Origin of the sequence: Apibacter sp. B3546 (assembly GCF_009827885.1) — a bacterium.
GTDB lineage: Bacteria > Bacteroidota > Bacteroidia > Flavobacteriales > Weeksellaceae > Apibacter.
On sequence record NZ_WINW01000036.1, the window covers coordinates 1 to 57,671 of the forward strand.

Below are 57,671 nucleotides of genomic sequence, written 5' to 3' on the forward strand. Positions count from 1 at the left end.
TTTTTTTTTTTACTTATATAAACCATACAATTTCTGTATATACTTACCAATAATATCAAATTCTAAATTTACTTTATCTCCAATTTTCAGATATTTAAAATTTGTATGATCCCATGTATACGGAATAATTGCAACTGAAAACTCATTATCCTTACTATCTACCACCGTTAAACTCACTCCATTCACAGTGATTGAACCTTTTTCCACGGTGATTTGTTTACCTGCATAGGTAAAAGTTAATAAAAAACTTCCTTCTTGATTTTCTATCGATTTCAATTCCCCTACTTGATCTACATGTCCCTGTACAATATGTCCGTCTAATCTATCTGATACTTTAACACATCTTTCCAGATTAATATGATCACCAATGGTAAGAGTTGAAAAATGAGTTTTTTTTAATGTTTCAGCAATAGCTGTTACCGTATAAAATTCCGGATTTATATCTACAACTGTTAGACATGTTCCATTATGAGCTATACTTTGATCTATTTTTAATTCATCAATAAATGAAGCAGATATTGATATGGAGAGATTTTCATCTATTTTTTCCATATTAACTATCTTTCCCATTTCTTCTACAATACCTGTAAACATATTCAATTTTTATTCAAAAGTACCATTTTATAATTTTTTTTAAATAGTCTATTGGCAATATTTAAACTCTCTAATATTTTGTTTTTAATTTATAATTATTGTTGATTTATAAATTAAAAAGCTTTATTTAATATAGCAATATTTCTATTTTATTAAATTATTATAAATTAAGTATATATTTTTTTCTACTTTTGTTATAATAAATTTCACAGTTCATATATGAGCGTTAAAAATAATAAGCTAAAAATAGGAATTAGTATAGGAGACCCTAACGGTATAGGAATTGAAGTAATATTGAAAACCCTTCAAAATAAAGAAATCTTGGATTTCTTTACACCGGTTATTTTTGCATCTACTAAATTATTATCCTATCAAAAAAATATTTTCGGATTAAATTCTATCTATTTTCAAGGTATATTTAAAGCTGAAGAAGCTATTCAAGGAAAAATAAACGTTGTGAATTTATGGAAAGAAAATGTTTCTATTAGTTTTGGCAATTCAACCGAAGAAGGTGCCAAAATAGCTAAAACTTCTTTATTAGCTGCTGTTGACGCTTTAAAACAAGGTTCCGTGGATGTTTTGGTTACTGCTCCTCTAAATTGGGAAAGCATGCAAACCCAAGGATTAAATTTTTTAAATCATACGGAATATCTTGAAAATACTCTTAAGGAGAAAGCCCATTTACTTTTAGAAAACAACGATTTAAGGATTGCATTTGCTACGTTTAATACTCCAATATCCAAAGTCTCTGAACTATTAAGTAAAGAGTTAATTAAAAAGCAAATTAAAGCTTTACATACCACTTTAATTCAAGACTTCTGTATTGAAAAACCTAAAATTGCGGTTTTAGGATTAAATCCACATGCTGGAGAAAATGGTCTATTGGGAAGAGAAGAAATTAATTGTATTGAGCCGGCGGTTAAAGAATCTTTTGATCGAGGCATTCTCTCCTTTGGTCCATACTCTGCTGATAGTTTTTTCTCGCCTAGTATTTATACTTCTTTTGATGGAATATTAGCAATGTATCACGATCAAGGGCTTATTCCTTTTAAAACTCTAGCTTATGAATACGGCGTAAATTTTACCGGTGGATTATCTGTTGTTCATACTGAACCCAATCATGGAACAGCTTATTCGATAGCCGGACAAGGAATTGCGGATGCAAAATCATTTGAACAGGCAATTTTTGATGCCATAAAAATTTATAAAACTAGAAGAGAATATGTGAAATTAAAATCAAATGCCCTTCAAAAAACAAAAATTGAGGGTATTGATATTACTGTTGATGAAGATCTTCCCGAAGAAGGAGATGTATAATCGGATTGAAGTATAAATTTGAATATTGTTATAATCTAAAATAAAAAAAACTTTAAAATTAATTTTAAAGTTTTTTATTTTTATCTATTAAGTAAACAGTCTACCTGGCTATATTAACAGCTCTCGTTTCTCGAATAACAGTTACTTTAACCTGTCCCGGATATGTTAATTCATTTTGAATTTTTTCACTTATTTCAAAAGACAATTGTGATGCTTTCTGATCGTCTATTTTTTCACTTTGAACCATTACGCGTAATTCTCTACCGGCTTGAATTGCATAAGCTGTATTAACGCCATCAAAACTTAATGCTACATTTTCTAGGTCTCTAAGTCTTTGAATATATGATTCTACTACTTGTCTCCTTGCTCCCGGTCTTGCACCGCTAATTGCATCCGCTACTTGAATAATAGGCGCAATCAAACTCTTCATTTCAATTTCATCATGGTGGGCACCGATGGCATTAACAACGGTTTGATTTTCTCCATATTTTTCCGCCCATTGCATCCCTAATATTGCATGAGGATACTCGGATTCTTCTTCAGGAACTTTTCCAATATCGTGCAATAATCCGGCACGTTTTGCGATTTTTGGATTAAGCCCTAGTTCGGAAGCTAAAATTCCTGCTATATTAGCAACCTCTCTTGAGTGCTGTAAAAGGTTTTGTCCGTAGGAAGAACGATATTTCATCCTACCGACCATTTTTACTAATTCAGGATGTAATCCATGAATTCCTAAATCGATAATGGTCTTTTTACCGATCTCTATAATTTCTTCTTCTATCTGTTGCTGGGTTTTAGCTACAATTTCTTCAATTCTTGCCGGATGGATTCTTCCGTCGGTTACAAGTCTATGTAAAGATAATCTGGCTACTTCTCTCCTAACCGGATCAAAACAAGAAAGTAATATTGCTTCAGGAGTATCATCAACAATAATTTCAACCCCTGTAACTGCTTCTAAAGCCCGAATATTACGCCCTTCTCTTCCTATAATCCTACCTTTTATTTCATCTGATTCTATATTAAAAACAGATACCGAGTTTTCAATTGCTTGTTCAGTACCTACCCTCTGAATGGTTTGTACAATAATTTTTTTGGCTTCCGCCTTTGCATTTAGCTGCGCTTCTTCAACAATGGCTTGAATTTGAGCTTGAGCTCTGGATCTTGCTTCCTGCTTTAGCGCTTCCACCAATTCAGCTTTTGCATCTTCAGCAGAATATCCTGAAATTTTTTCTAATATTTCTACCTGCTGTTCATGCATTTGATTTAATTCAGCTTGTTTTTTGGTTAGCGTTTCCGCTTTAATCTGATTATCATTTATGGCTTGATCTAATTGCTTTTTTTGAATATTATTCTGATGCAATTCGTCATTCAACTTCGTTTCTTTATCTTTAATTCTTTTTTCCACTTCAAGCATTTTCTTTTCTCTTTGATTAATTTGCTCTTCGTGTTGTAATTTTAATTCTAAGAATTTTTCTTTTGCTTGAAGCATTTTTTCCTGCTTAATGTTTTCGGCCTTAAGCTCTCCTTCCTTTAAGATCGCAGCAGCTTTGTCTTCTGCTTCTTTTAATTTATTTTCTCTATATTTATTTAGAGAACTTTTCGATAAGAAGTATCCTATAAATCCCCCAATAAAAAGGGTGGCGATTAACTCAAATATTATCGTTACATTCATACAATTAATTTATATAAAAAAACCTACATCAATCCTATTAAACTTTGATTTAAGTAAACTCCAATAAACAGGATTCAAGCTATGTTTTTTTCTCTGTAATCTGCTGTTGATATTTCTATCAAATCATCTGAGAAGATGAGAGGCAGCCCGCCATTAAAAAAAACAATCACTCAGTCAGTCAATTCGTGTTGAGTTTACTAAATTGAGTTAGAATCAATGTAGGTTATATCTTTGTTCTACATTTAATTTTAAATTCTATGATCTATTTGGAAATGCGTTACTTTATCTATAACAATTTTTTTATTTTTTTTATTCTAAGCAAAATTTCATTTTGTTCTTGAGATTTTTCCCTTAAAATATTTTCTAATTCTGAAGCTAGTTGTAAAGCCGCCATAGCTAAAGCATCTTGTTTTTCAGAAATGTTATAGTTTTTTTCAAAAGTATTAATGTATTTTTCTATTTTTTTTGCAGCAATTCGTAATATCTCTTCTTCCTCATTTTGTACTACTAGGGGGTAATTTCTTCCCGCCACTCGTATATTTACTTTTTGAGACATTTTTATTTATGAATTCTGCAATTCTGAAATACATGCATCTATTTCTTTAATCATTCTATTCATCTGCAATTTCATCAACTTCTTATATTCTCCACTTCCCGAAATTGCATTAATAACTTTCAATCTTTTATTAAGCTCTTCAAGTTCTTTATATTGTTTTTCTTTCTGAATAAATTTATCTTCATTTTTTAAAAGAGAATTTTCTAGATATTCATTTTTTCTTTTCAATTCTTCATTTTCCTTCTTTAATTCGAGAATCCTATTTTCCAAATCATTAATTCCCTGAATAATCTCTTCCATATTAGAACGAAAAATTTACTATTCTAACTCTCTTGCAAATATATGAAATTCTTTTTTAAAAAAGTTAATATCCTAATATAATAGTTTATCCAACAAAATTTCATCAACATTGTTTTAATTAACAAATCCCTGCAGTAAAATTTAAAATTTTATATGATGTTTTTAAGCTAATTATACTGAATTATTTCAACAAGTTGTTAATAAATTGAAATAACTCCATTTTAACTTTTAGTTTATCATATGCCGATAAATTTATAGAAAAGAAGTATCAGCAGACCAAAAATAACTAAAAATTTAAATTATTTACTATAACAAAAGTAGTAATAAAAAGATTTAAAAATGATTATTCGAATTTAATTGAAAAGACGACAGCTCTGGTATGTATCGACTTTAATGCACCTGCCCAGTATGGAGGAGTTCCCGGATTATCTGCAACTAATTCATTATTGAAAAAGAATATTCCCCTTACTGAAGGAGTCATTTTAAATCGCTTAAAGTAAAGCTCTATACCGGCTTCTAATTGATAAGAAAAGTTATTAGTTTTCATTCGGAAGATTTGATCGGTATTATCCTTTTCTTTTTTCTCATTACTTTGTAAGTTTATTAACCAACTTAAACCGGCCTGTACATAAGGTCTGGAATTATACCATCGGTCCCCGTGAAAATTTAAAAATAACGGAAAATCTAAATATGTAGATTTTACATTTCGTTTGACATCTTGTTCTGTGTAAGTAGTTTCCAGACCATTGGCAATTTCTTCATCGATGATCTTTTGAACGTTGTTAAAAATTAAATCGCGTTGTGTGAAGTGCATAGCCGGTTCTAACCTCAAATCAACGTAGTCATGAACTTTCATTTTACCAATTAAGCCTACAGTAAATCCTCCTTTAGAATCCACATCAACTAAATATCTGCCGGTATGTTCTAAACCTTCTTTGTTGGGATGAATTTTTAAATCAAAATAATTCATTGCTAAATAATACCCCCAGGAAAATTCCTGATCATCAAAATCAGTATACCTTTCCATAACGTCTCTTGAACGGAACTGCGCATTAACTCCACAATGTATTACTATTAATAATAAAACTATGACTAATTTCTTCATAGTAGAGAAAACGATTTTTTTATTTATTTATTTTATTCCCTCATAGACAGTGGCTACTCCAAATGTCAATCTTCTAAAGCTTGCCTCCTTAAATCCATTTTTAAGGATCAAGTTTTTCATATTTTCCCCATAGGGCATAGCATCAACGGAATTGGGTAAATATGTATACGCTCGTGAATCTCCTGAAATTATTTTTCCTATGCCGGGTAATATATTTTTAAAATAGAACATAAAAAAAGGAGCAAAAAAACCACTAGGTTTTGAAAATTCTAAGATTAACAATTTTCCTCCCTTTTTAAGTACTCTTCCCATTTCAGAAATACCTTTTTCTAAATTTTCGAAATTACGAACTCCGAAGGATACTGTTACAATATCAAATTCTCCTTCTTGAAAAGGTAAATTTTCAGCGTCTCCTTTAACTAATTTTATTCTGTCTTTCAGCCCTTTTTTATTTATTTTAGCTTGACCGTAATCCAACATTTTTTGGGACAAGTCTAAACCGGTAATTGAAGCTTTTGTTTTTTTAGCATGTTCAATTGCCAAATCAGCCGTTCCTGTAGCAACATCTAATATTTTTTCGGGGTTATATGCCACCACTTTTTTTTCTAATTGATTCCGCCAATAAACATCAATGTTAAAAGATAACAATCTGTTTAAGAAGTCATAATTTTCAGATATATTATCAAACATCTGTTCAACCTGTTTCTTTTTACTTTCTGTTTCGTTATATGGCTTTACAATATTTGGCATATTATTAATTTGCTGTTCTCAACTTACAAAAGTAACTGTTTTATTCAAATGTAGACCGATAAAACTCTAAAAATTGGTTTTTTCTAAATAATTTAATCCTTGATTCTATGGAATCTACTTTATTTATTATTTTAGGAAAATTTTGATTAATATTATAATAGAAATCTTGTATTACTAATTGGTTGTATTCGCCAATTTCACCTAAAAACTCTTTTCCATTGATATTTTTTCGATGGGCTCGATATATGGAGTCTCTGTTTTTTATATGACCGTAATATCTTTTAAAAGTGAAATAGGTTGCTAAAGAAGGATTAATAAGACCTCTTTTATTTTTAGTTATTACAAAAAAAGTATCTTTTAAAATAACATTCCCCTGTTTATTTTGACATGAAATTGTATTCTTACCCGAATTAACAGGAATTGACAGAGATTGTCCTCCCGCGAGTAAATAACTTTTTCCATTTACAAGTACTTTAATTTCTTCCTTGTTGGGATTATCCAACAAAAATTCATCATTCTTTTCAATATAAAACTTGTATATAAAAAATGAAATTAATCCTATAAATAACGCTATCAATAATCCTTGTAAGGAATTTTTATTCAGCATATAACCTTACTTTGATGCACAAAGGTAACAATATAATAGATTTTTTAGTAATTATTACATAAATTTGTCAAATTATTATCAAGAATAATATCACAAATTTAATATGTTGCAAAGTATTATAACTGGCTCTGGATCGTACTTACCTAAGAAAGTCGTTCCAAATAGCAATTTTGAAGGAATTACTTTTTACGATGAAAACAGGGAACCCATAACGAAACCGACTCCAGAAATTATTAAAAAATTTGCAGATATCACTGAAATAACTGAAAGACGTTACGTTGACGACGACAATGTGATGAATTCTGATTTGGCAGCAGAAGTAGGTAGATTAGCAATTGAAAACGCAGGAATAAATAAGGAAGAACTCGATTATGTTATCGTAGCTCACAATTTTGGAGATATTGATGCTAATGAAAGACAAGTAAGAATTATGCCTTCCATAGCCGCTTTAACCAAGAAAAAGATTGGTATCAAAAATATTTTGTGTAAGCCCTATGATATGAACTTTGGATGTCCGGGATGGAATGAAGGGATGATTTTAGCCGACCAATTATTAAAAGCTAAAGTGGCAAAGAAAATATTAGTTATAGGTTCTGAAACTCTATCCAGAACTGTTGATCCTTATGACAGAAATTGTATGATTTTTTCTGACGGAGCAGCAGGTGTAATACTTGAATCCAGAGAAACCGATAAACCGGTAGGTATTCTTCATCATTATACCAGAAGCGATAATGGAGAAGAAGTATCTTATATTGCTACAGACTCCTCTTTAAATCCTAATTATGTCGGATCGAAAGCTAACATCCGAATGAAAGGAAGAAAAGTATATGAATATGCCCTAACTTACGTTCCTCAAGTCGTAAAAAAAGTGATCGATGATGCCGGATACACCATATCCGATATAAATAAGGTTCTTATCCATCAAGCGAATGCAAAAATGGATCATGCTATATTAGAAAGAGTTTTTAAATTATATAAATTAAAGGTAACCGATATTCCGGAAGGAATTGCTCCCATGACTATACAAAAATTCGGTAATTCTTCTGTAGCAACCATACCCACGATGTATGACATGATGGTTAAAGGTAACTTTTTAAACCAAACTTTAAAATCCAATGATTTGGTCATATTTGCCTCAGTAGGTGCAGGGATGAATATCAATGCAATTTTGTATAGAATGCCATAAAATTTAATTACTGAAAATTCAAAAATACATTGGGCACTTTAATAGGAATATTATTTATTGTATCATTAATTGTTGAATATTATTGTTATCAAGCTATTAAAGTATTGACAACTAATAAACTTTTTAGAAAATACTGGTTAGGTTTTTCAATTAGTGCTTTATTGATTATTCTTATTTGGTCCATTTTTATTGATAGAAATAACAAAGGGCAAGTTCATTTTTTATTAGGTTTTTTTATGATTGTTTTCGTTCCGAAATTTGTTTTGGCAATAACGATCATTTTTGAGGACCTCATAAGAATGCTGACTTTTTTAGTTAGAAAAGTTACATCAAAACCATCTGCAAATGACGCATATTTACCTGAAAGAAGAAAGGCTATAAGTGCTATTGGTTTAGGACTTGCAAGTATTCCTTTTTTATCTATTATTGAAGGTATTGTTTGGGGTAAATTTGATTTTAGAGTAAGAAAAGTTACCATAAAATTTCCTGATCTACCCGAAAATTTTGACGGGTATAGAATTGCTCAACTTTCAGACATTCATTTGGGAAGTTTTAACACTAAGGATTATGATAAGGTTGCCAGAGGAATAAAACTTCTAAATGACCAAAATGCAGATTTGTTTGTCTTTACCGGGGATTCTGTTAATAATCTGGCGGATGAAATGGAACCGTGGCTTCCTTTGTTAAAAACCATAAAAGCAAAAGACGGCAAATATTCTATTTTGGGTAATCATGATTATGGGGTTTATGTTTTTGGAAAGAATGAAATTGCTCAACAAAAAAATATTGATCAATTAAACGAATATCATAAATCCATTGATTGGAAATTATTAAGAAATGAATCTATAAGACTTTATAAAGATAACCAATTCATCAACATTGTAGGAGTTAAAAATTGGGGAGCAGGACATTTTCCTAAAGATGGAGATATAGAAATTGCCTCTCAAAACATTAAAGATGGTGAATTCAATATTTTATTATCACATGATCCCTCCCATTTTGATGCTATTGTAAAAAATTTCTCAAAGAAAATGCATCTTACCTTATCAGGCCATACTCACGGAATGCAGTTTGGAATAGAAATTCCCGGCGTTATAAAATGGTCTCCTATTAAATATAGATACCCAAAATGGGCGGATTTATATCAAGAAAAGGATAAATACCTTTATGTAAACCGTGGATTTGGTTTTATAGGATTTCCGGGAAGAGTAGGAATTTGGCCGGAAATAACTATAATTGAATTAAAAAAAGGTTAATTTTGCAGTTCTTTTAATTGCAAACTACATTTAAATTAACTACGCTTAGTTATAACCATATTTTTATTAACTATGTTACAATCAATGACTGGCTATGGTAAGTCAGAAGTCAATACAGAAAATTTAAAAATTTCAATTGAAATTAAAACCCTTAATAGTAAATCTCTTGATTTATTTGTAAGGATATCGCCTAGATATAGAAATAAAGAGCTGGAATTAAGAAAAATTATCGGAAATAAATTAGTAAGAGGAAAAATAGATTTTTCTATAGTTATTGAAAATTTAGGTGCAGAAAATAATTCTCGAATCAATGTAAATGCTGTTAAAAATTATATTTCCAATTTGGAAGAATTACAAATAGAAGGCACACCCTTGGATTTCCTTAAGATGGCTATAAGAATGCCTGAAGTATTTACTAATCAAGAAATCGAAATTAGTGATGATGAATGGATTTTGGTTTTAGAATGTCTAAACGCTTCTATTGAAAAAGTAAACGATTTTAGAGCTGAAGAAGGAAAGTCTTTAGAAAACGTTTTAAAAAAATACACTCAAAATATTCTCATTTCATTATCTGAAATTGAAAAATACGAACAAGAAAGAGTGGATTCCGTAAGGCAGAAATTAGAAAAACAATTATCTGAATTGAAAGTCCAATTTGATGAACAGCGTTTTCACCAAGAACTTGTATATTATATTGAGAAATTAGATATTAATGAAGAAAAAGTACGCTTAAAACAACATTGTGAATATTTTTTTAAAGTAATTGAAGAAGAAGATCAAGCCGGAAAAAAATTAGGTTTTATTGCCCAAGAAATGGGAAGAGAGATCAATACTATTGGTTCTAAAGCCAATCATTCTGAAATTCAAAAATTAGTCGTACTAATGAAAGACGAACTTGAAAAAATAAAAGAACAAACTAATAACGTTTTATAATTAATTCATGGGGTTAATCTATCAAAAACCGGGAAATGATACGTTTCAACTAAAAGAATTGCTTCCGGGAAAGCCTATGGAAGGCAAATTAATTATTTTTTCTGCTCCTTCCGGTGCCGGAAAAACAACCATTGTTCAATATCTTTTATCCATATTTCCTGAAATTTCATTCTCTATTTCCTGTACAACACGTCCTAAAAGAGAAAATGAAGTTGATGGAAAAGATTATTATTTTCTTACTGAAGAACAATTTCAGGAAAAAATAAAAAATAATGAATTTATTGAATATGAAGAGGTTTATAAAGGACGATATTACGGAACTCTTCATTCAGAGATAGAAAGATTATGGAACCAAGGGAAGCATGTTATTTTCGATATTGATGTAAGGGGTGGACTTAATCTTAAAAAACAATTTAAAGATAGAGCATTGGCAATTTTTATAGCACCTCCTTCTTTAAAAGATCTTGAAGAACGATTGAAAAATAGAAATACTGAAAATTTAGAATCGTTATTAACCAGAATTCAAAAAGCGGATGAAGAGCTTTCTTTTGCCAAAGATTTTGACGCTGTTATTATTAATGATAATTTGGAAAAAGCTCAAAATAAAGCTAAAACGTTAGTAAAGAATTTTCTCGATTTAAAAGAATAAACTAATTACTTTCTTCTACCTCGAAAAATAATGCCTTTATCATTCCGCTAATAGTATACATATTGTTTAAAAAATAGTATCATAAATCTATAGGGTTTAAAAATATGAATTTTTAAGAGTTTATTTACTTAAAAAATTATCCGGGAAAGCACAATTTATTTAAACATTTTTTAAATTCATGTAGCATTACATTATTCTTTGGCTTAAATAACAACTAAGTCTTCATTGATATTTATAGTTTTTTTAAATTTGAATAATCTTATTTCAAATGAACTAAATTATTCATAATTAACCAACTACTATTTTTTTATATTTTCATGAAAGGAAGGATAAACAAGAAAAACAGTAAAAAGGAAATTCCTTATAAGCTCTATTATTGGCTAACGGGTTTTATTATTTTTTTATCTGTGCTTTTCTTTTTTAGAACTTCACTCATTATGTATTATTACATTATAAAAGAAAAATTAGCTATTGGTGAATTCGGAAATGCAAATTTCCAAAAGAGCATTAAAATATCTGAAGCCGAAAAGATTCAGGCTGTTTTTAAAAAATATAAAAATTATGCTTTCGGGTTGGATATAAGTCAACATCAAGGTAAAATTCTTTGGGATAGCGTTCAAGACATTCATAAAGATATTCCTGTCTCCTTTGTTTTTGTTAGAGCAACCCGAGGTGCTTTTACTCAGGATGCTTTTTTCAAAAAAAATTGGAAAAATCTTACGAAAAAAAAAATACTCAAAGGCGCATATCATTATTATGATGTGAACAGAAATTCTACCCTACAAGCAGAAAACTTTATTAAAACCGTAACTTTGGATAAAGGTGATTTGCCTCCCGTACTTGACGTAGAAGATCTGCCTAAAAATCAATCGTTGGAATTATTGAAATCAGGACTTATCAATTGGTTGAACTTAGTTGAAAAAAACTATAATGTGAAGCCCATTATTTATTCTAATGATTCATATTTTATCTATCATATTTCGGATCTTGATTTAAGTGAATACATTATATGGACGGCAAACTATAACCCTATAGAAAGTCCTTTGCACCAAAAATGGATTTTTTGGCAATTTACGGAAAAGGGGATTGTCAAAGGATTTACACAAAATTTTGTTGACATCAATGTATTTAATGGAAGCATAGAAGACTTACAAAGACTTACTCTTTAAAAAAATAAGGGTAGAAATATTTCCACCCTTATTGCTCTAACTAAGTATAAATTTATTTGAAAGAAATTTACTTTAAAAAAAATTAATTTACTTTTAAATTATATGCTACCAATAAAATCTAGAAATATTATTCTATCATGACTAAATAATTAACATTTACTATTTTATCAATAAAACTTATAATTTAAGTTAATATTTTCAAAAAACTTGCCAAAAAGTCCTTTAGATAAAGAGCATACATAAATAAATACTTGACTTTAGGGGTATGCTTATTGTATATTTGTAATCTAAACATAATTTTAATAATGAAAACTTCAGATTTTGATTTTAAATTACCTCCTGAACTTCTTGCGGATAGACCTTCTAAAAACAGAGATGAGGCAAGGCTAATGGTGGTACATAAAAATACAGGAGAAATAGAACATAAATTATTTAAAGATGTCATTGATTATTTTGATGAAGGAGATGTATTTATTTTAAATAATACAAAAGTATTTCCGGCTCGTTTATATGGTAACAAAGAAAAAACAGGAGCTCAAATAGAAGTTTTTTTATTAAGAGAGCTGGATGCTGAATCTAGAATTTGGGATGTATTGGTAGATCCTGCAAGAAAAATAAGAATTGGAAATAAATTATTTTTTACGGAAGATGACAGTCTCGTAGCTGAAGTTGTAGATAATACTACTTCCCGAGGCAGAACCTTACGTTTTTTATTTGACGGATCTTATGAAGAATTCAGAAGAAAATTAAAAGAATTAGGAGAAACTCCTCTTCCAAAATATATTAAAAGAAAACCTGATTCTGAAGATGCTGAAAGATACCAAACCATCTATGCAAAAGAAGAAGGTGCAGTTGCTGCGCCAACGGCAGGACTACATTTTTCAAAACATCTGTTAAAAAGATTGGAAATTAAAGGTATTGAATTTGCTGAAATTACTTTACATGTAGGATTAGGTACTTTTGCTTCAGTAGAAGTTGAAGATCTTTCCAAACATAAAATGGAAAGTGAACAAATTTCCATTTCAGAAAAAACTTGTAAAATAGTAAATCATGCCATTGAGACCAAACACCGTGTATGTGCTGTGGGTACAACTTCCATGAGGGCTATTGAAACTTCAGTTTCTGCTAATAAACGATTAAATCCATACGAAGGATGGACCAATAAATTTATTTTCCCTTCTTACGATTTTGGTATTGCCGATTCCATGATTACCAACTTTCACACTCCTAAATCAACTTTAATGATGATGGTTTCTGCTTTTGCCGGATATGATTTAATTATGAAAGCTTACAAAGAAGCTATTAAAGAAAATTATAAATTTTACTCCTATGGAGATGCCATGTTAATTATTTAATAATAGCATTATAGTAACTTTGAATCAAAATAAGAAAGATATAAGAGCCTTGAGTTTACAAGAACTTGAGGCTTATTTTTCCTCGATAGGAGAAAAACCTTTTCGAGCCAAACAGGTTTATGAATGGCTCTGGAATAAAAATGCTCATTCTCTTTCAGAGATGACCAATCTTTCCAAATCTTTACGTGAAAATTTAGAAAATCATTTCTCTATTAAGCCGGCAGAAATCCACGTCATGCAAAGATCTATCGACGGTACAATTAAAAATGCCGTAAAATTACACGACGGAAATGTTGTGGAATCGGTTCTGATTCCTACCGCTAAACGGACTACAGCTTGTGTTTCTTCGCAAGTTGGATGCAGTTTGGATTGCACTTTTTGCGCTACGGCACAATTAACAAGAATGAGAAATTTAACTGCTGCAGAAATCGTAGATCAAGTAACTTTAATTGATAAACAAAGCAGAGAATATCATCAAAAGCCTCTTTCCAATATAGTGTTTATGGGAATGGGAGAACCTTTACTCAATTATTCTTCCGTAACGGATGCAATCCGAAAGATTACGGAGGACAAAGGATTAGGGATGTCTCCCAGAAGAATCACCGTTTCTACTTCCGGAATTCCTAAACTGATTGAAAAATTAGCAGACGAAAATTTAAAAGTTAAATTAGCCTTATCCTTACATTCAGCCATTGAGGAAAAACGCAATCAATTAATGCCATTTAGCGTTAAATTTCCTCTAACAAGTATAATGGAATCTCTATCCTATTGGTATCAGAAAACTAAAAGTAGAATTACACTGGAATACATTATTTGGAAAGGAATTAATGACGGCAATGAAGATATAAGAGCATTAATAAAATTCTGTAAATCAATACCGTCAAAAGTTAATTTAATACAATACAATTCCATAGAAGGAGGAAAATACTCTCAAGCCAATTCAAACATAATTCAAAATTATGTTACCGCTTTGGAACAAGAAAATATCATTGTTAAAATAAGAAAAAGCAGAGGGGATGATATTGATGCAGCCTGTGGACAACTCGCTAACAAGCATTAATAATATATAATTAATGTTTGAAGAAAGTTTAACTTAAATTCTAAGTTTATTTTTTAATCTGTTGGCTTAGTTATCAGAATCGGTATACCATTTATATATTCCTACGAGCGCATTTATTTCATATAATATGGATTGAACAGCAAAAATATAATTATGTGAAATCAGATTCAATGATAACCAAACTAAATTACTAACACTCCACAAAACCCAGGAAAATGGTTGTCTCATGATCATAGTAAATTGAGCGGACACTCCTATCATAAAAGCAATACAATTAAGTATAAGTATGTAAGGAGGTGAATCTTTTTTAAAAAAATAATCTCCCAAGAAAAACATAAGAATTATTCCTATTATACAGAATAAGATCGTACATACTAAGGCTTTTTGATTCATTTTTGATACTTTGATTTTTCCTTCTTGATCTTGATTTTTTTTCTTAGTCCATAGAATCAGCCCGAAAACATGAGTCATAAAATAATATAGATTACTACACGCCATACCTACATTTCCAAATAACAGATGGGTATATATCTCGCCAATATTTGCTGACATTCCCAATAAATTGGATACTATCGGCGATCTATATACCAATACGTTAACACAAACATAACCAAGCAAAGCGGTTACGGTAAAAATTAGTATATGGGGTAGTGGTTCAGCATTGTCTTTCCACATAGCATATCCCAAGTATATGGTTAAAAAAAACGCAATAATAAACCAGGTGATTCTAAGTATTTTTTCAAATTTCTTTGTAAACATTTTACTTAATTATTAAATTTTAATTTTGTTTTCTTTTAATTGTTACTCCGTTTTCTGATACATACACCCCCGATAAAATACATACGGTACCTAGAAAAGTAATCATCGTTATACTTTCCTTTAAAATAATTGATGCCGAAATGATTGCTATCAACGGTACTAAGTAGATATAATTAGTTGTTTTTATAATTCCTATTTTCTTTATTGATAAATTCCAGGTAAAAAAACATACCATAGATGCTATAATTCCTAAAAATAAAAGATTAAAAATTACCGTAGGTGTTAGCAATACATCTTTTTGAAATTTGAAAGGTGCTATTAAAATAAAAGGTATTATAGTTACTATTCCATAAAAAAATAATTTACGGGTTATAAAAAGTATGGAATAGGTATTACTGAGCTTATTTAAAATCAAAGTATAGATTGTCCAAGAAAGTACTGCCGTTAAAGCCAATAAATCCCCCCAAAAGTTTATCTCGAGTATGAAACTACCATTAAATATTACTAAAAAAACTCCAAATAAAGCTAATAAAGAACCATATACTAAATTTTTGGTTACTTTTTCTTTTTTATTTATTAGTATAGTAAAAAAAGCGGTTACTATGGGATTAGTAGACAATATTAATGATACATTAGAAGTTAAAGATAACTTCAAAGCTATATTTTCTGTTATAAAGTATATTGTTCCTCCAAATAACCCGATTAACAAGAACAGAAATTCATCTTTATTATTTTTTGAAAAAATTACCTTAGGAGAAAAAAACCATATACATATATAAGCTAATAAAAAACGGTATAAAAAGATCTCTACCGGACTTAATCCGTCATTCATTAATACTTTGGTTGAAATAAAGGTAGTACCCCATATACAAATCGTTATTATAGCTAAAATATGATATTTTAAATTTTTGTTTTTCATGTATTTAGTTAGTATTATAATAAAAAAGAACTGATAGTTTTATAAAACTATCAGTTAATTCCAAGATTAAAAAATATACTAGTTTCTTAAAAATTCATCTATATGCCTAGCCGTTTTTCTTCCGGAAGCGATGCTTGTCACCACCAAAGATTGACCGCTCACACAATCTCCTGCTGCAAAAATTTTATCCACATTGGTCTTTCTGGTTTCATCGGTATGAATATTTTTTCTTTCATTCATGATGATCTCCATTTCTTCTAAAAAACCTTCTTGAATGGGATTGACAAATCCAAGGGCCAAAAAAGCCAAGTCAATTTTTAATATTTCGGGTTCTCCCACTTCTTTCATAGTAAATTTACCTGATGAATCTTTTTCCCATTCAACTTCTACTACTTCCACTCCGGTTAATTGTCCCTCTTCTCCGATAAATCTTTTGGTATGTAACGACCATCTTCGTTCACATCCTTCTAAATGTGAAGAAGAAGTTTTTAAATAAACCGGAAAAGGTACGGGCCATCGGTTTTCAACTTCTTTTAACTCTTTTGGCTTAGATAGTATTTCAATTTGTATAATATTAGCAGCTCCTTGTCGATTAGCCGTTCCTATACAATCGGAACCGGTATCTCCTCCTCCGATTACCAAAACATTTTTTCCTTTTGCATTAATAAATTCTTCTTCGGAAATGGTTTCTTTAGCAACGATCTTGTTTTGCATTTTTAAATATTCCATTGCATAATGAACTCCTTTGAGTTCCCTTCCCTCAATTTTCAAATCTCTGGGCGACTGAGATCCGATGGCGATACAAACGGCATCGTAATTTTTTAAAATCTCTCTTCCTTTTATATCTTTGCCCACTTCTGTGTTGACTATAAATTCAATGCCCTCCTCCTTCATCAAATCAACACGTCTTTGAACTACATTTTTGTTTAATTTAAAATCGGGAATACCATAACGAAGCAATCCGCCTATGCTGGTATCTTTTTCATAAACTGTTACAGTATGTCCTTTTTTATTGAGTTGATTGGCTACTGCCATTCCTGCCGGACCTGATCCAATAACAGCTACTTTTTTTCCTGTTCGTGCAGTTGGAATTTGTGGCTTCATGAATCCCTCGGAATAGGCGTGTTCCATCACGGCTGCCTCATTTTCTCTAATGGTAACAGGCGAATCTTCAATCGCCAATACACAAGTTTTTTCGCAAGGTGCCGGACATACTCTTCCGGTAAATTCAGGAAAATCGTTAGTAGATTGTAAACTTCGAGCGGCTCTTTTCCAATTTCTTTTATAAATTAGATCTTGCCATTCGGGCATTTTATTTCCTAATGGACAACCGTATTGACAAAATGGAACTCCGCAGTCCATACATCTAGATGCTTGTAAAAATCTATCTTCTGTATTTAATGTCTGCTCTACTTCTCCATAATCCGAAATTCTTTCATGTCTAGGGCGATACCCTGCTTCTTTTCTGTTTATTGTTAAAAATGCTTTAGGATTTCCCATTTTATACTTTATAATATCTTAATAATCGTATTCTAGTTTTGAAATTTTCTCATTTATTGCGCGAATTTTTTCTTCTTGCAAAACTCTTTTATATTCTATTGGAGTAACTTTAATAAAAGAATTTACTTCGTTTATCCAATTATCCAATAACCTTTTAGCTAGTGGGCTTGAAGTGTGTTTGTAATGATTGCTAATAAGATCATTTAATTCACGTATATCGCTAATGTCTTCAATTAAGGAAAGTTCAACCATTTCCATATTGCAATAGTAATCGAAATCGCCATCCGGATTATATACATAAGCGATACCGCCACTCATACCGGCTGCAAAATTTCTTCCTGTTTTACCCAGCACTACCGTTCTTCCTCCGGTCATATATTCACAACAATGATCTCCTGCGCCTTCAACTACTGCAAGAGCTCCACTGTTTCTTACACAAAAACGCTCTCCTACCTGACCGTTAATATATACTTCGCCTGAGGTCGCACCATATAAAAGTGTATTTCCCGCTATAATGTTGTTTTCAGGCATAAAGTTAGATGAATCGGGAGGCAACAAAATAATCTTACCGCCTGACAATCCTTTTCCCAAATAGTCATTTGCATCCCCTTTTAATGTAAAAGTGATTCCTTTGGATAAAAAAGCTCCGAAGCTTTGACCTGCGGATCCCTTAAATGTGCAATGAATGGTATTATCCGGTAATCCTTCGTTACCGTATTTTTTTGCCACTTCTCCTGACAGCATTGCTCCCACAGCTCTATCCGTATTTTGAATGGTACGTTTCAATGATACGGGCATCGATTGATCTATGGCATTGCGACAAGTGTTTATTAATTCTCTATCTAAAACTTTATCTATTTTATGATCTTGAAGTTTATTGTGTTTTAAAGAATTTTTATTTTTTTCGGGATAATATAATATTCTGCTTAAATCTAATTTTTCAAATTTTGGATTTTGAAGAGAGGATTTGGACTTTAACAGATCTGTTCTTCCCACAATATCGTCTAATTTGGTAAATCCCAGTGAGGCTAAATGTTCTCGAACCTCCTCTGCTAAGAAGGTAAAGAAATTTATAAGATAATCACTTTTACCGCTAAATTTTCCTCTTAATTGCTCATTTTGGGTTGCTACTCCTACCGGACAAGTATTTAAATGACATTTTCTCATCATAACGCAGCCCAAAATAATCAAAGCACTGGTTGCAAAACCAAATTCTTCGGCTCCCAGCATTGCGGCTATGACAATATCCCTGCCTGTTTTTAATTGTCCGTCTGTTTGAAGGCGAATGTTACCTCTAAGATTATTTAACACCAATGTTTGTTGGGTTTCAGCTAATCCAATTTCCAGTGGTAATCCGGCATGTTTAATTGAACTTAACGGACTGGCCCCCGTTCCTCCGTCGCACCCGCTGATTAAAATTAAATCTGCCTTTGCTTTTGCCACTCCGGCAGCTATAGTTCCTACACCACTTTCTGATACCAATTTTACGCTAATTATAGCTTCCGGATTTACATTTTTTAAATCATAGATTAATTGTGCCAAATCTTCAATAGAATATATATCGTGATGAGGAGGCGGTGAAATCAGTGAGATACCGGGTATGGAATGTCTTGTTTTGGCTATAATCGTGTCAACTTTAAATCCGGGCAATTGTCCTCCTTCTCCCGGCTTAGCTCCTTGAGCTACTTTAATTTGAATTTCATCTGCATTTACTAAATATTCCGTTGTAACTCCAAATCTTCCTGAAGCAACTTGTTTGATCGCTGATCTAGCATTAGTTGAAAAACGTTCTTTTAGTTCTCCTCCTTCGCCAGTATTACTTTTTCCCCCGATCGTATTCATAGCAACCGCTATGGCTTCATGTGCTTCTTTACTGATTGATCCGAACGACATAGCACCTGTAACAAAACGTTTCATAATTTCTGATGCAGGCTCTACTAAGTCAATATTAATGGGTTGAGATGTATAATCGATAAAATCTCTTATAAATATTTTATCCTCTTTGTTATCTACTTCTTGTGTAAATTCTTTAAATTTATTGTAATCTCCGGTTCGTGTGGCAATCTGAAGTTTTGCGATGGTTTCCGGATTCCAAGCATGGGCTTCTCTTCCTTTTCTCCATGCATACATTCCTAAATTGTCGTATATGGTTGAATCATGTGCCCCTTCAAATGCTTCTTTAAACGATTGGATGGTATCGTATGCTATGTCTTCTAAGTCTATACCTTCTATTTTTGAAATGGTGTGACCAAAATAATCGGACAATACTTTTGAACTTATTCCGATCGCCTCAAATACTTGAGCTCCTATATAACTTTTAAGGGTAGATATTCCCATTTTTGAAAGAACTTTCAATAATCCTTTATGTATGGATTTCATGTAATTTCTTTCTGCTGTTGAAAATACCATTTGTATTTCTCCTTTTTCAACCAAATCATTCAACATAGCAAATGACAGGTATGGATTTACCGCATTGGCTCCGTATCCAAATAATAAGGCAAAATGCATAACCTCTCTCGGTTCTGCTGATTCTACCACCAAATCAATTTGCATACGTTTTCTCTTTTTGATCAAATAATGATGGACAGAAGAAACTGCTAATAATGAGGGAATGGCTATATGGTCCAGGTCAGCTTTTCTATCACTTAAAATAATATAATTGCTTCCTTTGTCCACTGCTTCTTCCGCCGTTTTACAAAGTTCTTCAATACCTTTTTTCAACCCGTAAGCATACTCATCCGGTTGATACGTAAAGGTTATAGGAATTACTGTCGATTTAAATCCTTTATAGTCTAAATTTTCAAGCAGATCCAATTCTTTATTGGTTATAATGGGATAGGCCAGTCCAACCATTTTACAATGTTCGGGCATGGGCTCTAATATATTTTTATGTAAAGAACCTATATATCCGGCTAGGGACATTACTAATTCTTCTCTTATGGGATCAATGGGTGGATTGGTTACCTGCGCAAAATGTTGCCTGAAATAGGAAAATAAACGATTGGGTTCTTTGGATAATATTGCCAAAGGGGTATCGTTTCCCATAGAGCCCACCGGTTCTTTTCCGTCCTTCGCCATCGGAATTAATAGTTTCTCTATATCTTCACGATAATATCCATATGCTGATAACATGACATCCAAATTCGGAACTTCATATTTCACGCTTCTTCCCGAAGATATATCATCTAAAGAAATTCTGTTTTTATCTAACCATTGTTTATACGGATAAGCATTTGCTAATTCTTCTTTTAATTCTTTATCATACTGAACACTACCATTTACAGTATCAATTAATACCATTTTTCCCGGTTTTAATCTTCCTTTTTCCCTGATTTCTGAGGGATCAAAGGTAACTACTCCTGTTTCTGAAGCTACTACCATCATATCATGATGGGTAATGAGATATCTTGCGGGGCGTAATCCATTTCTATCCAATAATCCCCCGGCATATCGCCCGTCACTGAATAAAATGGTCGCCGGTCCGTCCCACGGTTCCATAAGAATGCTGTGGTATTCATAGAAGGCTTTCAGTTCGGATGAAATCGGATTTTTATCATTCCATGATTCCGGAACCATCATGGCCAATGCATGAGGCAATGACTTGCCCGACATTACTAAAAATTCTAATACATTATCAAAAGATGAACTGTCACTCATTCCCTGCTGCACAATCGGCCATATATCTTCTATATTTCCTATTTTTTCTGATTTTAAAACGCTTTCACGTGCTTCCATCCACAACCTGTTTCCTTTGATGGTGTTGATTTCTCCGTTATGCCCGACTAAACGAAAAGGCTGAGCTAAATCCCAGGTTGGAAAAGTATTGGTGCTGAACCTTGAATGAACTAAAGCAATGGCACTGGTAAAATTAGGATGTAATAAATCAGGAAAATAATGTCTTAACTGTAAAGATGTCAACATTCCTTTATATACAATGGTTTTGGTTGACAAACTTACTATGTAGCACCCGCGCTTATTTTTTATATCTGATTCTAATAGTGCTTTTTCAAATTTTTTTCTAAGTAAATACAGTTTCAGTTCTAATACTTCTTGTAAATATTCTTCTCCTTTTATGAATATCTGCTTTATAATCGGCTCATTTGCCATTGATATTTCTCCAAGTATATCACTATTAACAGGTACATCCCTCAAGGCTAGAAAACTTAATCCTTCTTTTTTGATTAATTCGGACAGTAATTCAAAGGCCTTTTTTTCTTCTTCTTTTTCCTTAGGGAAAAATAACAACCCACTCCCATATCTGCCCCTTTCCGGAACTGCTATTCCTTGAAGAAGAACAAATTCATGAGGTATTTGCACCATAATTCCGGCTCCATCTCCGGTTTTATTATCGGCGCTTTCAGCTCCTCTGTGGGTCATATTTTCTAAAACTTGAAGTCCGTTTTCAACAATTGAATGGGATCTGACACCTTTGGTGTGGACTATCATACCTACTCCACACGCGTCATGCTCAAATTCCGGATCATATAATCCTTTTTTACAGTATTCACTTTTCCACATAATTTTTACTCAGAATTTTTTAAGTTATAAAAGTAATAATTATAAATATAAATTATTGCATAAATTGCATTATAATTTGCTATTAATAAATTATAAACATAAATTATCTAGTATTTTATACCTTAAAACGCATAGGAAGATTCGATATTATCAATTGATTTTTGAAAAATTAATATCCATCGGAGTTTTTAACTGAAAATAAGATATATTAATATTTTTATATTTTACAATTAATTTAACATTAATTTAAAAATAAGACAACTTTCATGTACTATATTTGCGTTATAAATTCAATTAACACAATTTTATTAAGATAATCGTAAAACAATCACTATGTCATTTAAAGCGAAATTAGAAGTAGAAGGCAAATCATATAATGTTTTGAATATTAATTACTCTTTAGCTCAAGAAACAGATCCGACCGGTCGACCGTCTTCTCAAACCAGAGGGGGAAGGATTGAAGTTTCAATTGAATCTACCGGTGAAACTGACATTTTTGAGTGGATGACAAATAGCTTTGAAAGAAAAGATGGTAAAATAGTATTCATTAAAAGAGACAACAATTCTACTTTAAAAGAATTATATTTTTTTGATGGATATGTTGTGAAATATAAAGAAAATTTTGATTCTTACGGTAAATCTCCTCTGACGGAAACTTTTACTATTTCTGCTAAGAGTATTAAAATGGGAACCGGAGAGCATATTAATGAATGGATTTAAGATTAAAAATCTTTTAATCGGAATTAATAACTGAATTATCGGTTTAAATTAAATTTACACGTATAGTATGTATTTTTATTTAATTAAGAAATTCTATTATCCAATTTGGTAAGATTTGTAAAGTGGTTTCGGATATTAAGTTTCTAATTTTTAAAATATTTATTTCTTATAAAAAAATAAAACGATGAATTTCTTGAAATTCATCGTTTTTTTATGAGTGTTATAATTAATAACTATTTTACATATTATTGTTCCGCCAATTTTTCTTTAATGCGGGTTTCAATTTCCTCTAATAGTTCCGGATTATCTTTTAATAACTGCTTAACAGAATCTCTTCCTTGTCCAAGTTTCGTATCTTGATAGCTGAACCAGGATCCGGATTTTCCGACAATTCCCATTTCAACTCCTAAATCCAGGACTTCTCCAACTTTGGAAATTCCTTCTCCGTACATAATATCGAATTCTGTTTGACGGAATGGTGGGGCTACTTTATTCTTAACTACTTTTACTTTCACTCTGCTTCCTATTGCATTATCACCATCCTTGATCGGTGAGCCTGATTTACGTATATCAATTCGTACTGAAGCATAGAATTTTAATGCATTTCCTCCGGTAGTTGTTTCCGGGTTTCCAAACATTACTCCAATTTTTTCTCTAAGCTGATTGATAAATATTACGGTACATTTAGTTTTACTAATGGTAGCGGTTAGTTTTCTAAGAGCCTGAGACATTAGTCGTGCATGAAGACCCATTTTAGAATCTCCCATTTCTCCTTCTATTTCTGCTCGAGGAGTTAATGCTGCTACTGAATCGATAACTACAATGTCAATAGCACCTGATCGAATCAGATTATCGGCGATTTCCAATGCTTGTTCTCCATCGTCCGGCTGAGAAATAATCAGATCGTCCAAATTGATTCCCAGACGTTGAGCATAGGTTGGATCGAATGCGTGTTCTGCATCAATGAATGCTGCTATTCCTCCTTTTTTCTGAGCTTCTGCTATTGCGTGTAACGTAAGTGTTGTTTTACCCGATGATTCCGGACCAAATATTTCAATAATTCTTCCTCGTGGATAACCTCCGACCCCTAAAGCCAAATCCAAACCGAAAGATCCGGTAGGAATGGTGTCTACTTCTTCAACAGGCTTATCTCCCATTCGCATGACTGATCCTTTACCATAGGTCTTGTCTAATTTGTCTAAAATTAGATTCAACGCCTTCTTCTTTGCTTCTGAATTGTTTGCGTCTTTGCTTTCTTTTTCTGCCATTATTTGTTTTACTTTTTATATATATTTAATTTTTCAATTGTTTTTAATCCTTTAAAATATTCGTCGTTTACGAACATCTAAGTTAACTAATGTTTATCTTAAAGATTCATAGTTTTAAGGATTTGTTCTGCATGATTCTTTGTTTTTACTTTGGTAATAATATTTTTAATTATTCCATTTTCATCAACTATATAGGTATATCGTAAGATGCCTTCGTATTCTTTTCCCAAAAATTTTTTCTTACCCCATGCTCCAAATGATTCTATTATTTTTTTATCAACGTCTGCTATAAGCGGAAAAGGAAATGAATATTTATAATGAAATGATTTTTGTTTATCTACTGAATCTTTACTTATTCCTATGATTTGATAGCCTTCTTTTTGAAGAGTTGCATAATTATCTCTAAGATTACATCCTTCAGCTGAACAACCCGGAGTATTTGCTTTGGGATAAAAATATATGATAAGTTTTTTTCCTTTAAAATCTGAATATTTAATTATTTTTCCTTCTTGGTCAAGTCCTTCAAAATCAGGAATCTTATCCCCTATTTTTAACATCGTTTTGGGTTTAAACTTTTGGTTATGTAAAGATATTCATAAAAAATATAAGTATCAATTTTTTCAAAACTCTAAATTACATATCCTTACCAACCACCAACCTAAGCAATTATATATCAAACCATTAAGCAACCAAATAATTCTCAGCTATAAATTTTCCATTTCTTTCAATTAAGTGTAAGTAAATTTCATGAAATACTGAAATTTTAAATGTTATAGTATAAGATCCTTGTAACTTTTGATTACTTCATATCCTTTGTTTTGAAAATAGGTTTCCGAACATTCTAATTTTTCGGCCATAATAAAATCTCCTCCCCAAGCTCCCAGACTCTTAACAAACCCCGGATAATCACTGAATAAAACTTTTTTTACTGTATTTATATTGATAAACTCTGAAATCAATTGTTCATGTTCTGAAATAAGAATCCTAAATTGATTAAAGGTAATTTTTGGGTCAATAATTTCTCGGGTTATATTCGAAATGGCATCTATGAGATGTTCCGACTTCGTTTTTTGTTTATAATGCTGTATTCCTTCTCTTGAATTTTGTTTTTGATTCAAATAAATAAATAAAAGATTTTCCGTTATTGCGGAAGATATTTCTACCTTTTCAATTTTCTTTACTTCATTTTCTTTTAGTTGATAGGTAATAGGCGTATGGGCTTCGGCACAGGCTATATCATAACCGCTTCCTCCAAAAGTTTTTTCTAATAATTTATAGGGATTTACTTTTGTCCATTGTGCTACATTATTGATTAAGGTTGAACTGGTTCCCAAGCCCCAATTTTCGGGAAAGTCCAGCCGAGTTATACATTCGTATCCAACTTTATTTTCAAATTTCGTGCTTCCTAATTTTTGTACTTCTCGGAAAATATGAAGTAATTGTTTTGAAAAATTTAAATTCGTCGTTTCATCGATTTTATTGCTGTTAATATCTAAAACGGTTTTAAACCATAATTTTCCATCACTTTTATAGGCAGTCCATACCAATTTATTAGAAAATTCTTGAGTTTGGTGTATTTGAAGAGATTGTCCTAATCGAGTGGGTACGGCTAAACTTACGGCACCATCCAGTACCGTATATTCTCCGGTTAAAAGTAATTTACCGTTACTTTTAAATTTTTGTAAAATACTCAAATTATGAGAGTTTATTCTGTTTATTTTTGAAGGTATTTAGCAAATGATTCATCTAATAGCGCCGGCATACTTACACGTCCATTGACTACACTTACTACTTCTGCTTTTGCTTCAGAACATACTTTGTTGTCGGACTTGCGTATAATTTTTTGATTAAATATATAACGGATTCCTTCTTTTTCCAATGAATCTATGGTACATAAAAATTTTTCTCCTCCTTTTAGTGAACTCATATAGCGTACATGAATGCTTATTAATACTAAATCGATTCCTTTTTGGTGTAAATCATAGAAATCAAGCCCATTATGTTCTAGAAATTCATGACGGCCTACTTCATAATAGTGTTGATAATTTGCATTGTTTACGATGCCTTGTGCATCACATTCATAATCTCGTACTTTTAAATCGATTTCAAAAAGAGGAGTATTCATAATTTAATTTTTTATACGTAATAGTAAACTCTAATTTATGAAAAATTTCGCTTATAAAAAAGGAATTGTAAGATTTTTATTCATGGTTTTTAGGTGAATATATACCAGAGTATTCCTATATTTAAACGAAAATCTGTATATGGATTGAGTGGTGAACTGTAGAATTTGTAACCACTAAAACTGGAGTTGAAATGTTGTCCTTCCAGTATAATCAACATTCTTTTGACTTTAAAATGCAGAAATAAATCTAATACGGGATATTCTCCGATATTATAATTTTCTGTTTTTGATTGTAATCTAAACTCGTTGGTTACCGGTAAAAAGAGTCTGGATTGAAATTTATTAAAGTAATAAGCATTTAATCCTAATTGGAATTCTGCATTATTTTTAAATGCTTTTGATTGGTAATAAATGGTTGCTCTACCAATGAAATCCGGCAAGGGTAAGAGTTGTTTATTACTGGTAACATTTTGATATGCTAAATTAGTTTCCAAATGGAATTTTTTATATTGAAAACTGTTTTTCAAACCTACTTGTACTATATCAACCGAAGAACCGGATTGCTTAGGAAGATAATCACTATCTAAATAGGTATAATTTTTTATATTATAAAATTGTGTAAAAACTCTTGTATTATAAGGTTTTATATGTAGTTCTCCTCCCGCTTGAACTGTTCTTTCTTTTTTCGGGTCATCCATAAAATAATTCATGGATTTATAAAAACTTTGATTATACAGCAAGTTTAATGACGGTATCTGGGATTTAACTCCTACATTAGCTTCTAAATAATAATCTTTTAAAGGACTGACTATTAAATGATTGTCTAAGTAATACGAATTTTTAAATTCATCTCCCGTCATTGCCTCTCCTTGTGATTTTAAAACAATTTCTTTCTTCCAGTTAAATGCAAGTTTTCCGGCTATTCCCACTCGATTGTCTTTGAGATTTTTGGGAAAGGAAATACTTGGATCTACTATTCGGTCAAAATTAAATTCTAAATGTTCATATTTAAGTCCTGTTTCCAAATGTAATTTATCGCTCCAATCAAAAACTGCCATGGATTGATTGGTAATCTTTCTAAGTTTTTTTGTGTTGTAATGACTTTTCAAATTGTCTACATCAAAAATACCTTGTTTATCTGAAAAATAGGTATTTAGATTTTTAAATTCTTCATAGGTAAAGTGGGAAGATTCTGCCGAAAAAATATTTTTTATAGATAACGGATAGGTGTTATGTCCCGAATTAAGAATTCCTAATTGTTGACCGACATAAAATCTTCTTCTTCCATATTTTGATTGCGCTCCTGTAAGGTTTACTTCCATTCGGTCCCGATCTTTAAATCGGCTGTCTCCATCTTCGAAATTTTTTGGAAATTGAATTCCTCCGTTTTCTTCATCGTCTACATTAGCTGTTATATAGTGAGTCCACAAATTATATTTTTGATTTTTGGTATGATAGGCAAGTGTGAATAAAAGTGAATTATTGGAAGCTAATTGTTCTAAATATTTTCCTTCTGAACGTAATCCTCTGTATTGTATGGAATAATTTAGCCTTGAATTGATATTATGTGTAAATAAACTTGATAATGAATGGCCTTGTTTATATCCATTGTTATATTGGAATTCGGTCATCGGGGTCTGAACATCAAAATATCTTACTTCATCAGCTTCTATTAGGTTAAAAGATTTTCCCGTAGGAATTAAATCTATTCCCGAGTTAATTTTAGTTGAAAATAATAAAGGATTAAAAGTATGTCCTATATTGGAAAACGGCATGGCGCCAAAACTATCTTTGTGATTGTACATTTTATTGCTATAGTATTTATCTATAGTTAAAACCGTATCAAAGATTTTTTTCGCATGGTCTTCCGTCCAATATTTATAGGATTGTATGGTTGGGTTATAAATTTTAATTGAATCAGAAGAGATAGTTTTACTGTTTGTTACAGGCATTTCGTTTGTTTTCCCTTCTGAAACCTGAGCAAAAGAAAATATTGAAACTATGCTTGAAAATAAACAGATAAAATATATTCTAATTCTACTCATGTACGTAAACAATATGCAAATATAAAAATAAAAAAACGGCAAAAAAACCGACTGTTTACTCTATATGTTATATTATTCTTAATATCTGTTAAAATAATGCCGAATATCATTATTTACGTTCTGTATTTAAAATTATTTTAGTGTTTATTAAAAAGCTATCTATAAAAAAACCACCTTAAATAAGGTGGTTTTTTGTGTATATAATTTATTAATACCCTTTATTTTGTTGATCTTTGTTCATACCGGCATTATTATCTATTTCGGATTGCGGTATCGGAAAAGTTAATCTGAAATCTCCAACTGGGAAAGTAACATCTTGTTCTCCTGTTAAGTCTATTCTTGTTAAGGTTTTATTCCATCTTAACAAATCCCAAACTCTGAATCCTTCTCCTACTAATTCTTTTCTTCTCTCTTCTTTTACATCATCCATGGTTATTGTTGTTAATGGAGTAATTCCTCTTTGAGCTCTAATTCCGTTTACTAATTCTAAGGCTTCAGCACTAGAACCTCCTCCTCCCATTAATATGGCTTCTGCCTGATTTAAGGCTATTTCTTCATATCTTACTAACTTTTGATTGGATTCTCCTGTTAATAACGGATATTTACCTTCAATATAGGTTGCATTTTTGGAAGAATTTTGACGCAACATTCCGGTTTTGTCTTTACTATCTTTTTTGATTTTAGCTCTGATATCTTCAGGGTCGTATGCTGCAACTAAACTTGGGTTTAATCGGGTATTGGCATATCCTTCTGATGAAAAAATATAACCTACACTTGAAGTACCAATAGCCCCTGCAACGCCATAAGCTAATTCAAATATTGAGTTAAGCCCTTCTATTCTCCAACTGGTTACATATAAACCTTTGTCAATAGGTGCATATTGAGCCGTAACTTCACCGGCATATTTATATACATTAGTATAGTCTTCTTTGTATAAATAGTATCTCGACATTAATCCGGCTATCGCTCCTTTAGTTAATTTTTGTTTAACATCAATGTTATATACTGATTTTTCATAGGCTTGTTGAAAATCAGATTCGATTTGAGCATAACATTCATCTAAGGTTGCTCTTGATACAGCGAATGTTGCCGGATTGGTTGTATTGTCTAAAATTAAGGGAACACCTAAATTTTTATCTTGTGTATATTTTTGTCCAAACAATTTTATGAGATCGAAATATGCCCAAGCTCGGATTGCATAGGCTTGTGATTTAATTTCGTCAATTTTTTCTTCCGAAGTTCCATCTGTTATAGTTGCGTTTATGACAATATTTGCATTGGATATTACTCGATAGATTCTTTTCCATGTTTCACTTGCATAACTGTCGGTTGCATTCATGGTAAATTGAGAAACTGTCTGATATCTTCCGGAAGAACCTGTTGAGAACATTTCATCACTTCCTCTAACTTCTCCGAAAACTACATAATTACATCCGTAATAATATTGGGATCTCATTAAGGCATAAGTTCCGTTCATAAATGTTTCCAGCTGACCCAAAGTAGTAATGGGCGTTTCATCTATTACATCGGTTTGTTGCAATTGTGGGTCTGTAAAATCATCTGAGCATGATACGGTTGAAATTAATGATGATAAAACAGTTGCTAATAATATTATCTTTTTCATGGTTATCTTCTTAATTTTTAAAATCCAACATTAACTCCAACAGTAAATGTTTTTAATATAGGTTGTTCAAAGTTACTTCCTCCTCCATTGACATTTTGTTCAGGTTCTATTTTCAGATGCCTTACTTTACTGTCAAAACAATAGGTCCAAATATTGGTTCCTCGTAGATATATTTTAAGGTTAGTTAATCCTATATCATCTAATACTGATTTTGAAAAAGTATATCCGATGGTTAAGTCTCTTAATCTGATGAAATCGCCATCATATAAAAATCTGGTTGATGAATAGTTGGATTTTGAAGAATTGGTAAGTATTGGTTTTGGATTTGAAGCATGAGGATTATCCGGCGTCCAGAAATCGCCTTGTTCTTCATATCCTCCATATATATGTATGTATTGTCCGTCACTGGTAGTATAATTTCTCCATCCATCATATATTTTATGTCCGAAATTACCACTGAAGGTTGCAGATAAAGATATTCTTTTATAAGATAGATCTGTTGAAAGCCCTGCCATGTATTTTGGAAGTGTAGTTCCTTGAACGGCTCTTTCTGCTTTATTATAATCGGTAGTTACTTCTCCTCCTTTTCCATTTACATACCATTGTCCTTCTCCTGTAGTAGGGTTAACTCCCGCCCATTTCCTCATATACCAACTTTTTACGGCTTCTCCTTTTCTAACAATATTTACCCCTGTAATAGATTCACCTAACGGAAGATTTGTTACTTCATTTTTTACGTAAGTGAAATTACCGGATAGATACCAGTTGAACCCGTCAGGGGTATCTGATTTGATTATTGTTCCTCCTAAATCTAATTCAATTCCTTTGTTTACCATATCTCCGGCATTAACTAATACGGTAGAGAAACCTGTGGTTAATGATATACCTTTAGGGAATATTAAATCTTTTGTCTTTTTGTGAAAGTAAGATGCTGAAAAATTCAATCTGTGATTAAAAAATTCAGTTTCGAAACCTGCATCAAACTGTCTGATTTTTTCCCAAGTGAAATCTTTATATCCTAATTGATAGATATATCCTCCCGCAGCATCATTATAATTTAAATCATATCCATATTGTGCAAATGAATTTAAATCGTCATATAGTAATTGATTGCCTAATTCTCCATATGATGCTTTGATTTTTAATAAATCAATGGATGATCCGATTAAAAATCTTTCATTGGAAATATCATAAGCTGCTCCTACAGACCAGAATGTCCCCCATTTATTACCTGAACCAAAGTTATTTAATGCTTCTCTTCTTATCGTTCCGTCCAGAAAATACTTTTTACTGTAATCGTAACTTACATTCGCTGCATATGCATTTCTTGTAGCGATATAGCCATTTCCGGTGGTTTCTTCATTTTTAACAAAATTATCTGTAGAATATAACCCCAGTCTTCCTAATGTAGTATTTGAAGTGCTTAAGTATTTATAGTCTTTTTTATAAGCTTCTTGTATAATTCGTGTATCAAAGTGATGATTTTCTCCTACTGTGAAAAAGTAATTTAAAATATTCTGAACATTCCAGTTAAAATATCGCACTCTTTCATTAATCATTCTTCCATTTGTATTTGCTCCGTCTCCATGAATTGGATTATCATATTTATCTCTTTCCATGTTTATATACTCCGGTGCAAAATTTATCACATACCTTAAATTATTAATAATCTTGTACTCACCTTGTATATTAGCAAAAACTCTGGCTGTTTTAGTGGTTATGTAGTTATTTTCCAATAAATACGCGGCATTAAACATACCGTTAAACATTCTTCCACCTTCTCCTAAATTGTAACTTCCATCCGGATTTTTTGCAGGATCAGTTGGCAGCATAAAGTATTTAGTTAATAACGGATTTGAAAAATATCCTCCGTTTAAAACACTATTTTGCTTGGTATAAGCCGCATTGATATCTGTACGAATGGTTAATTGATCTGTTGCTTTATAATCAGTTGCTAATCTTCCACTTACTCTATCAAAGTCTGTACTTCTTACAGTACCTTCTTGTGAGAAATAATTAAGAGAGGAAGCATATTTTAATTTATCTGAACCTCCGGTTACTCCAATATTTAGGCTGTTTTGAGAGGTATAATCTCTTTCCACAAGTTTAGTCCAATCAGGAACCTCAGTTTTACCATCCCATAACGGCAAAGTAGTTTCTTTTGGAGCCAATTCATTGTTTATATAATCGATGGCTTCTTGTTCTGTTAAATTTCTTTTATTTTTTACCGCTTCTGTTAAAACTCTGTTCCATGTTCCCGGAGTGATTGATTTTGGGCCTTTTACCGCTTTTTTTCCAAAACCTCTTTCCAAGTCAACTGAAAATTTAGCTTTCCCGTTTTTTCCTTTTTTGGTAGTTATCACAATAACCCCCGCTCCTGCATCAGCACCATACAAAGAGGTAGCTGCTGCATCTTTTAAGACCGTATAGGATTCTATATCATTGGGATTTATGGTTGCTAAAACATTCGTTGAAGGATCTGTTTCGGATTTGTTACGATTATTGGTTAAATTACCTGAAGAAATTCTTACCCCGTCAATGATGTAAATCGGATTGTTATTTCCGTTCACAGAGGTAACTCCTCTCAATCTTATTTGTGCAAGTCCACCCGGCTGACCTGTAGAGGAGTTTACTGATAAACCTGAAACTCTTCCTGCTAAGGCTTTATCAAATGATGCAATCGGGGCATTTGATATGTCTGATCCTTTTACCACAGATGCTGTTCCTACCACATCTTTAGCATCTCTTATTCTACCGAATCCTAAAACAACTACTTCTTCAATTTCCTTTTCGTCTTTTTTCTCGATTTTTTTAGAAAATTTAAATGCTAAATCATCTTTTGCTATTACTTCTTCAGATTCTTCTTCTAAATTCGTAATTACTAAAACATCCCCAACTTTTCCTGCTGATAATTCAAAATTACCGTCATCATCGGTTCTTGTAAAAGTATTCGTTCCCTTAATTTCGACCTTTGCTCCTATGGCAGGTTCACCATCAGCCTCTTGTACATTTCCTTTAATTTGCCCAAAAGCAAATTGACCGGATAAGCACAATCCTAGCACACTTAAAATTTTAAGTTCTTTCCTCATACAATAATATATACTTAGTTAAACAACAAAATTCTAACATTTTTTTAATATATCCAAAAATAATATTAAATTATCTTAAAATAATAGCTTTTTGTTATAAATATAGTTAAATTATTATGTAAATATTAAATAATAAAAAAATTAGACGTAATTCATTGAAAGAACACTATAATATAAGATGGTTGGAAATAAAAAAAGCTGTATGAAATTTCATACAGCTTTTATATTAGTTATGTATAATTTTAAAATTTAAATCTTCAATTTTTTCTTAACTTCTACTTCTTCGTATACTTCCAATAAATCTCCTATCTGAATATCATTATAATTCTTAATATTCAATCCACATTCGTATCCTTTGCTTACTTCTTTTACATCGTCTTTAAATCTCTTTAAGCTTTCAAGCTCACCGGTATATACTACTATGCCTTCTCTAATGATACGTATTTTAGAATTTCTGTTAATAGTTCCATCTAAAACCATACATCCGGCAATAGTACCCACTTTTGAAATTTTAAAGGTTTCTCTGATTTCAACATTTCCAATAATTTGTTCTCTGATTTCAGGAGAAAGCATACCTTCCATAGCTTCTTTAACATCGTTAATTACGTCATAGATAATGGAATAGGTTCTAATTTCGATTTCTTCTCTTTCTGCTAATTCTCTGGCACTTTGGTTTGGACGAATGTTAAATCCAATCAATATGGCATCTGAAGCTGCCGCTAATAAGATATCAGACTCTGTAATCTGTCCAACTCCTTTATGGATGATATTGATTTGTATCTGATCATTAGATAATTTTTGTAAAGAATCTGTTAGTGCTTCTACTGAACCATCTACATCTCCTTTTAGGATAATGTTTAATTCTTTAAAATCACCTAAGGCAATTCTTCTTCCAATTTCATCTAAGGTGATATGTTTTTGTGTTCTTATGGATTGTTCTCTGATTAATTGCTCTCGTTTGTTAGCAATTTGTTTTGCTTCTTTCTCATCCTCAAATACCCTAAATTTATCCCCTGCAGTTGGTGCTCCATCTAAACCTAAAACCGTAACGGGAACTGATGGACCGGCTTCTTTCATTGGTTTTCCTCTTTCATCCATCATGGCTCTAACTTTACCGTGATTTTTCCCCGCCAAAATGTAGTCTCCAACTCGTAAAGTCCCATTTTGTACTAATATGGTTGATACATAACCTCTTCCTTTATCTAAGGCTGCTTCAATAACCACTCCATTAGATAATCGGTTAGGATTGGCTTTTAAATCCAATATTTCAGCTTCTAATAATACTTTTTCAAGCAGAATATCAACATTGGTTCCAAACTTAGCGGAAATTTCTTGGGATTGAATATTACCTCCCCAATCTTCTACTAATAAGTTCATTTGCGATAATTCTTCCTTAATTTTATCAGGGTTGGAATTAGGCTTATCAATTTTATTAATTGCAAATATCATAGGAACTCCCGCTGCTTGAGCGTGACTGATTGCTTCTTTGGTTTGAGGCATCACATTATCATCTGCTGCAACTACTATAATTGCTAAATCGGTTACTTGAGCACCCCTTGCACGCATGGCGGTAAAGGCTTCGTGTCCGGGTGTATCTAAAAAAGTGATTTTTTGCCCATTGGAAAGCTTAACATTATAAGCCCCTATATGTTGTGTTATCCCTCCGGATTCACCGGCAATTACATTGGTATTTCTTATATAATCCAGCAAAGAAGTTTTTCCGTGGTCCACATGTCCCATCACTGTAACGATTGGAGCTCTGGTAACCAAATCTTCTTCTTTATCTTGTTCTTCTTCAATAGCAGAATCATCTACTTCAGAATCGGTAAATTCAATTTTATAACCAAACTCATCGGCTACCAATACCATGGTATCAGCATCTAACCGTTGATTCATGGTTACCATAACACCTAAAGAAAAACATGCAGAAATAATTTCAGTTGCTGCAACATTCATTAGACTCGCCAACTCGTTAACAGTGATAAACTCAGTTACTTTTAGGGTGTTATCTTTTCTTTCTTGTTCGTGTAATTCAGCTTCTTGTTCTCTTCTTTGAATTCTTTTATCTCTTCTGAATTTTGAACTTTTAGATTTTCCTCCTTTGGAGGTTAATTTTTCTAAGGTTTCTTTTATTTGATTTTTTACTTGTTCATCCGTTAATTCTGCCGGACGAACATTTCTGTTTCCTCCACCAGAATTTGGACGTCTGTTTCCTCCGCCTTTTTTAAAGTTTTTATTTTGTCCTTGACCTGATCCTCCTTTTTTATCTCCGTTGTTGTTTATTGATTTAGCAACCGCATTTACATCAACTTTAGAGTCTTTAACAATTCTTTTTCTTTTCTTTTTCTCAGAACTTGAATTTTCTTTATTGACTTTTTTAGGTTTTTGAAATTGTGTTAAATCAATCTTTTGACCTGTAATTTTAGGTCCGTCCAACTTTTGGTATTGGGTTTCTAACTTTTCAGGTTCGTCGTCTTGTGATTTTTTTTCATTCTCCTCAACTACCGGTGAAGAAGAAACGACCTGTGGTTTTTCTGATTTTTTTTCTTCTTTGATTTCCTGTTTCGGCTGCTCTTCTGCATTTTTCTCTTTCTGTTTTTTAACCGGATGTGTAGGTTCCTTAGCTCTTTGCAGGTCTTCAGGAGATATTTTTCCAACTATTTTAATACCCGATTTTTTTTCTTCTACAGGTTTAGTTTCTTTTTGCTCAACATTTTGAGAGGAAGTTACTTTTTCTTCTTCTTTTTCTTTCTCTTTTCTAAAATCTTTTTTAGTCTTTCTATGAGCATCTAGGTCTATTTTACCTATTGTTTTAGGTGCAGCTATTTCATCGGCTTTAACCTTAAATATTTCCGGTTGCTCCACCTTCTCTTCCTTTCTTCTTTCCGGAATTTTGTTTATGACCACATCTAAAGACGCATCTTTTTTCATTTTATCTTCTGAGAATTCAGTAACTAAGAGCTGATACGCTTTTTGATCTAACTTTACGTTAGGGTTTTTCTCAATCCCGACATTTTGAGAATGTAAATATTCTACTGCTCTGTCAAGAGAGATATTAAGGTCTTTTAATACTTTACTTAATCGAATACCCGACATATTATACTTTGTTGTTATTCTATTTTTTTTACAAATATGATAATTTATTGAAAGAAATTTACATTATTCTTCAAATTCTTCTTTTAAAATACGGATCACATCTATAATGGTTTCTTCTTCTAAATCCGTAAGTTCTAATAAATCATTTACATCTTTTTCTAATACAGATCGTGCTGTATCTAATCCTACTTTTTTCAATTCTTCAATAACCCAGCTTTCTATTTCATCGGAAAATTCTGTCAATTCAATATCTTCTTCTTCCGGCTCATCTCTTCGTACATCAATCTCATATCCTGTTAACCAACTAGCCAATTTAATATTTTGTCCTCCTTTACCTATCGCTTTAGACACTTCTTCAGGTCTTAAGAAAACTACTGCATGTTTGTTTTCTTCGTCTAGTTCCATGGAAGATACTTTTGCGGGACTTAAAGCTCTTTGGATAAATAATTGCTGATTGTTGGTATAACTGATTACATCTATATTTTCATTTCTCAATTCTCTTACAATTGAATGGATTCTAGATCCTTTCATACCGACACATGCTCCTACCGGATCTATTCTGTCATCATAGGATTCTACTGCTACTTTGGCTTTTTCTCCCGGTATACGAACAGTTTTCTTAATGGTAATTAATCCATCATATATTTCAGGAATTTCAAATTCAAACAGTTTTTCCAAAAATTTAGGTGAAGTTCTTGAAAGGATAATTAATGGTTTTCCTCCCTTAAAGCCCACTTCTTCTACCACGGCTTTTACGGTTTCTCCTTTTCTGAAGAAATCGGATGGTATTTGATTTTCTTTTGGAAGTATCATGTCATTTTGATCTTCATCCATTAAGATAACCTGCTTATGACGAATATAATGGACTTCACCGCTTACAATTTCTCCTTCTATTGATTTGAATTTTTCATATAAATTAGAGTTATCGTATTCGGCTATTTTTGTGTTCAATACCTGTTTGAATGCAAGAATATTTCTTCTTCCTAATTCGTTTAATTCAATCTTTTGGGTATATTCTTCTCCAACTTCAAAACTTGGATCAATTTTTCTAACTTCGCTAATTTCTATTTCTAACAAATCATCTTCAGACATTTCATCTTCAACGATTTTTCTATTTAAATATATTTCCAAGTCCCCTTTATCCGGGTTAACAATAACATCAAAATGATCATCTGAACCATATCTCTTTCTTAAAACGGTTTTCATTGATTCTTCAACGATTGCCATTAAAGTAATTCTATCTATATTTTTCTCGTCTTTAAAATCTGCAAATGATTCTATTAACTCTATACTATCCATCGGTCCGTTCTAATTTAAATTAAAATTTTATATTAATTGTTGCTCTTTTTATATTGCTGTAAAATATTTCTTCTTTGACTTCTATAGTTACTTTTCCTTTACCTACTTCTTTAGCCCTTCTTTCCTTCCATGTAAGAACTACTTTTTCTTCGTCTGCATCAACTATAGTTCCATTTAGCTCTATATTTTCTATAGTAATAATCTGTAGATCCCTTCCCTTATTTTTCACATACTGTCTTGGATATAATAAAGGATTGGTTATACCGTAAGAATAGACTGACAATTCAAAATCTTCTTCTTCTCTGTCTAAGTTATTTTCAATTGCTCTACTGCAATCTAAACAATCTTGCACAGAAACTCCTTCGTCTCCGTCTATGGTAACTTCAATTTTATTAGTTTGAGAAACTTTACAAGATATTAAAAACAAATCTGCTCTAGTTTGAAGAAATTCTTCTAATAATACATTTACTTTCTCTTCCAATGCCATAATAACACCCTCTAATAAACAACTAAATCTTAACAATAATTTACTATACTATTTTTTCTAAGAATAAAGTACAAAAAAAAGCCCTTGTAGATAGGCTTTTAATAATCTTTTAAATCCCAAAAACTTTACAAATGTAATACTTATTTTCTAAATAATAAAATTATACTCTCTATGTATAAGATAATTACAGTTTTATATTTTATAAGATTATTTAATAAACTCAGCCATATCGATTTTAACTGAAAATATATTAGAATATAATGCGACTGAAGAATTTCCGATATTAGTTAGTGCATAATCTACCGTTACTCCTTTATAACGAAACCCTATACCTGCATTGGGCTGAATTGTTAATTTTCTTGAATCGTCAAAACGGGTTTCATATTGCATATTATTTAAACCCGCTCGTACAAAAACCACATGATCATAATCTAATTCTATCCCTAAAGATGGGGACATACTCAGCGCTTCTGATGAAAGCCAATCATTGTTTTTATCAAATTCAAAATTTAAATCTAACTCAGCTAACAGCCCGAATTTATCATTTAAATCGAATTTTTTGGCTGCGCCTAATTTTAATTTAGGTATGGTTAACTCTATTTTATCTTTGGGCGCTTCATTAAGTGTTTCTCCGTCTAATTCTAATTTATTTAATTTTTTTTCATTTACGGACCATGCATTAAAAGTGGTTGTTATATCTCTGGCCATAATTCCAAAATAAAATTGATCTTGGGTTCGATATTGCAATCCTGCGTCTAATCCAAAACCGAATGCATTGGCAAATTTACCGATATGCCTATATACTATTTTTGCATTCGCTCCTATTGAAAGATTAGGGTCATTGAATAAATTACCGGCATAGGAGGCCATAAAAGCATAATCTGCCGTTGAAAATCGACTTATTTTATTGTAATCTATATTCCCTTGATTATCGATCAATTGAGTAGTATTCATAATATCATCTACCGCAAATCGGTAGAGTGAAAAACCAATCGTTCCTTCCGTTCCACTGTTTAAAGGAATTGCTGCAGCTGCATATTCATATTTGGCGATGGATTGAAAATATTCTGCATGCATCAAAGCTCCTTGCCAAGCATCTCTGACTTCCGTCAACCCTGCCGGATTCCAATATCCTGCATTTACGTCCGATACACTAGCTATCACTGAATTACCCATCCCAAATGCACGAGCATCTGCTCCTATATTTAGAAATTCATTTGAATACTTTCTAAATGCTTGCGCATGAAGATTTATATTAAAATGAAAAGCCCAAATGATGAAGCTTAAAGTAATTTTTTTTAGAATTTTCCCTTTCAACAAATAGTATTTTTTTGTATAAATAAACTATCGTATAAACGTTGAAAACCGTTATTTATTACTTGGGCTGCCTCGGATTTTTAAAAATAATTATTACTTTTATAACTTAATTTGCTTTGTATTTAACAATACATTATTCATAAATACCTGAAAAAATGAAATATCTTCCTAATACACTAACTCTTGCTAATTTACTTTGTGGTAGCATTGCGTGTATTTTAACTATAATAAAAGCTCCCATTGAATATATTTTAATCCTGCTTTTATGTTCTTTGATTTTTGATTTTTTCGATGGTTTTGCCGCCCGTCTTGCAAAGGTTTCCGGACCTTTTGGAAAGGAACTTGATAGTTTGGCAGATATTGTTACGTTTGGCGTATTGCCCGGCTTATTTATGTTTACCATGTTGGGAGGAGATGATTTTTATTCTCGTATAAGTACGTTTTCAAACGGATTTATTCATAATAAATACATCGTTTTATTTCCATTTTTTGGATTGTTGATTACTTTATTTTCCGCTCTGCGTCTTGCTAAATTTAATTTAGATGAGGAACAAAGTTATTATTTTAAAGGATTGCCTACTCCTGCAAATACTATCTTGATATTTTCATTATACTATTTACATCAAAATCATACGTATTTATTATTGGATAATTCTTGGTTTTTGTTATTCATTACTGCCTTATCAAGCTATTTACTGGTTGCCAATATTCCCTTATTGGCTTTTAAATTTAAAAACTTAACTTGGAAAGATAATTCTCTTGTATACTCTTTCCTTATAATTTGCATAGTATTATTAATTTTCCTTAAAATATCAGCTATACCAATACTTATATTAATTTACTTAATTTTATCAATTATATTTCGAAAAAAAATTATTTCAAATGGAACTAAAACTACATAAATCAATCTGCTTTTTCGATCTTGAAACTACCGGAATAAATATTAGCAAAGACCGGATAGTTGAAATTAGTATATTTAAAGTAAACCCTGACCAATCAAAAGAGAGTAAAACTTGGAGAGTTAATCCTGAAATTCCAATTCCAAAAGAATCGTCTTTAATTCATGGAATTTATGATAAAGATATTGTCGATGCTCCTACTTTTAAAGAAATTGCTCCTCAGGTTCTCGAAATGATTAAAGATTCTGATCTTTCAGGATATAATTCCAATCGATTCGATATTCCATTACTTGCGGAAGAACTTTTGCGAAACGGATTTGAATTTGACATAAAAAAACACCGCCCGATTGATGTTCAAGTAATCTTTCATAAAATGGAACCCAGAAATCTTTCCGCAGCTTATAAATTTTATTGTGATAAGAATTTAGAAAATGCTCATTCTGCTTCTGCAGATACTTATGCTACGTATGAAATATTAAAGGCTCAACTTGAAAAATATGAGGATATTCAAAACGATGTGAAATTCCTTCATGAGTTTACCATGCAAAATAAAAATGCTGATTTGGCAGGATTTGTTGGAATAGATAAGGATGAAGACGAGGTTTTCAATTTTGGAAAATACAAAGGTAAAAAATTGAAAAATGTGTTTTTGAGTGATTTAGGATATTATTCCTGGTTAATGAATGCTGATTTTCCTTTATATTCGAAAAAAATTTTTACAAGAGCAAAATTAAAAAGTGTTTTATGAAATTTATCTGTGTAGGAAGAAATTATAGCAATCACGCGAAAGAATTAAACAATGAGATACCTAAAGATCCGGTTTTATTTATTAAACCGGATACCGCTTTAGCCAGACCCGGTGATGATTGGTATATTCCAGAATTCACTGAAAACCTTCAGCATGAAGTGGAAGTTCTTATAAAAATTTCTAAAGTTGGAAAATACATTCAACCGGAATTTGCCGGAAATTATTACTCTGAAATCGGACTTGGCATTGATTTTACTGCTAGAGATTTACAAGACCGATTAAAAGAAAAAGGGCTTCCCTGGGAAAAATCTAAGGCTTTCGATCGATCTGCTTTAATTGGAAATTTTGTAAGTAAAGAGAAGTTTAATTTAGATAATTTGAATTTTTCTTTAGTGAAAAATGGCAATATTCAGCAAAAAGGAAATACTTCAGAAATGATTTTTTCATTTGATTACCTCATCTCATATATTTCTCAATATTTCACTTTAAAAATGGGCGATATTATTTTTACCGGAACGCCATCGGGAGTTTCAAAGCTTAGTGAAAATGATTTTTTGGAAGGTTTTATTGAAAATGAGAAGTTTTTTGAGATTAAAATCAGGTAATAGTTTTAATCATTAACCTTTAATTTATAATCCTGACTTTTAGGTACAATAAAAAATTTATTCGGAGACCACTGTGCAAGGAAAATTTTAGATACATCATCATATCCTTGTTTTCTTAATTCATTTTTTAGCCAATCTTCTGTTTTATCAATTCCTTCTAAATAGACATGGTTAATTTTGCCATCAATAACCAGTAAGACTGCGTATTTATCATAATCATCTGTAAATGCGGTAATGGAGCCGTCTTGTTCCATTTGAGCAAAATATACTTTAGATATATCGTATATACCATTATTTTTTAGTACACTGGCATAAGTCATTATATCAATCTTTGCTTTTTTAAATCCTTCTATATTAAATTTTCCTTTTAATACTAAAGGTATAATAGGGCCTTCTACTAATCCTCTTAAACGACTATATTTTTTTGTGAGAAATGCTATTAAATACACAATGAATGTCCAAATAAACAACACTAAGGCAAATTCCATAATAGAAATATTCGGATTATATATAATTCCACCTACCAAGCCCCCTAAGACTATATTCTGAATTAGATCAATTCCGGAAACTTGGTTTAAAATGGTTCTTCCTACTAATTTAATGTAAATTAAAACGGCGATGAATGCTACTACTAATTTTATCGATATAAATATGTTATCATATATATTGAAGCTTCCGAAAACTGCATTTTTTAAATCCATGATATTCTATATTTGTAATTTAGTGTTATATACAAAAATATAAATTAATTTAATATATTAATGTATAATTATTTAAATGTTTCTTATTTTATTTTAAAGAAATATATACATATAAAATTATAATAAAATGAAAATAAGCTGAAAGCTTAATGCTTTCAGCTTATTCTTAACACACAAAATGTATAATCAACTTTTGTTTCTTATCCTATTTTAGCTATTTAAAATTAAAATACTACTAAGACAATTATAATTTTGTTTTAATAAATCATTTTTAAGTTTTAATATATCGAACTCTAGAATTTTTTAACTTTTCATTGAATTCTAACCTTTGGTTTAAACGACTTTTAAGAAGTTACGATCATATTTAAAACATTTATACGTATTATACCGACCGATACTAAAAAGATCGTTTAGTATTGTTCTCGCATTTCTGTTGCTGCTCCTACCATTTCAATTAATGCTTTTTCTGTTTCTTCCCATCCTCTTGTCTTAAGTCCACAATCCGGGTTAATCCACAATTGCTCTACCGGTATACTTTTAATTGCTTTTTTCAATAAGGAAACCATTTCATTTTTGGACGGTATTCTCGGAGAGTGTATATCATAAACACCCGGACCAATATCGTTAGGGTATTTAAATTCTGAAAAAATGTTTAACAACTTCATATCTGACTTAGAGCATTCTATGGTAATTACATCCGCATCCATATCTGCTATGTTTTGTATGATATCATTAAATTCTGAATAACACATATGAGTATGAATTTGTGTTTGATCTTTTACCCCACAGGATGCAATTCTAAATGCTTTTATAGCCCACTCTAAATAGGTTTGCCAATCTTTTTTACGTAACGGCAGCCCTTCTCTTATGGCCGGTTCATCTATTTGAATAATTCGTATTCCTGCTTTTTCCAAATCTACTACTTCTTCTCTAATGGCTAATGCAATTTGGAAACAGGTATCTTTTCTCGGTTGATCGTCTCGCACAAAACTCCATTGCAATATGGTTACCGGTCCGGTCAACATACCTTTTACATTTTTATTTGTTAAGGATTGTGCATAGGAAGACCATTTCACAGTCATAGGATTAGGCCTGAATATATCACCATATATGATGGGTGGTTTCACACAACGGCTTCCATAACTTTGTACCCATCCGTTTTTGGAAAATGCAACTCCTTCTAATTGTTCTCCAAAATATTCCACCATGTCGTTTCGTTCAAACTCCCCGTGAACCAATACATCTATACCTATTTTTTCTTGGAATCGTATTGTTTTTTCAATTTCCTTTTTAATCAGCGCTTCATATTCTAAAGGTGTTATCAATCCTTTTTTTAGTTTAGATCTCCAACTTCGGACTTCGGATGTCTGAGGAAATGAGCCGATCGTAGTTGTTGCAAATAAAGGCAACTGCAAAGCTTCAGATTGTTTTTTCTTTCGTTCTGAAAATACGGAATTTCTTTTATCTTCAACATTTTCTATATTCCTTATTTTTTCTTTTACTTTTTCGTTATGTATTAAAGCTGATGTTTTTCTGCTAGTTGCAGCCGCTACATTTTCCTGTAATTTTTTTTGTAAATCCGGGGAATCTTCTTTTGCCGCAAGCTTTTTTAAGGTTACTACTTCATCGATTTTCTGTTTTGCAAAAGCCAACCAATTTTTAATTTCCGATGAAAGGGCTTTTGTATCTGTTTCCAATTCCAAGTCAACTGGACTATGAAGAAGTGAACAAGAAGGAGCTATTAAAATTCGGTCTTTACCAATTTTGGAAACAGCTTTTTGAATAAGTTTCAATGATTTTTCGAAATCATTTTTCCATATATTTCTTCCATCAACGATTCCTAAAGAAAGGATAAGTTTTTCCGGAATATTTTCTAAAACTTCATCTAATTGTTCCGGACAACGTACCAAATCAATATGTAATGCCTGTACGGGTAGATTAAAAGCAAGTGCTAAATTGTCTTTCAATCCGTCAAAATAGGTAGTTAGTATTTTATTTATATAAGGAAATTGTTTATGAATTTCTTTATAAGCATATTGGAAGGATTCTTTCGCTTTTTCATCTAAATCCAAAGCTAAGAAAGGCTCATCAAACTGCACCCATTCAACACCTTCTGCCTTTAATTTATTTAGGATTTCTATATAGACAGGAAGAATATTTTTTAGTAAATCCAGCTTATTGAAGTTTTCCTCTTTTTCTTTTCCCAACAACAAATAAGATACAGGGCCTATTATAACCGGCTTTGTATGGATTCCCGCATTTTTAGCTTCTAAATATTCATCAATAATTTTTGTTGAAAACAAGGAAAATTTCTGATTACTTTCAAATTCAGGGACAATGTAATGATAATTGGTATCAAACCATTTGGTCATTTCCATGGCTTTTATATCAATGCCTTCTTTTTGATGTCCTCTGGCCATGGCAAAATATAAATCTAATTCTGTATTTGATTTATCCAGTATTACCTTATTATATCTTTTAGGGATAGCTCCGACCATTAGTGACATATCAAGTACCTGATCATAATAAGAAAAATCATTAGATGGGATCCAATCAATCCCTAATTCTTTTTGAGTTACCCAGTTTCGGTGCCGGATATCTTTACTTGTTATCATCAGTTCTTCGACTGACGCTTTACCTGCCCAATATTTTTCACAGGCTTTTTTAAGTTCTCTGTCACTACCAATACGCGGATAGCCAAGATTGTGTGTTTGCATTTTTATAACTTTTTAAACGATTATATTATAAAAAGCTCTTATTGCTAAACTTCACAATGCTCTCTTTCTTTGTTAAATAAAATCAAATTTCAAAACAATTTTGACATACAAGTAAACTAATTATTCTAATGATCTTAAAGTTTCTTGTAGCCCAATTATATTTTTTGTGATCTTGCTTTTACTCGCGAAAGCATTGTCAATTAAGAACAGGCAGGTCTCCTGGCTTATAACATTTTATCTACCTTCTCACCTTTTAAATCGGCAATGGTTTTATTGATAAAATTTTTTTAGGTTACTTACAGTTGCGCGTCAGCTCATGATTCACACATGATTCCCTATTAAGTCGTTTTTACACAGCACCTTATTCTTGTTGATAAAGAAATTAAGTAAAGAACTTATATATACAAAGATAAAAAACCTTTGCTTTTATCTCTTTATTAAAATAAATAAAAATTAAAACTTGGTTTTTGTTTTTATTTTACTACTATTTTATGTTTTTATTAGTACAATTCTTTAAGTTGATCCTTAGAAAATCCTTTAAACTCAGATAAGTTTCCATTTTTAATCTTTAATGCCCATTCAGGATCTGCAAGTAGTGCTCTTCCTACTGCTATTAAATCAAATTCGCCTGCATCTAATCTTCTATTTAATTCGTTAAGAAAATTATCAGAAGCTTCAAAACTTTGTCCTTTGAATGCCCCTAAGAAATCTCCGGTGAGCCCCACAGATCCAACACTTATGGAAGGTTTGCCCGTTATTTTTTTTGCCCATCCTGCAAAATTTAAATCAGAATTTTCAAATTCGGGCTCCCAAAATCTTCGTTGTGAGCAATGAAAAATATCAACTCCGGCATCTGATAACGGTAGTAACCATTCTTCCATTTCTTCCGGTGTCTTTGCCAATTTAGCGGAATAATCTTGTTGTTTCCATTGTGATAAGCGTAAAATTATAGGAAAATCTTCTCCTACCGCATTTCGAACCGCTTTTACAACTTCAATGGCAAAACGACTCCTTTCGGCCAGGGTAGCTCCTCCCCATATATCATTTCTTTTATTGAGCTTATCCCAAAAGAATTGATCGATCAAATATCCGTGCGCTCCATGCAATTCCAGAGCATCAAAACCAATTTTTTTGGTTTGGTAAGCTGCTTCTGCAAAAGCCTCAATTGTATTTTCAATATCACTTTCGCTCATTTCTTTTCCGCCTTTTGTTTCCGGATTTAAAAGTCCGGATGGTCCCTCAAAAGGCTCTGATGGTTTCCAGTTTTTATGGGCCGGTATTATTCCCATATGCCAAAGTTGCGGAGCTATTTTACCACCTTTAGCATGAACTTCTTCAACCACCTTTTTCCAACCTTCTAAGGCTTGTTCTCCATAAAATACAGGTATATTTGGGTCGTTGGAAGATACCACCCTGCGAACAACGGTTCCTTCTGTAATAATTAAACCCACTTCGGCCTGTGCTCTTCTTTGATAATAATCAGCTATTTGTTTACCGGGTATTCCATCATAAGCAAATGATCGGGTCATAGGCGCCATGACTATCCTGTTTTTTAATGATAGTTTTTTTGATGTAAACGGTTGAAATAATTTGTGTACCATTTTAATTTATATCGTAGTTATTAGTTAATTTCATATTCTAAACGAATGGTAATGCTTGCTGTTTTTTTCTTGGATGATACATTAAATGCTCCTCCCCAAGAGTAATCATCTTCAGATGAATTTTGAGCAGTTATTTGAAAAACCCCTTGATTGGCATTTTTTAATTTGCCTAATTTACAACCGGCGTTAATTGCTATTTCTTCTGCTCTTTTTTTTGCATCTTTGGTTGCATCTGAAATCATCTGTATTTTTAAATCAGACAATTTAGTATAGTAATATAAAGGCGATCGGGAATAGAGCTCTACTCCGTTATTAATCAATTCTGTAATTTGACGGGAAAGACCTTCTACTTTACTCACATTTTTAGATTCTATGGTTATGGTTTGATTTAATTCATACCCTGTAAATATATTTTGATTTATTCCTTCTTTGTATCTACTATCATATTGTTTACTTATTTCTACTGAGGAAAAAACTATTTCTTTATCGGAAAATCCTTTGGAAATCAAATATTCTCTTACTTTTTTTCTATCTGCATCTAATTCGGCATAGGCTTGTTTTAAATCGAGATTTTTCTTTGAAAAATCGGCTTTCCATACTATTAAATCAGATTCAAAATCTTTTGTGCCTAATCCTTTTACTGTTATAGTATTGGATTGATTTCTTTTTTGGTAAGAATTACCTAAAAAATATGCAGCAAGAACGATTGAAATGGACGCTAGTAATGTTGATACTATTAGATAATTTTTCATACCTCTTTTTTTTCAAATATACAAAAAAAGCACCTCAAATAAAGGTGCTTTCATTTTTTATAAATAAAATTTATATTTTTTTACTATAATGTATTGATATTATTTAAATCTTCAAAAGCTTTTTCCAATCTTTTTGAGAATCCTTCTTCACATTTTCTCATCCAAACTCTTGGATCATAAAATTTCTTGTTTGGAGCTTCATCTCCGGTTGGATTACCTACTTGAGTTCTTAAATAATCAATATTTTTTTCTACATAATCTCTAGCCCCTTCGGTATAAGCAAATTGTAAATCTGTATCAATATTCATTTTAACTACTCCGTAGCTTATGGCTTCTCTTATATCTAACAAGGAAGAACCTGATCCTCCATGAAATACAAAATTAATCGGTTTTGAAGGTCCGCCCACTTGTTTTTGAACGTATTCTTGTGAGTTGTGAAGTATTTTAGGCTCTAATTTAACATTTCCCGGTTTATATACTCCATGTACATTACCAAATGCTGCTGCAATAGTAAAATTAGGACTTATTGCGCTTAATGCTTTATACGTTTTATAAACATCCTCAGGCTGTGTATATAATTTTGAGCTTTCTATATCTGAATTGTCAACTCCGTCTTCTTCTCCACCTGTTATCCCTATTTCAACTTCTAGAGTCATTCCTAATTTTGCCATTCTTTCAAAATATTTGGAAGAGATTGCTAAATTTTCATCTAAGGGCTCTTCTGAAAGATCTAGCATGTGTGAAGAGTATAGTGTTTTTCCTTCTTTTTTATGGAATTCTTCACATGCATCTAATAACCCGTCAACCCAAGGTAATAGTTTTTTTGCACAATGATCAGTATGTAAAATTACAGTTGCCCCATAGGCTTCTGCCAACGTATGGACATGTTTTGCTCCAGCTATAGCCCCTAAAACATCTGCTCTAAGGGAAGAGTTTTTATATCCTTTACCTGCATTAAATTGAGATCCTCCGTTTGAAAATTGTATAATTAAGGGAGCATTTACTCTAACAGCTGTTTCAAGAGCTGCATTTACATTGCTAGATCCTATAACGTTACATGCCGGTAAAGCAAACTGATTTTCTTTAGCATAATCGAATATTTCTTTTACTAGCGAACCGGTTGCTACTCCTGCTGGAAATTTTCTGCTCATGATATTATAATTTTTTTTGTTATACTTTTTTAAATTGTAAATGTAAAAACTATTTATATCTCAAAGAGTTATTTTATGTTGAAATTTCTCATGTTTTATTTTTTTTAACAAAAAGTTATAATTTTATTGAAATTATCGGGTTAATTTCTCATTATACATCTAACGTTTTATAGAAACTTTAGTACTTTTTTAGAATTTACCATATTTCTTTTAAAATATAAATCTTAGTTACTATATCAAGAGTTAATAACATTTTTTACTTTACATTGAATTCAAATAATTATTACTCTCAATTATCATACTAATCTTTCATTTGGAGAAATTAGATAAAAATACAAATGCCTCATATTTGAAAAATATAAGGCATTCCTTTTTTTTGATAGATTTTTTATTTTAATATAGCTGTTACTTTTTCATAATTAGGCTCATGAGTAGTTTCAGCTACTTGTTCTTCATAAATAATTTCTCCTGACTCATTAATAACAAGTACTGATCTGCTAAGTAATCCTTTTAACGGGCCATCTGCAAATTCTAAATTATATACCTTACCAAAATCTGAACGAAAGGCAGAAAGCGGGATAACATTATCTAAACCTTCTGCGGCACAAAAACGTTTTTGAGCAAAAGGAAGGTCTTTTGAAATACATAAAACCACAGTGTTTTTCATTTCAGATACTTTTTCATTAAATTCTCTGACAGACATAGCGCATGTGTCTGTATCCACACTTGGAAATATGTTTAAAACAACTCTTTTTCCTGTATAATCCGATAATTTTTTTTCTGATAAATCCGTATCCACTAATATAAAATTTGGAGCCTTACTTCCTATTGATGGTAGGTTTCCCAATGTATGAACTTCATTTCCTTTTAATGTTATTGTTGCCATTGTATTATTTTTATTTACGGTTAATTATTACTATGAAAGATTTACAAAGACTAATGTATGAAATAATATTAATTTTGATGATTTGTAAAATATTATATTATATAATTCTTTTATTAATAATTTCTATTTAAATGTTACTATTTATTTTGAAAAGTATTTTCTATTATTTTCATATAAAATAATTTTTGATATCTATATTTTTAAAATACTTAATTAAATTTGGGTATTAAAACTTATGTGATATGCAACCCATTTTCAAATTCTGCCCAAATTGTAAAAGTGATCATTTAGAATATCCGCATGGATCTAAAATTGTATGTTTAGATTGTAATTTTGAATACTATCACAATACAGCCGGAGCAACCGCTGTGGTTATTCAGAAAAATGATGAAATATTATTTACTATTAGAAACAAAGAACCTAAAAAAGGCTTTTTAGATCTGGCAGGAGGATTTATTGAAGCCGAAGAAACCGCTGAACATGGAAGCTTTAGGGAATTACAAGAGGAATTAAATATATCGATTGATTTATCTAAATTAAAATATATATGTTCCCATCCTAATACTTATTTGTACAAAAACATCCTATACAATACCATTGATTTATTCTTTCTTTATAAAGATGAGAATTTATCTATCGGAGATTATGATCCGATTGAATTAAAAGGATATGTGTGGAAAAAATTATCCGATATAGATCTTAATGAAATTGCTTTCGACAGTCACAAGAAAACGCTAACTCTTTTGAAAAATAATTTAAAGGGATCTTAAGTATACTTGTTTTCTTGTAAATTATGAAAGCGTATCGGTATTTTGATTATTAATTTTATATTAAATTTTAAACCACTATAATTAAAAAACAAGTCTAAAAAAGAAATGATTCTAATTAAATTAGAATCATTTCTTTATTTTTACTTTCAAATTTAATAAAAAACAATAATTATTTATAGAAAGTAAAAATCTCAAATTCTCATTTTTTATGTTATGTTTGAAGCCTAAACTTCCTGTCCTGCTAATATAATAAATTATATTTTATATATAAAATTTAAAGCAAATAATTTAATAATAATCAATAAATTTTATTCTTTACTTGTAAAATTACTAATAGAAGAACACAAAACGTATTATCTTTTTTTCTTACTTTTCAGTACTTAAAATGTTTTAAAAAAATTTAGTTGCATCGCATTTTATTTGCTTACACTAGTTAATTATTGAAAATTATTTTTTTCATTTATTCCATGGAATCTACCAATTTTTATGAAAGGGTATATGAAATTGTACGAAAAATACCTTACGGTAAAGTAACCACTTACGGACATATTGCGGCTTATTTGGGAGTTAAAAGTTCCTCCCGAATGGTAGGTTATGCCATGAATTCTTCCCATTCAATATCAGACATTCCGGCTCATAGAGTTGTAAACCGAAACGGAATGCTAACGGGAAAATTCCATTTTCCCACCCCTACACTTATGGAAGAACTTTTAGAAAATGAAGGAATCCCAATTAAAAACGATAAGATCATTAATTTTAAAGATTATTTATGGATACCTGAAAATGATTGATATTATTATTTTACAATGCAAAAATTTTATTTAAATTTGCAAATATTAGAAAAGCCTAACAATTGAGTAAGAAATCTCTTCAAGAAGTTCATGAAAGTATTAATACCGAAAATCCAAAAAGATGGAAAAGGATACTTTCTTTTTTCGGGCCGGCTTACCTAGTGGCCGTTGGATATCTTGATCCCGGAAACTGGGCAACTGACATTGCCGGGGGCAGCAAATTTGGATATGCTTTAATATGGGTTCTATTAATGAGCAATATTATGGCATTATTGCTTCAAGCATTAAGTGCTCGTTTAGGTATTGTTCGCGGATTAGATTTGGCTCAAACTAACAGGGAGTACTATCCGAAATGGATGAACTATATTCTATATGGTTTTGCTGAAATAGCGATAGCTGCAACAGACTTAGCCGAAGTTTTAGGAATGGCCATCGGTTTACAGCTTCTTTTCGGACTTGATCTTATTTGGGGTGTTTGGTTGGCAGCTTTGGACACACTGCTGTTACTTGTTTTACAACGGTTTGGTATACGAAAAATGGAAGCGTTTATCATCGCTTTGGTGGCTATTATAGGAGGTTGTTTTCTTATTGAAATGTTTTTAGCTAAGCCTGATCTTATTGCAGTTTCTAAAGGATTTAAACCTACTCTTCCCAATACTGAGGCTTTATATATTGCAATTGGAATTATTGGGGCAACTGTTATGCCGCATAATTTGTATCTTCATTCCGCTTTGGTTCAAACCAGAAAAATTAAAAGAGATTATGTATCCATAAAACGAGCCATTAAATATAATTTTTTTGACAGTCTCATCGCATTAAACATGGCTTTTTTTGTAAATGCTGCCATTTTGGTGCTTGCTGCTTCAACATTTTACAGTGCCGGATTACATGATATAGAAGGATTACATGATGCATATAAAATGCTATCCAATTTATTAGGTCCTCTTTCTCCTGTTCTTTTTGCTATAGCTTTAATTGCTGCCGGTCAGAGCTCTACCGTAACCGGAACGCTTGCTGGTCAAATTGTTATGGAAGGGTACTTGCACTTTAGAATGAATCCTGCCTTGCGACGATTATTAACACGTATTATAGCTATTATACCGGCTGTGATTGTAATAAGCCTGTTAGGGGAAAGTTCCGTTGATGAAATGCTTATTTTTAGTCAAGTGCTTTTAAGTATGCAATTAGGTTTTGCCGTAATCCCTCTGATCCATTTTGTTAGTGATAAAGAAAAAATGGGAAAATTTGCTATTAAATTACCTTTAAAAATTATATCTTGGATCGTATGTACAATCATTATCTTGTTAAATATAAAGTTAATTTACGATGAAGAAATTAATGTTTATTACAATGAGGATATAATTTTAAGTGTAAAAATTATTTTGGGAATTATATCTTTAGGCTTATTATTATTCTTGATTTGTATTGTTTTATATCCTTGGATAAAAAAGTCCCAAAAAATAAATTTTGGTATTCACCAATTACCTTCTGAAAAGAGTATAGATAAATTGCATCCATTTAAAGTTATTGGCATAGCATTGGATTTTACTAAAGGCGATCAGCGGGTTTTGAATTACTTACCAATTTTCGCTGATATTAATTCACGTATCGTATTGTTTCATGTTACTGAAAGTGCTTCTGCGAACTATAACGGAAAATTAGCGAATGATTACGAAGTGAAGTTTGATCAAAATAAATTGGATGATTATAAAAATTTTCTACTTAAGGAAGGATATATGAATGTCGAGACTAAATTAGGATTTGGTAATCCTACTATTTCACTTCCTAAATTAATTAATGATACTAAAGTTGATGTCTTACTAATGGCAAAACATGAATATAAAGGAATCCCTGATTTTACGTTTGGTATAATGTCTAATCGATTAAGCAATAAAACAAACGTTCCTATTTTAGTAGTATAAATTTGAATTTAGATTATTTTTACTTCTATATTTAGCTTTATAATGATCATTTCAAACATCAAAATACATGGTTTTACAATTATTTAAATCAATTGTAAAATGAACTCTAACTTTTCATCCTACCTTATAAAATTTATACACGAGTTAATCTTTAGTAAATTTACTATTCATGAGAATATTTTTTAATTTAATACTTATTTTTTTGGTGTTTTTCAGTATTGGTACAGAAACCTATAATTACGTCTACGGTGACATACATCCATCGATCTTAAATGAAAAATCCAAATTCAATCGATTGATTTATTATTACAGCTATTTTACTGTTCAATCTAATATTGCGGTTGGTATTAGCTCTTTATTCTTGCTTTTCAAACCTGATTATTCTAAAAAATGGTTTCGCATTTTAAGAATAGACGGTATTATTTGTATAGTTATTACATGCATCGTTTATAATTTAATGCTCAGGCATGATCATAATGTAAAAGGTATTATGCGATTTACCAATGAAGCTTTGCATGTATTCATACCTTTTTTGGCTGTATTGTATTGGTTATTATACGGTCCTAGAAAATTATTAGATAAAAAAACTACTTTTTTTGCAATTATTCCTCCTTTAATTTATGTTATATATATTTTTATAAGAGGTCATTTCACCAATATGTATCCTTATCCATTTTTGGACGCCGATGAAATAGGCTTACTACAAGCTTTATTGAATACAGGGACTATTGTGTTGTTATTTTTATTTCTAGAATTTATCCTTATTTATATAGATAATTTATTGATAAAAAAGGATCAATCTTAAATTAAAGTTTTACATTTTAGAATTATGGAAAATACCTATTTAAAATAAAAAAGACTGCATATTGCAGTCTTTTTATATATCCTATTTTGAAATTATAATCGTATAAATCCGGTTATTTTAACTTCAGGATCAATTGATTTTACATAATCTTCAACTGAAGTTTTTTCACCCATAATATAATCTTGTTTTAACAAAGTGTTATCTTTAAAGAACTTGTTAAGTTTTCCTTTGGCTATATTTTCAAGCATAGCTTCCGGTTTTCCTTCTTGACGTAATTGATCTTTAGCAATTTCAAGTTCTTTTTCAATTACACTTGAATCCACCTGAGTTTCATCTAATGCAATAGGATTCATAGCTGCAACTTGCATAGAAATATTTTTAGCTACTTCTGCTGCCTGATCAAAAGACTTTGATAAACCAACTGCTGAAGCTATTTTATTTCCCGCATGTATATAGGAACCTACAAATGGAGCTTCCAAAGTTTTAAATCCGGATATTTCAATTTTTTCACCGATTACACCTGTTTGTTCTATAAGCTTTTCACTTACAGGAATACCATTGAAATCGGCAGCTAATAATTCTTCTTTTGTATTGAAATTTAAAGCAAGATTTGCAAAATCCTTAGCTAATTTAACAAAATCTTCGTTTTTTGCAACAAAGTCAGTTTCACAACTTAATTTTATTACAACAGCTTTTGTATTGGATTCGTTAACTGCAGCTATTACAGCTCCTTCAAGATTTTCTCTATCTGCTCTGTTTGCAGCAACTTTTTGTCCTTTTTTTCTTAATAAGTCAACCGCTTTGTCGAAATCTCCTTCAGCTTCAACTAAAGCTTTTTTTGAGTCCATCATTCCTGCTCCTGTAGCATTTCTTAGTTTTGCTACATCAGCTGCTTTTGGTGAATATGACATCTTTATTTTTATTTAAATTTAACTTTATTCTGCGTTATTTTCTTCTTGATTTTCAGAAACTTCAGAGTCATTAGTGTCTTGTACTAAAACATCTTCTTCTTCTGCAGCACCTTCTTCTTTAGCTTTCGCTTTTTCTGCTTTTCTTACACTTAACCCTTCTTTAATAGAGTTGGTAACAGTTTCTAAAATCAAATCAATTGATTTGGATGCATCATCATTTCCGGGAATTGGGAAATCAACCAATTGAGGATCTGAATTTGTATCAACGATTGCAAAAACAGGAATACCTAATTTTTTTGCTTCCGTTACAGCGATATGTTCTCTTAGTATATCTACTACGAAAAGAGCAGATGGTAAACGAGTCATATCAGCAATAGATCCTAAGTTTTTTTCAAGTTTAGCTCTTTGACGATCTACTTGTAATTTTTCTTTTTTAGATAGAGTTTCAAAAGTACCGTCTTTTTTCATTCTATCGATAGAATTCATTTTTTTAACAGCTTTTCGGATGGTAACAAAGTTTGTTAACATTCCTCCCGGCCATCTTTCTGTAATATAAGGCATATTTACAGATTCTGCATGTTTTGCAACAATGTCTTTTGCTTGTTTTTTGGTTGCAACAAACAAGATTTTTCTTCCTGATGTAGCAATTTTTCCTAAAGCGTTTGATGCCTCATCTAATTTTACAGAGGTTTTGTGCAAATCAATAATGTGGATTCCATTTTTCTCCATAAAAATGTAAGGAGCCATATGTGGATTCCATTTTCTGGTAAGGTGACCAAAATGCACCCCGGCATTTAAAAGGTCTTTTACATCTACTTTTGCCATACTTTTTTTAGTTTACGTTCCGCAGTTTTTGCAATCAACTTAAAGTTTAACTTTAAAGTTTGGATGCTAAACTAAACGGCAAGTTTAAATTATTTATAAAATTGTTATTTTTTAATATAAAATAACCACTACAAAATAGTGGTTATAAGTATCGTTATTAGTCAGATTAACGTTTAGAGAATTGGAATCTTTTACGTGCTTTTTTCTGACCGAATTTCTTTCTTTCAACCATTCTAGGATCTCTAGTTAGAAGACCTTCTGGTTTTAAAACTGTTCTGTTTTCTTCATTTAAAGAAACTAAAGCTCTAGATATTGCTAATCTGATAGCTTCAGCTTGTCCTGTTACTCCTCCTCCATATACATTTACTTTAATATCATACTGACCTAAAGTTTCAGTTAATTGGAAAGGTTGTGCAATTTTGTATTGTAATACTTCTGTAGGAAAGTAAACTTTATAGTCTTTTCCGTTTATGGTAAACTCTCCTTTTCCTTCAGAAAGATATACTCTTGCAACAGATGTTTTTCTTCTTCCTATTTTATGTGTAACTGCCATTATTTTTTAGATGAAAGCGTTAATATCAAATGTTTTAGGTTGTTGAGCTGCTTGTTCATGCTCTACTCCTTCATATAAGTATAAATTTTTAAGTACTTTTCTTCCTAATTTATTTTTAGGAAGCATACCTTTCACTGCATACTCCAACAATCTTCTAGAATCCTTTACCTTAACTTCGGCAACACTTGAAAATTTTTGTCCACCGGGATATCCTGTATGTCTTACATATTCTTTTTGATCTGTTTTATCTCCGGATAAAACAACTTTTCCTGCATTGATAACAACAATATTATCACCACAATCTGCATGTGGAGTAAAATTTGTTTTGTGTTTCCCTCGCAAAATTTTAGCTATTTTAGAAGCTAAACGACCTAATTTTTGTCCTTCTGCATCAATAAGTAACCACTCTTTATTTGCAGTCTCTTTATTTGCCGATATGGTTTTGTAACTTAGTGTATTCACTTTTCTTATTTTTCCTTTATTAAAAAATCGCCCTAAATAGGGTTGCAAATTTAAAAAATATTTTTAATTTAACAAATATCTCCTGAACATTTTATCGTTTTATTTAAGTTATTGTATATACCTCTAGATCAATGAGTCTTCAACTCCTCTAATTTTCCCGCTTTATAAAGTAAATATCTTAAAATTTTAATTATGTAAAATTCTGTTTTAATTTAAAATAATCTTAATTTTATTTTCTAACTTATTATAATGCACAAAAATAATTGTTATTTTTCAAGGTTGATTCTTTTCAATTTAAATTATTATTTATTACTCTTATTGCTTCATGAAATTTTACTGATTTGAAATTTCTAAAATTCAAAGATTATAATTCAATTTTATTTTTAAATAAAATAAATCTGTTATGAGATATTTTTCCCATAAATCTATTAATTTTACAAGCATTACATATAATTTCTATGAAAAAGCTTAGTTTTTTAATTTTATTAATTTTTACCGGTCTTTGCAATAGTCAAAATACCAGATGGAAAGATTATTTTTCTTATTTTAATATTAAAGCTATTCAAAAAGTTGACAATCTTATTTTCAGTGCAACTCAAAACGGTTTGTACTCTTATAATGAATCAACCGGGGAAATTAAGAAATTTTCAAAAGCTAATGGTCTTCACGAAGTTAATATTACTGCTTTCGCTTATAATTCCGATAATAAAGCTTTACTCGTTGGTTATAAATCCGGTAAATTGGACATAGTAAAGCAAGACATGATCCATTTAATTGTGGATATTCCTTTTGATCGAAATTATCAAGGAAATAAAAGAATTAATCATATATATACTGAAGGTGACTATGCGGTACTTTCCATGGACTTTGGAATTACTTTATTCGATTTAAAGAAGCTTGAATTTAAAGAAACTTGTTATTTTAAACAAGGTCTTAACTATTATAAAGTACAGGAAAGCGTAATTTTAAATAATAAAATATTTGCCGCTTCAACTAATGGGGTTTATTCTCATCCCATCGATCATTTAATTCCAAATTTTACTGCTTGGAATCTTACCAATTCCGGAAATAATTTTAATCAAATAATTAAAAATAATACAACTTTACTTATAAGCTCTAACCAAACCATTTATAAAAGTGATGATGAAGGGATTAGTTGGCAAAATAAAGGCAATTACATTGATTTAAAAGATATTATTTCTATTGATGAGGGCTTTTTATTGATTCAAAAAAATAAATTGGTTGTATTAAATGAATCTTTTCAAGTTTTAAAATCTATGAAATTTTCAGATGACCT

At 31.2% G+C, this 57,671-nt stretch carries 49 protein-coding genes and 1 riboswitch (1 of these 50 running past the window's edge); of the genes, 17 read left to right on the forward strand and 32 right to left on the reverse strand.

Features of this window, described 5'->3' with window-relative positions; translation table 11 throughout:
- Positions 1–9: 9 nt before the first annotated feature.
- Positions 10–594, reverse strand: coding sequence for a riboflavin synthase (locus GFU93_RS07835; RefSeq protein WP_160568553.1), 585 nt, complete (start codon positions 592–594; stop codon positions 10–12).
- 219 nt (positions 595–813) lie between these two features.
- Here GFU93_RS07835 and pdxA point away from each other — a divergent pair, with 219 nt between their 5' ends.
- Positions 814–1,911, forward strand: coding sequence for a 4-hydroxythreonine-4-phosphate dehydrogenase PdxA (gene pdxA / locus GFU93_RS07840; RefSeq protein WP_160568555.1), 1,098 nt, complete (start codon positions 814–816; stop codon positions 1,909–1,911).
- 100 nt (positions 1,912–2,011) lie between these two features.
- On the opposite strand, the gene rny is transcribed toward pdxA, so the two are convergent.
- The 6 genes from rny to GFU93_RS07870 all read right to left on the reverse strand — a co-directional run bounded on the left by rny (position 2,012) and on the right by GFU93_RS07870 (position 6,901).
- A complete protein-coding gene (gene rny, locus GFU93_RS07845; RefSeq protein WP_105296320.1) occupies positions 2,012–3,583 on the reverse strand; it encodes a ribonuclease Y in 1,572 nt (523 codons plus the stop codon).
- Between the two features lie 286 nt (positions 3,584–3,869).
- Complete coding sequence (locus tag GFU93_RS07850) at positions 3,870–4,139, reverse strand: cell division protein ZapA (RefSeq protein ID WP_160568557.1); 270 nt, start codon at positions 4,137–4,139, stop codon at positions 3,870–3,872.
- A 6-nt stretch (positions 4,140–4,145) separates the two neighbouring features.
- On the reverse strand, positions 4,146–4,439 hold the full coding sequence (locus GFU93_RS07855; protein ID WP_160568559.1) for a hypothetical protein: 294 nt from the start codon (positions 4,437–4,439) through the stop codon (positions 4,146–4,148).
- 343 nt (positions 4,440–4,782) lie between these two features.
- Complete coding sequence (locus GFU93_RS07860) at positions 4,783–5,544, reverse strand: porin family protein (RefSeq protein WP_160542495.1); 762 nt, start codon at positions 5,542–5,544, stop codon at positions 4,783–4,785.
- A gap of 27 nt (positions 5,545–5,571) precedes the next feature.
- On the reverse strand, positions 5,572–6,294 hold the full coding sequence (gene ubiE / locus GFU93_RS07865) for a bifunctional demethylmenaquinone methyltransferase/2-methoxy-6-polyprenyl-1,4-benzoquinol methylase UbiE (protein ID WP_160568561.1): 723 nt from the start codon (positions 6,292–6,294) through the stop codon (positions 5,572–5,574).
- Positions 6,295–6,334: 40 nt separating this feature from the next.
- A complete protein-coding gene (locus GFU93_RS07870; protein WP_160568563.1) occupies positions 6,335–6,901 on the reverse strand; it encodes a hypothetical protein in 567 nt (188 codons plus the stop codon).
- Between the two features lie 103 nt (positions 6,902–7,004).
- Here GFU93_RS07870 and GFU93_RS07875 point away from each other — a divergent pair, with 103 nt between their 5' ends.
- The 7 genes from GFU93_RS07875 to rlmN all read left to right on the forward strand — a co-directional run bounded on the left by GFU93_RS07875 (position 7,005) and on the right by rlmN (position 14,509).
- A complete protein-coding gene (locus tag GFU93_RS07875; protein ID WP_105296326.1) occupies positions 7,005–8,087 on the forward strand; it encodes a 3-oxoacyl-ACP synthase III family protein in 1,083 nt (360 codons plus the stop codon).
- Between the two features lie 29 nt (positions 8,088–8,116).
- The gene (locus GFU93_RS07880) at positions 8,117–9,343 is read left to right on the forward strand and encodes a metallophosphoesterase (protein ID WP_160568565.1); all 1,227 of its coding nucleotides are present in this window, start codon (positions 8,117–8,119) and stop codon (positions 9,341–9,343) included.
- Between the two features lie 72 nt (positions 9,344–9,415).
- Positions 9,416–10,276, forward strand: coding sequence for a YicC family protein (locus GFU93_RS07885; RefSeq protein ID WP_160542500.1), 861 nt, complete (start codon positions 9,416–9,418; stop codon positions 10,274–10,276).
- A gap of 7 nt (positions 10,277–10,283) precedes the next feature.
- On the forward strand, positions 10,284–10,925 hold the full coding sequence (gmk, locus tag GFU93_RS07890) for a guanylate kinase (protein WP_370456884.1): 642 nt from the start codon (positions 10,284–10,286) through the stop codon (positions 10,923–10,925).
- A 317-nt stretch (positions 10,926–11,242) separates the two neighbouring features.
- On the forward strand, positions 11,243–12,094 hold the full coding sequence (locus GFU93_RS07895) for a glycoside hydrolase family 25 protein (RefSeq protein ID WP_160568567.1): 852 nt from the start codon (positions 11,243–11,245) through the stop codon (positions 12,092–12,094).
- 305 nt (positions 12,095–12,399) lie between these two features.
- Entirely contained in the window at positions 12,400–13,449 is a 1,050-nt protein-coding gene (gene queA / locus GFU93_RS07900) for a tRNA preQ1(34) S-adenosylmethionine ribosyltransferase-isomerase QueA (RefSeq protein ID WP_105296330.1), read from the forward strand.
- A 19-nt stretch (positions 13,450–13,468) separates the two neighbouring features.
- Positions 13,469–14,509 carry a 23S rRNA (adenine(2503)-C(2))-methyltransferase RlmN gene (gene rlmN / locus GFU93_RS07905; protein ID WP_160565781.1) on the forward strand — a complete coding sequence of 347 codons (1,041 nt, stop codon included), beginning with the start codon at positions 13,469–13,471 and terminating at the stop codon, positions 14,507–14,509.
- 66 nt (positions 14,510–14,575) lie between these two features.
- On the opposite strand, the gene pnuC is transcribed toward rlmN, so the two are convergent.
- From pnuC to gltB, 4 genes are all read right to left on the reverse strand, one after another.
- Positions 14,576–15,268 carry a nicotinamide riboside transporter PnuC gene (gene pnuC / locus GFU93_RS07910; protein ID WP_160568569.1) on the reverse strand — a complete coding sequence of 231 codons (693 nt, stop codon included), beginning with the start codon at positions 15,266–15,268 and terminating at the stop codon, positions 14,576–14,578.
- 19 nt (positions 15,269–15,287) lie between these two features.
- Positions 15,288–16,187: a DMT family transporter gene (locus tag GFU93_RS07915; protein ID WP_160568571.1), complete on the reverse strand. Its 900-nt coding sequence runs from the start codon at positions 16,185–16,187 to the stop codon at positions 15,288–15,290.
- Positions 16,188–16,265: 78 nt separating this feature from the next.
- Positions 16,266–17,687: a glutamate synthase subunit beta gene (locus GFU93_RS07920; RefSeq protein WP_160568573.1), complete on the reverse strand. Its 1,422-nt coding sequence runs from the start codon at positions 17,685–17,687 to the stop codon at positions 16,266–16,268.
- Between the two features lie 18 nt (positions 17,688–17,705).
- Complete coding sequence (gltB, locus tag GFU93_RS07925; protein ID WP_160568575.1) at positions 17,706–22,205, reverse strand: glutamate synthase large subunit; 4,500 nt, start codon at positions 22,203–22,205, stop codon at positions 17,706–17,708.
- A 333-nt stretch (positions 22,206–22,538) separates the two neighbouring features.
- Between gltB and tssD the strand changes: the two genes are divergently transcribed.
- Positions 22,539–22,925 carry a type VI secretion system tube protein TssD gene (tssD, locus tag GFU93_RS07930; RefSeq protein ID WP_105296336.1) on the forward strand — a complete coding sequence of 129 codons (387 nt, stop codon included), beginning with the start codon at positions 22,539–22,541 and terminating at the stop codon, positions 22,923–22,925.
- Between the two features lie 245 nt (positions 22,926–23,170).
- Here the strand turns inward: tssD and recA are convergent, their stop codons facing one another.
- The 11 genes from recA to GFU93_RS07985 all read right to left on the reverse strand — a co-directional run bounded on the left by recA (position 23,171) and on the right by GFU93_RS07985 (position 39,275).
- Positions 23,171–24,193, reverse strand: a complete 1,023-nt coding sequence (gene recA / locus GFU93_RS07935) for a recombinase RecA (protein ID WP_160542507.1) — start codon at positions 24,191–24,193, stop codon at positions 23,171–23,173.
- A 98-nt stretch (positions 24,194–24,291) separates the two neighbouring features.
- Positions 24,292–24,750 (reverse strand): thioredoxin-dependent thiol peroxidase, encoded by a 459-nt coding sequence (bcp, locus tag GFU93_RS07940; protein WP_160568577.1) that lies wholly within the window; start codon positions 24,748–24,750, stop codon positions 24,292–24,294.
- A gap of 213 nt (positions 24,751–24,963) precedes the next feature.
- A complete protein-coding gene (locus tag GFU93_RS07945; RefSeq protein ID WP_160568579.1) occupies positions 24,964–25,887 on the reverse strand; it encodes a GYDIA family GHMP kinase in 924 nt (307 codons plus the stop codon).
- Positions 25,888–25,907: 20 nt separating this feature from the next.
- Positions 25,908–26,318 carry a thioesterase family protein gene (locus tag GFU93_RS07950; protein ID WP_105296340.1) on the reverse strand — a complete coding sequence of 137 codons (411 nt, stop codon included), beginning with the start codon at positions 26,316–26,318 and terminating at the stop codon, positions 25,908–25,910.
- 89 nt (positions 26,319–26,407) lie between these two features.
- On the reverse strand, positions 26,408–28,363 hold the full coding sequence (locus GFU93_RS07955; RefSeq protein WP_160568580.1) for a putative porin: 1,956 nt from the start codon (positions 28,361–28,363) through the stop codon (positions 26,408–26,410).
- Positions 28,364–28,571: 208 nt separating this feature from the next.
- Positions 28,572–29,987 (reverse strand): RagB/SusD family nutrient uptake outer membrane protein, encoded by a 1,416-nt coding sequence (locus tag GFU93_RS07960; RefSeq protein WP_160568582.1) that lies wholly within the window; start codon positions 29,985–29,987, stop codon positions 28,572–28,574.
- Between the two features lie 17 nt (positions 29,988–30,004).
- Entirely contained in the window at positions 30,005–33,076 is a 3,072-nt protein-coding gene (locus GFU93_RS07965) for a SusC/RagA family TonB-linked outer membrane protein (RefSeq protein ID WP_160542512.1), read from the reverse strand.
- A gap of 249 nt (positions 33,077–33,325) precedes the next feature.
- The gene (gene infB / locus GFU93_RS07970; protein ID WP_160568585.1) at positions 33,326–36,172 is read right to left on the reverse strand and encodes a translation initiation factor IF-2; all 2,847 of its coding nucleotides are present in this window, start codon (positions 36,170–36,172) and stop codon (positions 33,326–33,328) included.
- A 63-nt stretch (positions 36,173–36,235) separates the two neighbouring features.
- Complete coding sequence (gene nusA / locus GFU93_RS07975; RefSeq protein WP_105296345.1) at positions 36,236–37,471, reverse strand: transcription termination factor NusA; 1,236 nt, start codon at positions 37,469–37,471, stop codon at positions 36,236–36,238.
- A gap of 19 nt (positions 37,472–37,490) precedes the next feature.
- Entirely contained in the window at positions 37,491–37,994 is a 504-nt protein-coding gene (gene rimP / locus GFU93_RS07980; protein WP_255448668.1) for a ribosome assembly cofactor RimP, read from the reverse strand.
- Between the two features lie 171 nt (positions 37,995–38,165).
- Positions 38,166–39,275 carry a PorV/PorQ family protein gene (locus tag GFU93_RS07985; protein WP_185150459.1) on the reverse strand — a complete coding sequence of 370 codons (1,110 nt, stop codon included), beginning with the start codon at positions 39,273–39,275 and terminating at the stop codon, positions 38,166–38,168.
- A 155-nt stretch (positions 39,276–39,430) separates the two neighbouring features.
- Here GFU93_RS07985 and GFU93_RS07990 point away from each other — a divergent pair, with 155 nt between their 5' ends.
- Genes GFU93_RS07990 through GFU93_RS08000 form a run of 3 tightly spaced genes read left to right on the forward strand, consistent with a single transcriptional unit; the run spans position 39,431 to position 41,527 of the window.
- Positions 39,431–40,177, forward strand: coding sequence for a phosphatidylcholine/phosphatidylserine synthase (locus tag GFU93_RS07990; RefSeq protein WP_160542515.1), 747 nt, complete (start codon positions 39,431–39,433; stop codon positions 40,175–40,177).
- The gene (locus GFU93_RS07995; protein WP_160542516.1) at positions 40,158–40,922 is read left to right on the forward strand and encodes a 3'-5' exonuclease; all 765 of its coding nucleotides are present in this window, start codon (positions 40,158–40,160) and stop codon (positions 40,920–40,922) included. The genes GFU93_RS07990 and GFU93_RS07995 overlap by 20 nt, the downstream gene beginning before the upstream one ends.
- Positions 40,919–41,527, forward strand: coding sequence for a fumarylacetoacetate hydrolase family protein (locus GFU93_RS08000; RefSeq protein WP_160568587.1), 609 nt, complete (start codon positions 40,919–40,921; stop codon positions 41,525–41,527). The genes GFU93_RS07995 and GFU93_RS08000 overlap by 4 nt, the downstream gene beginning before the upstream one ends.
- Positions 41,528–41,532: 5 nt before the next feature.
- Here the strand turns inward: GFU93_RS08000 and GFU93_RS08005 are convergent, their stop codons facing one another.
- The 6 genes from GFU93_RS08005 to tpx all read right to left on the reverse strand — a co-directional run bounded on the left by GFU93_RS08005 (position 41,533) and on the right by tpx (position 49,335).
- Positions 41,533–42,228: a DUF421 domain-containing protein gene (locus GFU93_RS08005; protein WP_105296350.1), complete on the reverse strand. Its 696-nt coding sequence runs from the start codon at positions 42,226–42,228 to the stop codon at positions 41,533–41,535.
- Between the two features lie 410 nt (positions 42,229–42,638).
- Positions 42,639–44,945 carry a 5-methyltetrahydropteroyltriglutamate--homocysteine S-methyltransferase gene (gene metE / locus GFU93_RS08010; protein ID WP_160568589.1) on the reverse strand — a complete coding sequence of 769 codons (2,307 nt, stop codon included), beginning with the start codon at positions 44,943–44,945 and terminating at the stop codon, positions 42,639–42,641.
- A gap of 191 nt (positions 44,946–45,136) precedes the next feature.
- Positions 45,137–45,324: riboswitch (cobalamin riboswitch) on the reverse strand.
- A gap of 121 nt (positions 45,325–45,445) precedes the next feature.
- On the reverse strand, positions 45,446–46,546 hold the full coding sequence (locus GFU93_RS08015; RefSeq protein WP_160568591.1) for an NADH:flavin oxidoreductase: 1,101 nt from the start codon (positions 46,544–46,546) through the stop codon (positions 45,446–45,448).
- Positions 46,547–46,566: 20 nt separating this feature from the next.
- Positions 46,567–47,298, reverse strand: a complete 732-nt coding sequence (locus GFU93_RS08020; protein ID WP_160568593.1) for an SIMPL domain-containing protein — start codon at positions 47,296–47,298, stop codon at positions 46,567–46,569.
- 83 nt (positions 47,299–47,381) lie between these two features.
- A complete protein-coding gene (fbaA, locus tag GFU93_RS08025) occupies positions 47,382–48,449 on the reverse strand; it encodes a class II fructose-bisphosphate aldolase (protein ID WP_105296353.1) in 1,068 nt (355 codons plus the stop codon).
- 388 nt (positions 48,450–48,837) lie between these two features.
- Complete coding sequence (gene tpx, locus GFU93_RS08030) at positions 48,838–49,335, reverse strand: thiol peroxidase (RefSeq protein ID WP_160568595.1); 498 nt, start codon at positions 49,333–49,335, stop codon at positions 48,838–48,840.
- 242 nt (positions 49,336–49,577) lie between these two features.
- Here tpx and GFU93_RS08035 point away from each other — a divergent pair, with 242 nt between their 5' ends.
- The 4 genes from GFU93_RS08035 to GFU93_RS08050 all read left to right on the forward strand — a co-directional run bounded on the left by GFU93_RS08035 (position 49,578) and on the right by GFU93_RS08050 (position 53,623).
- Positions 49,578–50,105, forward strand: coding sequence for an NUDIX domain-containing protein (locus tag GFU93_RS08035; RefSeq protein WP_160568597.1), 528 nt, complete (start codon positions 49,578–49,580; stop codon positions 50,103–50,105).
- 467 nt (positions 50,106–50,572) lie between these two features.
- Positions 50,573–50,896 carry an MGMT family protein gene (locus tag GFU93_RS08040; protein WP_105296595.1) on the forward strand — a complete coding sequence of 108 codons (324 nt, stop codon included), beginning with the start codon at positions 50,573–50,575 and terminating at the stop codon, positions 50,894–50,896.
- Between the two features lie 62 nt (positions 50,897–50,958).
- Complete coding sequence (locus tag GFU93_RS08045) at positions 50,959–52,818, forward strand: Nramp family divalent metal transporter (protein ID WP_160568599.1); 1,860 nt, start codon at positions 50,959–50,961, stop codon at positions 52,816–52,818.
- Between the two features lie 169 nt (positions 52,819–52,987).
- Complete coding sequence (locus tag GFU93_RS08050; protein WP_160568601.1) at positions 52,988–53,623, forward strand: Pr6Pr family membrane protein; 636 nt, start codon at positions 52,988–52,990, stop codon at positions 53,621–53,623.
- A gap of 92 nt (positions 53,624–53,715) precedes the next feature.
- Here GFU93_RS08050 and tsf read toward each other — a convergent pair whose 3' ends face one another.
- From tsf to rplM, 4 genes are all read right to left on the reverse strand, one after another.
- The gene (gene tsf / locus GFU93_RS08055; RefSeq protein WP_105296358.1) at positions 53,716–54,534 is read right to left on the reverse strand and encodes a translation elongation factor Ts; all 819 of its coding nucleotides are present in this window, start codon (positions 54,532–54,534) and stop codon (positions 53,716–53,718) included.
- Between the two features lie 24 nt (positions 54,535–54,558).
- Positions 54,559–55,359 (reverse strand): 30S ribosomal protein S2, encoded by an 801-nt coding sequence (gene rpsB / locus GFU93_RS08060; protein WP_160542526.1) that lies wholly within the window; start codon positions 55,357–55,359, stop codon positions 54,559–54,561.
- Between the two features lie 166 nt (positions 55,360–55,525).
- On the reverse strand, positions 55,526–55,912 hold the full coding sequence (rpsI, locus tag GFU93_RS08065) for a 30S ribosomal protein S9 (RefSeq protein ID WP_105296360.1): 387 nt from the start codon (positions 55,910–55,912) through the stop codon (positions 55,526–55,528).
- Between the two features lie 6 nt (positions 55,913–55,918).
- On the reverse strand, positions 55,919–56,374 hold the full coding sequence (gene rplM / locus GFU93_RS08070) for a 50S ribosomal protein L13 (protein WP_160542527.1): 456 nt from the start codon (positions 56,372–56,374) through the stop codon (positions 55,919–55,921).
- Positions 56,375–56,832: 458 nt separating this feature from the next.
- Between rplM and GFU93_RS08075 the strand changes: the two genes are divergently transcribed.
- A protein-coding gene (locus GFU93_RS08075) for a two-component regulator propeller domain-containing protein (RefSeq protein WP_160568603.1) crosses the window boundary here: on the forward strand, positions 56,833–57,671 show its 5' end (the start). The gene runs 1,408 nt beyond the window's last position; 839 of the gene's 2,247 nt are visible here — the first part of the coding sequence; the start codon lies at positions 56,833–56,835; its stop codon lies off the right edge, out of view.

Excerpts from the sequence above, each read along its gene's own strand:
- GFU93_RS07835 (WP_160568553.1), bottom strand. The coding sequence starts at position 594 with ATGTTTACAGGTATTGTAGAAGAAATGGGAAAGATAGTTAATATGGAA.
- pdxA (WP_160568555.1), top strand. The coding sequence starts at position 814 with ATGAGCGTTAAAAATAATAAGCTAAAAATAGGAATTAGTATAGGAGAC.
- rny (WP_105296320.1), bottom strand. The coding sequence starts at position 3,583 with ATGAATGTAACGATAATATTTGAGTTAATCGCCACCCTTTTTATTGGG.
- GFU93_RS07850 (WP_160568557.1), bottom strand. The coding sequence starts at position 4,139 with ATGTCTCAAAAAGTAAATATACGAGTGGCGGGAAGAAATTACCCCCTA.
- GFU93_RS07855 (WP_160568559.1), bottom strand. The coding sequence starts at position 4,439 with ATGGAAGAGATTATTCAGGGAATTAATGATTTGGAAAATAGGATTCTC.
- GFU93_RS07860 (WP_160542495.1), bottom strand. The coding sequence starts at position 5,544 with ATGAAGAAATTAGTCATAGTTTTATTATTAATAGTAATACATTGTGGA.
- ubiE (WP_160568561.1), bottom strand. The coding sequence starts at position 6,294 with ATGCCAAATATTGTAAAGCCATATAACGAAACAGAAAGTAAAAAGAAA.
- GFU93_RS07870 (WP_160568563.1), bottom strand. The coding sequence starts at position 6,901 with ATGCTGAATAAAAATTCCTTACAAGGATTATTGATAGCGTTATTTATA.
- GFU93_RS07875 (WP_105296326.1), top strand. The coding sequence starts at position 7,005 with ATGTTGCAAAGTATTATAACTGGCTCTGGATCGTACTTACCTAAGAAA.
- GFU93_RS07885 (WP_160542500.1), top strand. The coding sequence starts at position 9,416 with ATGTTACAATCAATGACTGGCTATGGTAAGTCAGAAGTCAATACAGAA.
- gmk (WP_370456884.1), top strand. The coding sequence starts at position 10,284 with ATGGGGTTAATCTATCAAAAACCGGGAAATGATACGTTTCAACTAAAA.
- GFU93_RS07895 (WP_160568567.1), top strand. The coding sequence starts at position 11,243 with ATGAAAGGAAGGATAAACAAGAAAAACAGTAAAAAGGAAATTCCTTAT.
- queA (WP_105296330.1), top strand. The coding sequence starts at position 12,400 with ATGAAAACTTCAGATTTTGATTTTAAATTACCTCCTGAACTTCTTGCG.
- pnuC (WP_160568569.1), bottom strand. The coding sequence starts at position 15,268 with ATGTTTACAAAGAAATTTGAAAAAATACTTAGAATCACCTGGTTTATT.
- GFU93_RS07915 (WP_160568571.1), bottom strand. The coding sequence starts at position 16,187 with ATGAAAAACAAAAATTTAAAATATCATATTTTAGCTATAATAACGATT.
- GFU93_RS07920 (WP_160568573.1), bottom strand. The coding sequence starts at position 17,687 with ATGGGAAATCCTAAAGCATTTTTAACAATAAACAGAAAAGAAGCAGGG.
- gltB (WP_160568575.1), bottom strand. The coding sequence starts at position 22,205 with ATGTGGAAAAGTGAATACTGTAAAAAAGGATTATATGATCCGGAATTT.
- tssD (WP_105296336.1), top strand. The coding sequence starts at position 22,539 with ATGTCATTTAAAGCGAAATTAGAAGTAGAAGGCAAATCATATAATGTT.
- recA (WP_160542507.1), bottom strand. The coding sequence starts at position 24,193 with ATGGCAGAAAAAGAAAGCAAAGACGCAAACAATTCAGAAGCAAAGAAG.
- bcp (WP_160568577.1), bottom strand. The coding sequence starts at position 24,750 with ATGTTAAAAATAGGGGATAAGATTCCTGATTTTGAAGGACTTGACCAA.
- GFU93_RS07950 (WP_105296340.1), bottom strand. The coding sequence starts at position 26,318 with ATGAATACTCCTCTTTTTGAAATCGATTTAAAAGTACGAGATTATGAA.
- GFU93_RS07955 (WP_160568580.1), bottom strand. The coding sequence starts at position 28,363 with ATGAGTAGAATTAGAATATATTTTATCTGTTTATTTTCAAGCATAGTT.
- GFU93_RS07960 (WP_160568582.1), bottom strand. The coding sequence starts at position 29,987 with ATGAAAAAGATAATATTATTAGCAACTGTTTTATCATCATTAATTTCA.
- GFU93_RS07965 (WP_160542512.1), bottom strand. The coding sequence starts at position 33,076 with ATGAGGAAAGAACTTAAAATTTTAAGTGTGCTAGGATTGTGCTTATCC.
- infB (WP_160568585.1), bottom strand. The coding sequence starts at position 36,172 with ATGTCGGGTATTCGATTAAGTAAAGTATTAAAAGACCTTAATATCTCT.
- nusA (WP_105296345.1), bottom strand. The coding sequence starts at position 37,471 with ATGGATAGTATAGAGTTAATAGAATCATTTGCAGATTTTAAAGACGAG.
- GFU93_RS07990 (WP_160542515.1), top strand. The coding sequence starts at position 39,431 with ATGAAATATCTTCCTAATACACTAACTCTTGCTAATTTACTTTGTGGT.
- GFU93_RS07995 (WP_160542516.1), top strand. The coding sequence starts at position 40,158 with ATGGAACTAAAACTACATAAATCAATCTGCTTTTTCGATCTTGAAACT.
- GFU93_RS08000 (WP_160568587.1), top strand. The coding sequence starts at position 40,919 with ATGAAATTTATCTGTGTAGGAAGAAATTATAGCAATCACGCGAAAGAA.
- GFU93_RS08005 (WP_105296350.1), bottom strand. The coding sequence starts at position 42,228 with ATGGATTTAAAAAATGCAGTTTTCGGAAGCTTCAATATATATGATAAC.
- metE (WP_160568589.1), bottom strand. The coding sequence starts at position 44,945 with ATGCAAACACACAATCTTGGCTATCCGCGTATTGGTAGTGACAGAGAA.
- GFU93_RS08015 (WP_160568591.1), bottom strand. The coding sequence starts at position 46,546 with ATGGTACACAAATTATTTCAACCGTTTACATCAAAAAAACTATCATTA.
- GFU93_RS08020 (WP_160568593.1), bottom strand. The coding sequence starts at position 47,298 with ATGAAAAATTATCTAATAGTATCAACATTACTAGCGTCCATTTCAATC.
- fbaA (WP_105296353.1), bottom strand. The coding sequence starts at position 48,449 with ATGAGCAGAAAATTTCCAGCAGGAGTAGCAACCGGTTCGCTAGTAAAA.
- tpx (WP_160568595.1), bottom strand. The coding sequence starts at position 49,335 with ATGGCAACAATAACATTAAAAGGAAATGAAGTTCATACATTGGGAAAC.
- GFU93_RS08035 (WP_160568597.1), top strand. The coding sequence starts at position 49,578 with ATGCAACCCATTTTCAAATTCTGCCCAAATTGTAAAAGTGATCATTTA.
- GFU93_RS08040 (WP_105296595.1), top strand. The coding sequence starts at position 50,573 with ATGGAATCTACCAATTTTTATGAAAGGGTATATGAAATTGTACGAAAA.
- GFU93_RS08050 (WP_160568601.1), top strand. The coding sequence starts at position 52,988 with ATGAGAATATTTTTTAATTTAATACTTATTTTTTTGGTGTTTTTCAGT.
- tsf (WP_105296358.1), bottom strand. The coding sequence starts at position 54,534 with ATGTCATATTCACCAAAAGCAGCTGATGTAGCAAAACTAAGAAATGCT.
- rpsB (WP_160542526.1), bottom strand. The coding sequence starts at position 55,359 with ATGGCAAAAGTAGATGTAAAAGACCTTTTAAATGCCGGGGTGCATTTT.
- rpsI (WP_105296360.1), bottom strand. The coding sequence starts at position 55,912 with ATGGCAGTTACACATAAAATAGGAAGAAGAAAAACATCTGTTGCAAGA.